Origin of the sequence: Streptomyces sp. LaBMicrA B280, from assembly GCF_049222185.1 — a bacterium.
GTDB lineage: Bacteria > Actinomycetota > Actinomycetes > Streptomycetales > Streptomycetaceae > Streptomyces > Streptomyces murinus.
In genome coordinates, this window is sequence record NZ_JBMJCT010000007.1 from 1 (window position 1) to 54,310 (window position 54,310).

Sequence of the window (54,310 nt, forward strand, 5' to 3'; positions counted from 1 at the left end):
CGACGACCACGGCCACGGCCGCGGCGCCCGCGAGGGGCAGCGCGGGACCGGCGCCGGTGCTCGCGAGGCTGCCGCCGGTGGTGCCGGTGCCACCGGTGGTGAGGTCACCGGTGCCGGACGTGGTGCCGGTGGTGCCGCCCGTCGTGGTCGTACCGCCGTCCGTGCCCGTGCCCGTCCCGGTGCCGCCCGTGGACGTCGTCGAGCCGGTGCCGCCGGTGGAGTCGCCGCCGCCCTTCGATCCGCCGTCCCCGGTGGAGCCGCCGCCCGTGGTGTCGGTGCCACCGGAGACGGAGAGCGTGACGCGGGCGGTGTCGTTCTTCTTGACGTGGTCGAACGGCCGGGTCTCCGAGCCGAGTTCCACATAGCCGCGGGCGCCGGGCACCGCCTTGTCGAGCTTCACCTTGAAGGTGTACGTCCTGCTCTCGTGCTCGTTCACCCAGGGCGCGCCGGTGCCGCACGCGTAGGACTCGGCCCCGGTGTTCGTGCACAGCGTGTCGGTCCGTACCGCCGAGGTGCCCTCGGGCAGCGTGACCAGGACATGGGCCGCGCTCTGACCCGGCTGCGGCAGCACCCAGGCGGGCCCGGCGTTCGCGAACGTCACCCGCAGCGTGACCGTGTCCCCGACCTTGCCCTTCAACTGGGCGCCGCCGACCTGGAGATCGGCCGAGTTGACGGCGTTCACCGCGATGTCCGCGCTGGCCGCGGCGCCGGTCGGCGGGGTCTTCTCATCGGGCCGCTCGACCAGCTTCAGGGCCGCGGCCGTGCCGTGCACCGGGGCGGCGGCGCCGTCGTCCGGGACCGGGGCCGAGGAGTCGACCGTCACCTGGACGTGCTCGTACAGGGCGCGGTCCAGGGCCTTGAGGGTCAGCGGCCGCTCCGGGGCGTAGACGACACCCGTCTGCACCGGCTGGTCGAACTCGCACACCACCTGCGTGTGGCCCGGCTCCTCGGCGGCCGAACCGACCGTGTAGCTCAGGCAGTTGGAGGGGAGCGCGCTCTGGCCGAGGCCATGGGTGAGGGAGTACGACAGCCAGACCTTGTCGAGCGCGGCGGTGCCCGTGTTGGCGAAGGTGGGCGACAGCGGGAGCGCGCTGCCCGGCTTCACCTTGTCGAACGGCGCGATGGTGCCCAGCGCCAGGCCGGTCGCGGGGCCGTCGGCGGCCACGGCCGGTGCGGCGCACAGCGCGATCAGGGCGACGGCGCCGAACGCGCCCGCGGTCTGGCGCACCACGCGGGGGCCGGGAGAGCTGAAAGGCATGGAATCCTCTGACTGGAGCGACAGTGGCGGACGAACGGTCGGTGGGGGAACGGGAGTTCCCCACTCTGTGAGACGTCTGTGCCACCGGAACGGTTGTACGAGAGATCGTCCCGGCTCCGTCGCGCCCCGCGCCCCTGTCCACGCCCTGCCCGCGCCCCGTCCGTGCTCCCCGCGGCGGCCTCAGCCGGCCGCGTTGTCCGTGCGCAGCCGCACCTGTTCGTCCAGCCGGCGCAGGCTGTCCTCCAGGGCCTCCGCGGCCGCGCGCTCGCCGGGGTCGTGGCGCTTGTCGAAGAAGGACAGGTGGACGGTGACCTCGCTGGCGCCGCTGCCGATGCCCGCCACCTGGAGCCAGCCCGCGTAGTCGCCCTGCTCACGGGTGCCCCACTCCAGACGCATCTGGTCGGGTTCGGCGCGCAGCAGGGCCGGGGTGTCCTTGTCGGAACCGGCCTCGTGCACGCTGACGGCGGGCAGCTCCTCGGGGGCCACGTGCAGGGCGCCCGGGAGCCAGGAGTCCAGCTGGTGGAGATTGGCCGCCTGGTCGAAGACGTGCTCGGGCTGGGCGGGCATCGTACGGGATCGTTCGTACTCGGCCATGGTGGCATCGCTCCTCGGGTCGGGAGTCGTACCCCGCCCGCGTGCCCCTTCCGCGGCGGCCGAAAAGCGCCCCCGTCCCGCCGTCAGGCCGTCGCGGCGCGGGCGGTCTGCTCCACCAGCGAGACGCCGTCGCTCATGGAGGCGCTGCCGTCGGAGAGGACGGCGACGAGGCAGCGGTGACCGCCGAGGGTGACCTCGCCGATGCTGTTCACGTCCCACAGGCCCGTGGTGGTGCGCTGGAGCCAGCCGTTCTTCAGCTCGGTCCCGGCCGCGTTCACCGCCGAGACGCCCCAGGACTGCTCGGGCAGGACCGCGCCCATCAGGGTGCGGATGTAGGCGCGGGAATCGGGGGTCAGGGGGCTCTGGGCGCTGTCGTCGAAGACCGCGCGCAGCAGCCGTATCTGATCGCTCGCGGTGGTCCGGGTCAGCCCCCACCTGCCGCTGGTACCGGCGGTGGTCGAGACGAGTCCCAGGCGCTGGTTGGCGGCCGTGAGCCCGGGATCCTGGCCGATCTCCTTCCACAGGGCGTCCGCCGCGTCGTTGTCGCTGCGCCTGATCATCGGCTCGGCGTGGCCGCGCTCCTCGTCGGTCAGGGCGCGCCGCTCGTCCTGCGCCTTGAGCAGCAGCGCGGCGAGGATGTCGACCTTGACGATGCTGGCGGTGTCGTAGGCGCGGTCCTCGCCCTGGATCACGGGGGCGGTGGCGCCCGCGTCGAGGTCGAGGACGGCGACGGTGGCGTGCGGATCGGGGACGGGGGCGGGGGCCTTCGGGGCGGGGGCCTTCTGCGCCTCGGTCGCCGGGGCCGGAGTCTTCGAGGCCGGTGCCGAGGTCCTGGGGTCCGGCTTCGGCTTCGGGGTGGGCGTGGCGGCGGCCGCCGCCGGGATGCCGGCGGTGAGCAGGGCGGTCACCGAGGCCAGAAGGACGCCGGCCGTGCGGCGCGGGTGCGAGGACATGGCACCTGAACGTAGACAAAACCCGCCGCGTGCGAAGTGGCTGCCGTCACTCCGGCCCCCGTTTCGCCCGAATTGTAAGAAGAGTCACCGAGGCGGGGACGGGGGCGGCCAAGCGGTGCACGGCGGTCGTCGCGGCGGCGTGTATACCCGTCCCGGCCCCGGTCCTCGCCTATCGTCGGCCGGACACCGACATCCGGAGAGATCATGGAAAAAACGGATGAACTGGTTGCCGCGGGGGAGGGTGTGGCGGTCGTCCCGGTCCCTCCGCCTCCGTCCGTGCGCCGCCCCCGGCCCTGGCCGCTCGGCGCGGCCGTCCTGCTCGCGGCGGGCGCGACGGCCGTACTCCTCGTCGGCGACACGGGGTGGCTGGACCGGCCCGCCGTGGGGGCCTGGCGCACGGTCTGCCTGGCCATCATCGTCCAGGCGATTCCGTTCCTCGTGCTCGGCACCGTGCTCTCCGGGGCCATCAACGCCTTCGTGCCCGCCGACCTGTTCACCCGGGTGCTGCCGAAGCGGGCCGCGCTCGCCGTGCCGGTCGCGGGCGTCGCCGGGGCGATCCTGCCGGGCTGCGAATGCGCCTCCGTACCGGTCGCCAACAGCCTGATCCGCCGGGGCGTCACCCCGGCCGCCGCCTTCGCCTTCCTGCTGTCCGCGCCCGCCATCAACCCGGTCGTGCTCACCGCCACCGCCGTAGCCTTCCCGGGCAACCCCGCCATGATCGCCGCCCGGCTGCTCGCCTCCCTCGGCACGGCGGCCGTGATGGGCTGGCTGTGGCTCTGGCGGGGCGACGAGAAATGGCTGCGCCCGGCGCTGCGCCGACGGCACACCGGACACGCGCACGGCCACAGCCGCTGGCGGGAGTTCCGGACCGGCTTCCAGTACGACTTCCTCCAGGCCGGCGGCTTCCTCGTGCTCGGCGCGATGGCCGCCGCCACCTTCAACGTCGCCGTGCCGCGCGCCGTCCTCGACGCCTTCTCCGGCACGCCCTGGCTCTCGGTGCTGTTCCTGGCGGGCCTCGCGGTGCTGCTGGCGGTCTGCTCGGAGGCCGACGCGTTCGTCGCCGCCTCGCTGACCGGGTTCTCGCCGACCGCCCGGCTCGCGTTCATGGTGGTCGGACCCATGGTCGACCTGAAGCTGATCGCCCTCCAGGCGGGCACGTTCGGCCGCGCCTTCGCCTGGCGGTTCTGCACGGCGACCACGGTCGTGGCCGTCGCCGCCAGCGCCCTGACCGGAGGGGCCCTGCTGTGAGACGCCTCCTCCAGAGCCTGCTGCTGAAACTGACCGGCCTCGGCCTGCTGCGCATCACGCTGTTCAGCGACACGTACCTGCGCTACGTCAAGCCCGGCCTGCGCCCCGTGCTCATCGCCTCCGGCGTCGTCCTGCTCCTGCTCGGCATCGCGGCGGCCTTCTCCCGGACGGACAGCGGGGGGCACGCCCGCGACGACCACGACGGGCACCCGTCCGACGGCCACGAGGCGCACGCCCACGGCGCCCACGGCGGCCATGACGGGCATGACGGCCACGACCACTCCGGCACGCCCAAGATCGCCTGGCTGCTCGTCCTCCCCGCCCTGAGCCTGCTCCTGTTCGCCCCGCCCGCCCTCGGCGCCTACACCGCCGCCCGCTCCGGCGCCAAGCCGGTCGCCGTGCAGAAGAGGGGCTTCGAGCCGCTGCCCGCGACCTCCCCGCTGCCGCTGACCCTCACGGACTTCACCAAGCGCGTCCAGCAGGACCGCAGCCGGGCCATCCGGGGCCGTACCGTCCGCCTGACCGGCTTCGTCACGCCCGACGCGGCGGGCGACGGCTGGTACCTGACCCGGATCATCTTCAGCTGCTGCGCCGCCGACTCCCAGACCGTCAAGATCCATGTCCACGACTCCGGTTCCGCCGAACCGCCCGCCGCGAACACCTGGCTCGCGGTCACCGGCACCTGGCATCCCGCCGGTACCCTCGGCACCCCGTCCGCACCGGCCGCGCTGGACGCCGACCGGACCACCCCGATCGCCCAGCCGATCAACGCCTTCACCGACGACCTGCCCATCACCCCCGGCTAGAGCCCCGGCGGCCGCTCAGCCGAACAGCGCGCGCACCCGGATCGTCTCCACCCGGCGCCATGTGCCGCCGGGCAGCAGCAGCCATTGGTCACCGGGGCCGCGGCCGCGCCGGCGGCCCGTGCCGGGGGGCGGGTCGCCGACGCGGGGACGCGCGTCCCCGTGTGCGGGCAGGGGGGCTCCGCAGCCGCGGCCGGTACGCGGCCTTCCGTTCTTCGCCTTGCCGTTCTTCCTGCGCTGTTTGCCCATGCGTGCCTCACCTCCCGTTCCTCCCGGTTCCCCTTACGGCAGGATGCACCGCCCCGGCGCCCGGCGGCAGGGCCGAACGGACGCTCTTTTCTGGCGGGGCGGCGGCGCGTCGCGCAGCGTGGGGCAGAGGGGGCAACAGCCAGAGAGGTGGGACAGATGGACCAGGACGTCTCCAAGCCCCGGGTCGTGGTGGGGGTCGACGGCTCGCCGTCCTCCTTCGAGGCGGTGCGCTGGGCCGTGCGCTACGCCGGGCTCGTCGGCGGCGCGGTGGAGGCCGTCGCGGCCTGGGAGGTGCCGCTGTACGGCTGGTCCGCGCCCGCGGTGGACATGTACATCGACGAGGAGGCGACCCGCGAGCAGATGGCGCAGGAGCTGACCGAGGTGCTCGGCGCGGACGCGGCCGCCGGGGTGCGCACCCGGGTGGCCCACGGCAACCCCGCGGAGATCCTGCTCCGGGCCGCCGAGGGCGCCGAGGTCCTGGTCGTCGGCAGCCGCGGCCGGGGCGGCTTCGCGCGCGTCATGCTCGGCTCGGTCAGCCAGCGGGTCGCCGCGCACGCCGCGTGCCCGGTGGTCATCGTCCGCTCCGAGGAGACCTGAGCCCCGGCCTCACTGCGGCCCCGGCGGCTCCCGCAGCACGCTCCAGGCCACCGGGCCCAGCAGGTCCGCGAGCCGCCGGAACACGTCCAGCAGCAGATCGTCCAGGGTGAGCACGCCCACCGGGTGGCCGTCGGCCAGGACGGGCAGCCGGCGCACGCCGGTGCGGCGGAAGGTGCGGTACGCCTCGTGGATCTCGTCGCCCGCGTCCAGGGTGACCACCCGCGGCGACATCACCGCGTCGATCCTGCTGTCCAGCGGCAGACCCTCGCCCAGTCCGCGCAGCGCCAGATCGCGGTCGGTGACGATGCCGCGCAGGGTGCCGTCCTCGACGACCAGCAGGGAGCCGACGGCGCTCTCGGCCATCAGCCGGGTGGCCCCCGCCAGGGTGACGTCCGGCGCGACGGTCACGGGCGGCGCGGTCATCAGCCTGCCGACGCTGACCTGACCCGCCACGGAGGGCGCGCCGGGCAGGGATCCGGCCGGGGGACCGGCCGGGGGGAGATGGGTCATCAGGACCTCTTTCGGGGCGCCGAGGGGACACCGGCACCGGGGGATGCCGTCTCCAGACTGCGCCGGGCGGGCCGCCCGGGGGCAGGGGCCGCTCGGACCTCGCTGGGGTAGTCCGATTCCCGCCGAAAGGGACAATGTACCCATCGGCCCACCCGTTCGGCCGTGCCAGCGTGAAGAGCCGGACGGGCCGCTGCGCCCACGCGCAGCCCGAGGAAAGGCGGTGAGGACGATGCCCCTGCCCCTGGTCGTGGGTGTCGACGGCTCCGATTGCAGCCTGCTCGCGGTGGACTGGGCGGCCGACGAGGCGGTCCGGCTCGGGGTGCCGCTGCGCCTGGTGCACGCCTCGCTCTGGGAGCGCTACGAGGGGCGGCTCCCCTCGCTCGGCGGCGAACCGGCCGCTCTCCATGTGATGGCCGAGCACATCGTGGCCTCGGCGACCGAGCGCGTACGGCGGCGCGCCCCGGACCTGAAGGCGGACTCCGCCGTACTGGCCGAGGACCCGGTCGGGGCGCTGCTCGCCGAGGGCGACAACGCCACCGCCGTGGTCACCGGCAGCCGGGGCCGGGGCGAGCTGAAGGGGCTGCTGCTCGGCTCGGTGGGACTGGCCCTCGCCGGGCGGGCGTCCGGTCCGGTGATCGTGGTACGCGGGGACGCGGCGGGGCTCGGGGGCACCCATGAGCGGGTGCTGCTGGGCGTCGGCGAGCCCGGCACCAGCGACACGGCCGCCCGCTTCGCGCTGCGCGAGGCCGCCGCCCGCCGGTGCGTCCTGGACGCGGTGCGCACCTGGCGCCGCTCGGGCGACCGGGCCGAGGACGGGGCCGCGCCGGAGCACGAGGACGAGGCCGCCGAACTGATCGACGAGCTGCTCCAGGCCCCGCTGGGCGAGCATCCGGACGTACGGGTGGCCCGGACCGTCCTTGAGGGCCCGCCCGGCAAGGTGCTCCTGCACCGCTCGGCCGCGGCCGACCTGCTGGTCGTCGGGGTACGGCGGGAGCGCGGACACGGCGGGCTCCAACTGGGCCGCGTGGCCCACCGGTTGCTGCACCACGCCAAGTGCCCGGTGGCCGTCGTACCCCAACTGCCGTGACCGGCCCCCGAGGCGCGGGAGCCGAGGGGTCAGCGGCCGGTGTGCTCCTTCGCGCCCTGCGGCTCCAGATGGGAGGCGAGCACGGCGGCCTGGACCCGGCGCTGCACGCCGAGCTTGGCCAGCAGCCGGGAGATGTGGTTCTTGACCGTCTTCTCCGACAGATACAGCCGCCTGCCGATCTCACGGTTGGTCAGGCCGTCCCCGATCAGCGCCAGGATGTCCCGCTCGCGCGGCGACAGGCTCGCCAGCTCCGGCGGCAGCGACGGCGTCTCCTCCGGGTCGGCCCGCAGCGAGCGCATCAGCCGGGCCGTCGTCTCCGGGTCCAGCATCGACTGCCCGGAGGCGACCGTGCGCACCGCGGAGACCAGGTCCGAGCCCTTGATCTGCTTGAGCACATAGCCGGACGCGCCGGCCATGATCGCGTCCAGCAGGGCGTCCTCGTCGTCGAACGAGGTGAGCATCAGACACGCCAGCTCCGGCATCCGGTTGCGCAGTTCCCGGCAGACCGAGATGCCGTCCCCGTCGGGCAGCCGTACGTCCAGCACCGCGACGTGCGGGCGCAGGGCGGGGCCCCGGACCAGCGCGTGCGCGGCGGTGTCGGCGTCGCCGACGACGGAGATGTCCGGTTCGGCGTCCAGGAGATCCGCCAGACCGCGCCGGACGACCTCATGGTCGTCCAGGAGGAACACCCGGATCGGGTCCTGTGCCGTGAAGGTGCGTGTCTCGGTCATCTCGACCTCTCGTTCCCGGAAAGCAGACAGACAGCGGCCTGTCACCCGGCCGATCATCGCCGGACGGCGCCGCGCGCACTAGGGCCGACCGGCCCCACTTCCCGGGACCGGACCCCGTCCCCAGAATGTCACGCCCCCGGTGCCCGCTGACCGGGCGCCAGGTCGAAGCGCACGTCCACGACCCCCTCGACCGCACGTACCAGCCGGGCCGCCACCGGGACCAGCGAGGTGTCCCGGATCCGGCCGATGACGGTCACCACGCCGTCCTCCACCCGCAGTTCCACGGCCGAGTCCGGCGGCGGGAAGAGCCGCGCCACGATCTCCCGGCGCACCTCCTCCTCGATCTCCTGGTCCTCCCGCAGGAACACCTTGAGCAGATCGGCGCGGCTGACCACGCCCTCCAGCATCCCGGTCCCGTCCACCACGGGCAGCCGCTTGACCCGGGCGCGGGCCATGGTCCGGGCGGCCTCGGCGAGGGTGGCGTTCGCGCGCACGGTGACCGCGGGGGCGGTCATCAGGTCCCCGGCGGTGATCGCCTCGCCCTTGGCCATGTCGGCGGGCGGCCGCAGCCGCCGGTACTCCTCGGCCGGGTCGTCCCGCAGCTCCTCCTTGGGCAGCATGTCGGCCTCCGAGACCACACCGACCACCAGGCCCTCGCCCTCGATCACGGGCACGGCGCTGACCTGCCAGTCCTGCATCATCTCCACCAGCTCCTTGAAGGGAGCACGCCGGCCGACGGCGGCGACGGTGGTCGTCATGACGTCGCTGACGATGTGCGGGGTGCCGTACATGGTGACTCCGTAGCTTCTCGGCGCAGCTTGTCGACGGGAGTTCCGCTGTCCCCAGCGTGCGCCGGACGCGCCCGGTCGGCACAGGGGCCGCCCGGCCCCCGCCGGGCGCCGCCGCCCGGGCCGGTCGGCCCCAGCGGGGGACCAGCGGCCCCTGATCGGCTCGCCGGTCCTGCCCGAGGCTGGAATCGTCGCTCCTGTCTCCCCGAGGCGACGCCCCAGAGAGGTGGAACCATGACCCGAACCGTCACCGCGGGCCTCGACGGCTCGCCCGAGAGCCGGGCCGCCGTCGAATGGGCGGCGCGCGAAGCCGCGCTGCGTGACCTGCCGTTGCGGATCCTGCATGTGCGGGAGCCCGAGGCCGGCGTCGACGCCGACCGCGGGGCCGCCGAGGAATGGGCCCGCACGGTGCGCGAGTCCGCGGCGGGTCTGCGGCTGCGCCATCCCGGCATCGAGGTCGCCACCGACCAGGTCACCGGCGAGGCGGCACAGGCCCTCGCCGAGGCGGCGGACGGCGCGGAGCTGCTGGCGCTCGGCTCCCGGGGTCTCGGCCGCCTCGGCGGGTTCCTGGTCGGCTCGGCCGGGCTGTACGTCATCGCGCACACGACGCGCCCGGTGGTACTGGTCCGCGCGGGTGAAGCGGCCGCCGACGAACACCAGCCGGACCCCTCGGGCGTGCCGTCCGCCGCGACCCCCTTCCGGCCCGTCGTCCTCGGTCTGGACATCGACGACCCCGAGGGCCCGAGCCAGGCCCTGCTGGAGTTCGCCTTCGACGCCGCCGCGCGCCGCGGCGCCGCGCTGCGGGTCGTGCACGGCTGGACGCCGCCGCCCTACGCCGCGTACGGCATCCCCGCCGACCCGCCGGTCCTGCCCTCCTTCGGACGCCGGGCCGCCACCCTGCTCACCGAGGTGCTGCGGCCCTGGCGGCAGAAGTTCCCGGACGTCGATGTGAGCGAGGCGAGCCGGGCCGGCAACTCCGCGCCGGTGCTGATCGACGCCGCCCGGGACGCCTCCCTGGTGGTCGTCGGGCGGCGCGTCCGCAGGAGCCCGTACGGCATCCACATCGGCCATGTCACCCACGCCGTGCTGCACCATGTCGCCGCGCCCGTGGCCGTCGTCGCGCACGGCTGAGGCGTCGCGCGCGGCCGCACAGCCGGACGCGCGCGACGCGGGCCGTGACCGAGACGGCCGAAACGGTGCGGTACGGCTCGCGTACGCCGGTGAATCCGTCAACGATGGGGTGCGGGCCCGCCTCGTCGTCGACCTCCACCAGGGCTCTACCAGGGAGAGTGAACACGATGGACCTGCCCGTTCTCGTCGGCGTCGACGGCTCGGAGGAGAGCCTGCGCGCTGTGGACTGGGCCGCCGAGGAGGCCGCCCTGCGCGGGGCACCGCTCCGCCTCGTCTACGCCTCGCTCTGGGAGCGCTACGAGGGTTCCCTCATCGCCCAGGAGGTCGGGAAACCGGCCGAGGAGGTGATGGGCCAGGACATCATGGACGCCGCCGGACGCCGGGCCCACCGGCACCACCCGGAACTGCGGCTGACCACGTCCGTGCTGGCCGACGAACCCTCGTTCGGACTGGTGAACGAGAGCAGCACCGCGCGCCTCGTGGTCGTCGGCTGCCGGGGCCGCAACGCCGTCACCGAGCTGCTGCTCGGCTCCGTGAGCCTCTCGGTCGCCGCCCGCGCCCACTGCCCGGTGATCGTGCTGCGCGGCGGACCCGAGCGGCGGACGACCCCCGGCCGCGTGGTGCTCGGCGTCGCCGACAAGGACGCGGGCCCGGCCGCCGTACGGTTCGCCGCCGAGGAGGCGGGACTGCGCGGGGTGCCCCTGGAGGCCGTACGGGCGTGGCGGCGGCCCGCGCACAGCACCACCGGGCATCCGCTGCTCACCGGTGGGCCCGCCCAGGCGCAGGAGCAGGAGGCCGCCGAGGCGCTGGAGGAGGCCCTGCGGGACGTCCCCGAGGGGCTGGAGCAGCACCGGCGCACCGCCGAGGGGCACGCCCGTGACGTCCTCGTCGACGCCTCCCGGGACGCCGGACTGCTCGTCGTCGGCGCCCGGCGCCGCACCGGCCGGTTCGGCCTCCAGCTCGGCCGGGTCGCCCACGGGGTACTGCACCACGCGGCTTGCCCGGTGGCCGTCGTACCGGAAACCGGCTGACCCCGCCCACGACGCGTTCCCGCGTCGACGGCCGCGCACGAATTCTGACGATGATCGGAGTCCCCATGACCGAGGCCGCCCCCCAGGAAGCCGCGCTCAGCGAGGAGGAGCTGCGCACCCTGGACGCGCACTGGCGCGCCGCCAACTACCTGGCCGCCGGCCAGATCTATCTCATGGCCAACCCGCTGCTGACCGAACCGCTGCGCCCCGAGCACATCAAGCCGCGGCTGCTCGGCCACTGGGGCACCTCGCCCGGACTCAACCTCGTCTACACCCACCTCAACCGCGTCATCAAGGCCCGCGACCTGGACGCGCTGTGCGTCTGGGGGCCGGGGCACGGCGGCCCGGCGGTCCTCGCGGGCTCCTGGCTGGAGGGCAGTTACAGCGAGACCTACCCGGACATCAGCCGGGACGGGGCCGGCATGGAGCTGCTGTTCCGGCAGTTCTCCTTCCCCGGCGGCGTGCCGAGCCATGTGGCCCCCGAGACCCCCGGCTCCATCCACGAGGGCGGCGAACTCGGCTACTCCCTCGCGCACGCCTACGGCGCCGCCTTCGACAACCCCGACCTGCTGGTGACCTGCGTGATCGGCGACGGCGAGGCGGAGACCGGGCCGCTCGCCGCGTCCTGGCACTCCGACAAGTTCCTCGACCCGGTGCACGACGGCGCCGTCCTGCCCGTCCTGCACCTCAACGGCTACAAGATCGCCAACCCGACCGTGCTCTCCCGGCTCCCCGAGAGCGAACTCGACGCCCTGCTGCGCGGATACGGCCACGAACCGCTGTACGTCACCGGCGAGGACCCCGCCGAGGTGCACCGCGCCCTCGCCGCCGCCCTGGACGACGCGCTGGACCGGATCGCGCGGATGCAGCGCGCCGCCCGCGAGGAGGGGAACACCGAGCGGGTGCACTGGCCGATGATCGTGCTGCGCACCCCCAAGGGCTGGACCGGCCCCGCCGAGGTGGACGGCCTCCCCGTCGAGGGCACCTGGCGCGCCCACCAGGTCCCGCTGCCCGGCGTGCGCGAGAACCCCGCGCATCTGCGGCAGTTGGAGCAGTGGCTGCGCTCGTACCGGCCCGAGGAGCTGTTCGGCCCGGACGGCCGGCCCAGCGCGGACGTCCTCGCCTGCGTCCCCGAGGGCGACCGCCGCCTCGGGGCCAACCCGCACGCCAACGGCGGCGTCCTGCTGCGCGATCTGCCGCTGCCGCCCCTGGACACCTTCGCCGTGGCCGTCGACAAGCCGGGCACCGCCCTGCACGAGCCCACCCGGATCCTCGGTGACCTCCTCGAACAGGTCATGGAGGACACCCGCGAGCGCCGGGACTTCCGCCTCGTCGGCCCGGACGAGACCGCCTCCAACCGGCTCCAGGCCGTCTTCGGCGCCAGCGGCAAGGCATGGCAGGCCGAGGTGCTCCCGGTGGACGAGAATCTGTCCCGGCACGGACGGGTCCTGGAGATCCTCTCCGAACACCTCTGCCAGGGCTGGCTGGAGGGATATCTGCTCACCGGCAGGCACGGACTGTTCTCCTGCTACGAGGCGTTCGTGCACATCGTCGACTCGATGGTCAACCAGCACATCAAGTGGCTCAAGACGTCACGGCAGTTGACCTGGCGGGCCCCCATCGCCTCCCTCAACTACCTGCTCACCTCGCACGTCTGGCGCCAGGACCACAACGGCTTCTCGCACCAGGACCCCGGCTTCGTGGACCACGTCCTCAACAAGAGCCCCGAGGTCGTCCGCGTCTATCTGCCGCCGGACGCCAACACCCTGCTGTCGGTGGCCGATCATGTGCTGCGCAGCCGCGACTACGTCAATGTCGTCGTCGCCGGCAAGCAGCCCTGCTTCGACTGGCTGACCATGGACCAGGCCCGCGCCCACTGCGCGCGCGGCGCCGGGATCTGGGAGTGGGCCGGTACGGAGAACGGCGCCGAACCCGATGTCGTCCTCGCCTGCGCCGGTGACGTCCCCACCCAGGAGGTGCTGGCCGCCGCCCAGTTGCTGCGCACCCAGCTGCCCGAGCTCGCGGTGCGGGTCGTCAACGTGGTCGACATGACCCGGCTGCTGCCGCACGACGAACACCCGCACGGGATGACCGACTTCGAGTACGACGGCCTGTTCACCACCGACAAGCCCGTCATCTTCGCCTACCACGGCTACCCCTGGCTGATCCACCGCCTCGCCTACCGCCGCACCGGTCACGCGAACCTCCATGTGCGCGGCTACAAGGAGTCGGGCACCACGACCACCCCGTTCGACATGGTCGTGCGCAACGACCTCGACCGCTACCGCCTCGTCATGGACGTCATCGACCGCGTCCCGGGCCTCGCGGTACGCGCCGCCGCCGTCCGCCAGACCATGGCCGACGCGCGCAGCCGCCACCACGACTGGATCCGCGAGCACGGCACGGATCTGCCGGAGGTCGCGGAGTGGACCTGGGGAGGCTGAACAGGGGCCGTCCGGACCGGGCGCGAGTCCCGCGCCCGGTCCGATCCGGGCCTGTCCTCTCCCGCTCAGCCGTCCCCGCCCGCCAGCCGTACCCCCGTCACCAGGTCCGGGCGGATGCGCACCGCCCGGTCCATGTCCTCCGGCGGTGCCCAGGGGTGCAACAGCTCCCGCAGCCGGGCCAGTTCGGCCAGGTCCGTGACCAGCCGGGCGTACCCCGTCACCACGACGCTCCAGCCGAGATGCGTCTCGGGATCGATGGCGTCGGCCTCGTACGCGACGACGACCCCGCCGTCCTCGCCCCGCCGGGCGTGCGAGGTCAGCGCGGCGGCCTCATGGGTGCGGATCACGATGTCGCCGCCGTCCAGCACATGATTGACCGGGCGGACGGTCGGCAGCGCCTGCCGGGTGAACACGACCCGGCCCAGGGACACACTGCCCAGCAGCCGCAGCGCCTCCGTGCGGTCGAGTTCGATGCGGCGCCGGGCCGTGTCGTGACGAGGGATCATGGCTGGCTTCCTCGCGGTGCGCGGCCGACGGCGGGCAGAGGGCGGGCAGGGGTCCATGGGGTGCTTCCCGCACGCACCGAGGACGCTCCCGCACGGCAGGGAGCGGCACCGCGGGGGATCGGTGCCGCTCCTGAGGACACTCTCGCCCAGGTCGTACGACGCTCGACAGTGCCGTTCGGACCCGCGCCGGGGCCGTACGGCCCCGCCCACATGCCGGGGCACATGCCCCCGGCATGCCGAGGATCACAGGGCGCCGAAGCGGCGGCCGCGTATCCCTCTCCAGTTCCGAGCGGCTACCGTGTCCTTCGGAACCCGTCGGTTCGAAGGCATGGGCTGATGGGGAGTGGAGGGCGTGGTGACCGGAACGGAGGAGCCCGGCGTGCGGCTGCCGCAGCTGAAGCTGGACGAGCTGCTGGAGGAACTGCAGGCCAGGATCGACGCGGCCCGCGGTACCCGGGACCGGGTGCACAGCCTGCTGGAGGCGGTCCTCTCCGTCGGCCGCGAGCTGGAGCTGGAACAGGCCCTGCACTCCATCGTGGAGGCCGCGGCGGCGCTGGTGGACGCGGAGTACGCGGCACTGGGCGTCATCGGCCCGGACGGCACCACCCTCGCCGCGTTCCACACCGTGGGCCTGTCCGAGGAGCGGATCACCCGGATCGGCCCCTACCCGGAGGGCCACGGCATCCTGGGCGAGCTGATCCGCCACCCGGAGCCGCTGCGCCTGTCGAAGCTCTCCAGCCACCCGTCGTCGTACGGCTTCCCGGCCGGGCACCCGCCGATGAACACCTTCCTCGGCGTCCCGATCCGCGTCCGCGACCAGGTCTTCGGCAACCTGTACCTCACCGAGAAGCGCGGCGGTGCCGACTTCGACGAGGAGGACGAGTCGGTCCTCGCCACCCTCGCCGTCGCCGCGGGCGTCGCCATCGACAACGCCCGTCTCTACGAGGACTCCCGGCTGCGCGAACGCTGGCTGCTGGCCAACGCCGAGATCAGCCACAGCCTGATGTCCGGCAGCGAACGCGCCGAGGCCCTGGACCTGATCGCCGAACGCGCCCGCGAGATCACCGGCTCGGCGCTCGCCGCCGTCGCGATGCCGATGCCGGACACCGAGGCGCTCGGCGTGGAGATCGCCGTCGGCGCCCAGTCCGACGCCCACCGCGGGCTCGTACTGCCCCTGGACCGCAGCCTGATGGGCCTGGCCTTCACCGCCGCCGCCCCGGTCACCAGCGACGACGTCGCCCATGACGCCCGTGTCGGCCAGGACCCGCCGCGCTTCGACGGCCTCGGCCCCGCCGTCGCCGTCCCGATCGGCACCGGCGAGGGCGGCGCCCGCGGTGTGCTGCTGCTGGCCCGCGAGAGCGACCGTTCGGTGTTCTCCGACAAGGAGACCGAGATGCTGCGGGGCTTCGCCGCGCAGGCCGCGATCGCCATGGAACTCGCCGAGCGGCGGCAGGCCGCCCAGCAGATCGCGCTCCTGGAGGACCGCGACCGCATCGCCCGGGACCTGCACGACCTGGCCATCCAGCGGCTCTTCGCCACCGGCATGACGCTCCAGAGCGCGGGCCGCTTCATCGAGCACCCGGAGGCGTCCGAGCGGGTCCTGCGCGCCGTGGACGACCTGGACGAGACCATAAAGATCATCCGCTCGACCATCTTCGGGCTGCGCGCCCGCGAGGGCGCCGCGGCGAGCGGGCTGCGCGCCCGCGTGGTCCGGGTGGCCGGCGAGGCCGCCCCGGTGCTGGGCTTCGCGCCCAGCGTGCGCATGGAGGGCCTGGTCGACACCGACGTACCGGGCGAGATCGCCGACCATGTGGTGGCCGTGCTCTCCGAGGCCCTCACCAACATCGCCCGGCACGCCCACGCCGACCGCGCCGAGGTGCTGCTCACCGCCGACGGCCGTGAGGTGCGCCTGCGGGTCCGCGACAACGGGGTCGGCATCCCCTCCGGCGGCCGCCGCAGCGGGCTGCGCAACATGGCGGAACGCGCGGAGCGGCTCGGCGGGAGCCTCGATGTGGGGAAAAGCGAAGGGGGCGGGGCCACACTGGAGTGGCGGGTCCCGCTGCCCGCCTCGTAACCCCGGGGATCCCCGGGGCGCGGGCCCGGTGGGCACCCGGTCGGGCCCGGTCGGCCCATGACAGCGGCCGGGCGGCGGCCACAGGCTGAACGTGCGGCGCGGCACCAGAGCCCCTGGAGGAAGCCATGGACGGCACTCCGAACACCGTGGACGACGTGATGACCCGCAGGGTGCTCGCCCTGCGCACCGGCGCGGGCTTCAAGGACATCGTGCAGGCCATGCGCGAGTGGCGGGTCGGCGCGGTGCCCGTGCTGGACGACGCCGGACACGTGGTCGGCGTCGTCTCCGAGGCGGATCTGCTGCCCAAGGAGGAGTACCGCGACAGCGACCTCGACCGGTACGGCAGGATGCGCCATCTCGCGGAGCTGACCAAGGCCGAGGCGGCGAGCGCGGAGGCGCTGATGACCACCCCTGCGGTCACCGTGGCCCCGGGCGCCACCCTCGGCCACGCCGCCCGCGTCATGGCCCGCGCCCGCGTCAAGCAACTCCCCGTGGTGGATCCCGAGGGCACCCTGCTGGGCATCGTGAGCCGTTCCGACCTGCTGAAGGTGTTCCTGCGCGGCGACGCGGAGATCGCCGACGAGGTCGGCGGCGACGTCGTCGCCCGGCTCTTCGGCGCTGAAGCGGCCGGGATCCGGGTGGAGGTGCACGATGGTGTCGTGACGCTCAGCGGCCGGGTCCGGGAGACCGCGCTCGTACCGCTCGCCGCGCGCCTCGCGCGGGCCGTGCCCGGCGTGGTGGACGTGCGGTGCGCGCTGGCCGGGCCGCCGCGCCACCCGGATCTGGACCCGGACCTGCCGGACGCCGAGTCGGCCCGCACCCGCTGAGGGGCCGCCGACGCGCGAGAGGAGGCGGTGGCGATGACACGGACACCTGCCACGACGGTCAGGCCGGTACGGCTGTGGCGGTGGCGGCGCAATCCGCTGCGGCGGCACAGCGATGTCGTCGAGGCCTGGATCGTCCTCGCCACCTGGGTGCTCGTCCTCGTCTGCGGCGTCGTCGCCGGTCTTCTCGCGGCCCAGGCGTCCGCCGCGTCCTACGCCGCCCGGCTCGCCCAGGTGCACCCCGTCACGGCGGTGCTCACCGACCCGGCCGCCGCGACCCCGGCCGCCGGCAGCGGCTACGACGACGGGCGGGTGTGGGCGCCCGTGCGCTGGACCGACGCGGACGGCTCGGTGCACACCGACCGGGCGAAGGTCGCGTCCGGCGCGCCCGCCGGCAGCAGTGTCACGGTCTGGGCGAACCACGCCGACCATGTGGTCGCCCCGCCGGTCACCGGCGCCTCGGCCGACCTCCAGGCGGCCCTCACCGGCGTCCTCGTCGGCCCGTCGGCCGGTGCGGCCCTGTGGTGCGCGGGCCGGCTGGTCCGGGGGCGGCTGATCCGGCGCAGGATGGCCGAGTGGGACGAGGAGTGGAAGCAGATAGGGCCGCGTTGGGGAAACCTCAGCGGCGGCCGCGGCTGAACTGCTCAGCCGCTAGGGAAGGCGTCCTACGGAAGGTGCCCTACGGAAGGCGTGCTCAGCCCTCCGCCAGATGGCAGTCCACGCCCACGACGCCCTCCACACCCCGCACCATGCGCACCGCGAGCGGGATCCGCGTACCGTCCGTGACCTTTCCGGTCAGCGTCACGACCCCGTCGACCACCACGACGTGCAACGGCTCGACCGGCGCCGGGAACAGCACGTCCAGCACCTCGCGCCGGATCTCGTCGGCCAGTTCACGGTCCTCGCGCAGGAACACCTTGAGCAGGTCGCCCCGGCTGACCACGCCCTCAAGCACCCCCTCCGCGGTCACCACCGGAAGCCGCTTGACGCGCTTGAGCGCCATGATGCGCGCCGCCTCGGCGAGCGTGGCGTCGGCGTGCACGGTGACGGCGGGCGTGCTCATCAGGTCCTGCGCGGTCACCCCGCCCGCCTTGGCCAGGTCGCCCAGCCGGCTCCGCTGGGTCATCCGGTCCGGGTCGCTGTCCCGGAACTCCTCCTTGGGCAGCAGATCCGCCTCGGATACCACGCCGACCACCCGGCCGTCGCCCTCCAGGACCGGCAGGGCGCTGACGTTCCACTGCTCCATCCGCGCCACGATGTCCTTGAACAGGGCCGTGCGCCCCACCGCCACCGCGGCGCGCGTCATCACGTCGCCGACCCGGCTCGGGCCCCCGGTACGGGCCTGCTCGGCGGGCTGCCGGGCGGTCACTCGGCGCTCCCGCTGCCGTAGGGCGCGTAGAGGTCGAGCAGCCGGACCCGGGAGGCGTGCAGCCGCTGGGCGACCACCCGGCCGACCCAGAGCGCGATCGCCCGCCCGAACTCGGGGTCCTCCTCGCACAGCGCGAGCACGGCGGCGGCGTCGAACTCCCAGGCCCGCACCGGGCTCATCGCCTCGGCGCCCAACTGCCAGATGTGCGGCGGGAAGTGCCAGGACCAGCCGACCAGTTCGCCGTGCCCGAGGGTCTCGATGACGGCGGGCCGGCGGCCGGGTACGCGCAGGTCGAGCGCGATCGTGCCGGTGCGCACGATCCAGAAGCGGTCGGCGCGCCGCCCCTCCTCGAACAGCCGGGTGCCGGCCTCGAAGGAGACCTCGCGGGCGAGGCTCATCAGCCGATCGCGCCGCACGGGGTCGAGCGCCGTGGTCATGGTGGTGGCGGAGGTCATCGCACCGGCTCCCTTCCTGGGGTGGTGATCCCAGCGTGGGCGCGTCCGCCCGGCGCCGCCACAGGTCGCCCGGACCCGGGCGAGGGCCTTTCGGCCCCGGCGCGCGGGTGAGCCGGTACGCGAAGGGCGGGAAGGGCCACCCGCTTCTCGCGGATCCGGATTGCGCGGTGCGCGGCTCCCGGCCGCTTCTCCGCGTCTCAACGGCTCTTCCCGCCACTACCAGCACACCACGAGAACCGTCGGCGCACCAGTGCCGCCCCCTTCCGGGGCGTTTCGACACGGGGGCCGTACGGCCCCAGCCGTATCCCGCCCCGATGGCGCACCATGGAGGACAAGCGTAGGGGGATATAAACACGCAAACCCGTCATGGGGGCGTGGAGCGGAGAAGAGAGGCTGAGAGCATGGTCTTCGCATCTTGGACCACCCCCGGGGTCTTCACCGGCCGGGGTGGCACCCGCACCGTGGAGGCAGGCGTCCTCACCGGCGACCTGACCGTCCACACCACCTGGGACGGCCGCAGGGCCGATGTGGCGGTGCAGTACAGCGGCACCTCCCAGTGGTTCACGCTCAGCGGCAGCCCGGTGCCCTGCCGCTCCGAGCGCGCCAGCCGGGACCTGCACCAGGAGGTCGTCGAATCGATCAAGGTGGGCGCCGAGGCGACCGTGCCCCAGTTCCACCAGACCGCCAGTTCGTAGCGGCACCCCGGACGGCGGTACGACGAGCCGGGTCAGGCTTCCAGGGCGGCGCTCACGCTCGGGTAGCAGGGGATCAGGCCGGTGAGCCCGACGATCTCCAGGGTGCGCAGCACGGGTCTGCGCACCCCGGCCAGGCGCAGCCAGCCGGCCGGTGCGTGGGCCTGGTGGGCGGCGATGAGGACATTGATGCCGCTGGAGTCCATGAAGCCCACCCCGGTGAGGTCGGCGACCGTGCGCGGGGTGTCCGTGGTGGCCGCGGGCATCAGCGCCCGCCGCAGGACACCGGCCGTCCGGTGGTCGACCTCACCGGCCACCGTGACGACGACGGCTCCGCCCAGCGGCGCCCGGCCGACCGCCAGCCCGTCCGGCTCCAGTGGTTCGTCGATGCTCGCCATGTCCGTCACCCGCACCTCGGCCCTGTTCGAAGGTTCCGCAAGTTCTCTGCCCGGCTCCCGCTCACCGGCCACCTGCCCCGATTTCCCCGGACGATGCCGCTCCGGTGCCATCCGGCAGTGGCTCTCGGCGCTCCAGCCAGGCGCGCGGCACGGCCGTCACGCCGGTGCGCGCGGCCACGATGCCCCCGGCGATGGCGCAGGTGGTGTCCACGTCGCCGAGCCCCTCCGCCGTGCTCCACAGGGCGGCCTCCAGGTCGCCGGGGTGGCGGGCGGCGCACCACACGGCGAACGGGACCGTGTCGTCGGCGCGGATCCGCCGCCCGCTGCCGAGCAGGTCCGAGGCGCGCCACGGCTCGGTGGCGAAGGGCACCTCGGCGGCGCGGGCCAGCCCCTCCCGGACCGTGCCGTCCGGGGTCAGGGCCGCCACCTCGGCGACGGTCAGGGTGCCGCGTGCGGACAGCGCGGCCGCGACCGCCACGGCGACCGCTCCGGCGATGCCCTCGGGATGGGCATGGGTGACCTCCGCGGAGCGCGTCGCCTGCGCGACGACCCGGGGGAGACTGCCGTGGAAGAACGCGCCGAGCGGCGCCACCCGCATCGCCGCGCCATTGCCGAGGCTGCCCTCGCCGCCGAACAGCTCGCGCGCGAACTCCCGCCAACGGTCGGGCAGTTCGAGCAGGCGCGGCAGCAACTGGTGCATGCCGTGGCCGTATCCCCGGGCGGGATCGGCGTCGTAGCCGAGCGCGAAGGACCGGGCCAGTTCGCGCGGGCGGATCTCGCCGTGCTCGTCCAGCACCCGCAGCACGGCGAGGGCCATCGCGGTGTCGTCGGTCCAGTGCCAGGGCGTCTCCTCGGGGGCCTGCCGGGCGCGTATCTCCCGCAGGGCCCGGCGGGGTTCGCGAAAGAGCGGGAACCAGCGTTCGCCGAAGGCGTCGCCGAGCGCCAGGCCCTCCAGGCTGCGGCGGGCGGCGGCACGGTCCGTGGTCGCGGTGACGGTCATGGTCCCGATTCTGCCCGGCGCATCACAGCGGTGTGGCGGCGTGCAGCAGAAACGCCAGGGTGAGCGCGGAGTTGGCCGAGAACATCGCGGACAGGGCGGCCCCGGTCGCCGCGGTCCACACCGCGAGACCGGCCGCCGTGAACAGGGACGGCCAGGCGCGGACGGCGGGTTCGGGGCCGAGCAGGGCGGCGACCCGGCGGGGGAGCGGCCCCGGCGCGGCGAGCAGCGTCGGCGCGGGCGCGGGGCCGGTGGTGGCCAGTGCCGCCCTGCCGATCGCGTGGGCCACCACCCGGCGGCTGCCCACGGCCCGCGCGGCCTCCTCGTCCGCCCAGCGCTCCGCCGTGTACGCCACCGCCGTGCGCAGCGGCAGCAGGAACGGGTTGGCGCAGGCGGCGAGTTGGACCAGCAGCAGATGGCGGTGGTGCCGGGCGGCGAGATGGGCCCGTTCGTGCGCGAACAGCGCGCGGCGCTCCCGCGCGGCCAGCGACCCGAGCATCCCCCGGGACACCACGATCCGGTCCCGCCGCCCGCCCGGCAGCGCGTAGGCGTACGGCGCCGGGTCCGGCAGCACGGCCACCTCGGTGCCCGGCAACCCGGCGAGCGCCCGGTGGGCCCGCCGCCGTACCCGTACATGACGCGCCAGGGTGCGGCCGCACGCGGCGAGGACCGCCAGCAGCGCGGGGATGGCGGCCTTGCCCGCGATCTCGTGCCGGGGCACGCTCTCCCGCACCTCCGGGTCGGACCAGCCGTCCGGCAGCGGATTGCCGGGCAGTTGGGCGGTGCCGACCACCATCAGCAGGGCCAGGCACACCGCGCTGCACAGCGCCAGCACGGTGGACACCGACGTCAGCAGCACGGTCGCGGTGCGCGGATGCAGCCGCTGTTCGGCCAGCCGGGCGATCGGCCAGGCGGTCAGCGGCAGGACCAGGGGCAGGAAGACGAAGATTCCCATGTGCGCTCAGCCGTCGCCGAATTCCAGCAGCTCGCGCAGCAGCCGCTCGTCACCCTCGGGCAGCGCGGTGATGAAGCTGGCCAGCACCGCGTGCCGGTCCTGCTCGCCGTCCAGCACCCGGCGCATCTTCAGCGCGGCCAGGCCCGCCTCGTCCGCGGCCGGCAGCCAGACGAAGGAGCGGCCCTCACGCCTGCGGGTGACGGCGTTCTTCGCCAGCAGCCGGCCCAGGACCGTCATCACGGTCGTATAGGCGAGCCCGGCGGCCAGATGGTCGCGCACCCAGCCCGCGGTCACCGGAGCACCGGCCTCGTGCAGCGCCCCGAGCACCCGTGTCTCCAACGCCCCCTGCGCCCTGCGCCGACGGTGCGCGTCCGGCTCCGCCACCCGCGTTCTCCCTTCTCTCGCCCGGCCGTCCGGGTGCCTCAACCCCTCGTGCCGAAGGAGCGTCACATCGTACAGAGCGGACCTGCGACGGCTTTCTTCTACAGTGTTGTAGATTCGCACCGGCGAACCGGTGAGGGCGACGAGAGCAAGGGAGCGGACCCGTGTCGGTCAACCTGAGCAAGGGTCAGCGGATCAGTCTGGACAAGGCGGACGGCGGCGCGCTGGACGCCGTGCGGATGGGCCTGGGCTGGCGGGCCGCGCCACGCAAGGGGTTCCTGGCCAAGCTGGCCGGAGCCCGGGAGATCGACCTGGACGCCTCCGCGCTGCTGTTCGCCGGCGGCCAGCTCGCGGACGTCGTCTTCTTCCGCCATCTGGCCAGCGACGACGGCTCGGTACGACACCTCGGCGACAACCTCGTCGGCGGCGCGGGCGCCGGGAGCGACGACGAGGTCATCCTGGTGGACCTGGCGCGTGTCCCGGGCCATGTCGACCAGATCGTGTTCACCGTCAACTCGTTCACCGGGCAGACCTTCGGCGAGGTGCGGGACGCCTTCTGCCGGCTGGTCGACGAGCGGACCGGCACGGAACTCGCCCGCTACACCCTCAGCGGCGGCGGCGCGTACACGGCGCAGATCATGGCCAAGCTCCATCGCACCGGCACCGGCTGGCAGTTGCAGGCACTCGGCGCACCGGCCTCGGGCCGCACCTTCCAGGACCTGCTGCCCGCGATCGCCGCGCACCTGTGACGCTTCTTGATCAAATCATTGCGCGCGCGTGGAACCGGTGACGGACGGAACACGTTGATCATCATGGACGCGGATTCCCGCGGTGTCTCTGGAGGACATGCATGAGCACGACCCTGACCAAGGGCGGCAATGTGTCGCTGAGCAGACAGGCCCCCGGTCTGACTGCCGTGACGGTCGGGCTGGGCTGGCAGGCCGAGGACGGCTACGAGCCGGACGGCAGCGCGCTGTTGTGCGACGCCTCGGGCCGGGTGCTCTCCGATGAGCACTTCGTCTTCTTCAACAACCCGAGCAGCCCCGACGGTTCGGTCCGCCACGACGGCCAGGGCCGCCCCGTCGGCGGGGACGACCAGCGGATCAGGATCGACCTCACCCGGCTTCCGGACGCCGTGGAGAAGGTCGTCTTCCCGGTCTCCCTGTACGACGCGGCGGGCCGCGGCCACACCTTCGGACAGGTGCGGCGCGCCCATATTCGCGTCCTCGACCAGGACGGCGACACCGAACTGGCCCGCTACGAGGTGACCGGCGGCGCCCTCGCGCACGAGACGGCACTGGTCCTCGGCGAGCTGTACCGGCACGGCGCGGAGTGGAAGTTCCGCGCGGTGGGCCAGGGTTACGCCTCCGGGCTCGCGGGCATCGCGGGTGACTACGGGGTGTCGGTGCTGGGGGAGGCGGCGGCACCCGAACCGGCGCCGCACAAGTCCCCGGCACCGCACAAGTCCTCGGCGCCGCCCGGAGCGGAACCGGCGCCCCACCAGGCTCCGGCCCCGCCTCCCGCCCCGCCGCCTCCCGCCCCCCTGCCTCCCGCCCCGCCGTCGGCACCCGTACCGGTGCCGCACGCCCCCGCGTCCGCCGTGTCCCCGCATCCCACCGGGAGTTCCCCCATGACCTGTTTCTTCGACCCCAACCACGGCCCCGGTATGACGACCGTGACATGGTCCCCGCAGTGGGGCGTGCCCCGGCCCGTCCAGACCTGCGGCGGCTGCGCCCAGCGGGTGCAGACCACGGTGCCGCCCTTCTACACCCCGCCCCAGCAGGGCTACCCCCAGCCGGTGGCACCGGGCTACCCGCAGCAGGGCTACCCCCAGGGCTATCCCCAACAGGGCTATCCGCAGCAGGGCTACGGGCAGCCGTACGACGACCGCGGGCACGACTACCACCACCACGACCACGAAGAGCACGGCGGCGGCCGCCGGTTCGGCACGGGCGCGCTGATCGGCGCCGGTGCGGCCGGACTCATCGGCGGCGCGCTGCTGAACGAGGCGTTCGACGACGACGAACCGGACGTCGTCAACAACTTCTACGAGGACTGACGCCGACTGACGCCCGCCTCGGTCCCCGCGGCGGTCCGGTCCCGGCCCCGGACCGCCGCCGGGGCCGGACGCCTACACTGGGTCGGCGCATATGCGTCGGCTGTGCTGAGGGCGGGGACGGGAGTGGATCGTGACGGACAACGCCGGGGGGTACGACGATCCGCCCGCCGAGGTGCTGACCGCGGCCGCCGCCGCGTTTGCCCTGCTCGCCTCCCCCGCCCGGCTCCATCTGATGTGGGCCCTGTCCCAGGGTGAGAGCGATGTCACGCACCTCGCCGACCGGGTGGGCGGCGCCCTGCCCGCGGTCAGCCAGCATCTGGCCAAGCTGAAGCTCGCCGGACTCGTCCGCTCCCGCCGCGAGGGAAGGCGGCAGGTCTATTACATCGACGATCCGGACGTGCTGACCCTCGTGCGTGTGATGGTCGGCCAGCTGACCGCCCGCGCCCGGGGCACCGCCGCCCCCGTTCGCCGGCTGCACGGGATCGGCGGCTGAGCGTCACCGGCCCGCCCGGCCACCGGGCACCCGGCCCAGGTAAGAGCGCTCGCCTGTACGCTCCGCTCACAGACGGGGCGCGTAGACTCCGGCTGCCGTACCACCCGCCCAGGGCCCGCCGGTGCGATGAGATGCCTCACCTGTGAATCTCGTGTGCATCCCTGCTGGTCCGGGTCATTTGTTTGTTAGATTGCGCAACTACGCAATCGAGATGGGGCGGCACGTCACCGCCTCGTACACACCACCGCGCATGCCAGGTCGCAGCGTCGACGGCCCGGCCCGACCGTTCAGGGGAGTGGGAGATGAGCGACCCGTGGGACGGCCCGGCCGGCCAGGCCACGCGCCGCCGTGACCGGCGGGTGCCCGGCCAGCGGGCCTCCGAGCCGGACGCGGCACGTGCCGAGGCGGCACCCTCCGAGGCCCGCCCCCAGGGCGGCCGGGCCGCGGCCCGTGAGGCGGCCCGCTCCCGCGGCGGAAAGCGCGCCCGCAGGGGCAGGGCCCGCCCGGTGCCCCGCGCCAGGCGCGTGCTGAAGATCGCCGCGATATCGCTGTCGGCGCTCATCGTGGTCACCGCCGGTGCAGGCTGGTGGTTCTACGACCATCTCAACGGCAACATCCACAGCCTCTCCCTCGACGGCAAGGGCGGCACCGAGAAGCCCGACGCCTTCGGCCGCACCCCGATCAACATCCTGGTGATGGGTTCGGACGGGCGCACCAACGCGGCCGACTGCAAGCTCGGCGGCGGCTGCTCCAAGACCGGGGTGCAGACCGGCAGCAACGCGGACGTGGAAATGGTCGTACACATATCCGCCGACCGCTCCAACGCCACCGTGATGAGCATCCCGCGCGACACCATGACGCAGGTGCCGGGCTGCAAGAACCCCGAGAACGGCCAGTCCACCCCGGGCTACTTCGGCCAGATCAACAGCGCACTCCAGTACGGGCCCGCCTGCCAGGTGGAGACCGTCCACCAGCTCACCGGCATCACCATCGACCACTTCGTCAAGCTCGACTTCTCCGGCGTGGTCAAGATGTCCGACGCGGTCGGCGGCGTCCCCGTGTGCGTCAGCGACAACGTGTACGACACCTACTCGCACCTGAAGCTGTCCAAGGGCTCCCACACCCTCAAGGGCGTGGCGGCCCTGGAGTTCGTGCGCTCCCGGCACGGTTTCGGCGACGGCAGCGACCTGGGCCGTACGATCTCCCAGCACATCTTCCTCAGTTCGATGATCCGCAAGTTCAAGAGCGCGGGCACCCTCACCGACCCCGGTGCCGTCTACGACCTCGCGGACGCCGCCACCAAGGCGCTCACCGTGGACAACGGCCTCGACACGGTGAAGAAGCTGATCGGGCTCGCCTCGGACGTGAACAAGGTGCCCACCAAGCGGATGACCTTCACGACCATGCAGACGGCGGCCGACCCGGCCAATGACAACCGCGTGGTGGTGGGTCCCGGCGCCAAGACGCTCTTCGCCACCATCGCCGGGGACCAGTCCCTGACCACCGGGTCCGGCGGCAAGAGCGCGGCGGCCTCCGCCACCAAGAAGGCCACCACGCCGAGTGTGCCCGCCGCGCGGATCGCGGTGACGGTGGAGAACGGCACCGCGGTCACCGGCCGCGCCTCCGCCATCGCCACCGCGCTCACCGACCAGGGCTTCAGCTCCGGCACCACCACGGCCAACGCGCCGAGCCCGTCGGCGACCACCACGCTCACCTACGGCGACGGGCAGAAGGGCGAGGCCCAGACGGTCGCCAAGTCGCTCGGACTGTCCGGCTCGCACCTCAAGCAGGGCACCGGCACCGGCCTGACCCTGGTCATCGGCGGCGACTGGACCTCCGGCACCGCGTTCCCGGGCGGCTCCGCCGGGAGTGCCGACACCAAGACGGCGGTCTCCAACGCCCATGCCTCCACGGCCGACCAGGCCAAGACGTGCGCCAAGGTCAGCCCGTACAAGACCGTCACCCTCAACGGGGTCTCCATGACGCCGTCCGAGGCGTACGCGGAGGCCAGGAGCAAGCCGGACTCAGACTCCTGACCTCGGCTCCTGACCTCGGGCCCCTGAGTTCGGGTGCCGTCAGGAGGGCCGCTGCGAGGCCGCCGCGTCGGGGCGCAGATCGGCGAGGGTGAGCGGATGTGCGGGCGGCTCGGGCAGCGCGATACGGGACGTGACACCGAGGCCGCGGTCCACGCGCAGCAGTTCGCCGGACGCCAGCGGCCGCCAGTGCGTGCTCTCGTCCAGGGGCTCGCTGGCCACGACGACCGACGACAGCTCGGCCAGCGCCGCCGAGTGCACCCGCAGCCGCCCGTGCCGTCCGGTGTGGTCCAGATGACGTGAGCCGTGATGGCCGCCCGCGGGCCGCTCCAGGACGTACAGCTCATGGGTGTCCGGGTAGCGCAGCGCCCACAGTTCGTCGGCCGTGACGAGGATGACGTTCAGCGCGAACAGCGGCAGGTTCTCGGCGACCCAGCGGGCCGCCGTCACGAGTCCCGCGGACACGTCACCGCCGTTCGCCTCGGTCTCCCGGGTGACGAGGGCGAAGAACCGCTCGGAGTCGGTGTCCCCGTGCACCAGGGCGCGGTCCTCGCCCAGGTGACGGTCGAGCAGGTCGAGCCCCTCGATCACCCCGTTGTGCGCGAACAGGCGCCCGCGCTGCTCGAAGGGGTGTGTGTTGCGCAGGTCCAGGCCGCCCGTCGAGGCGTACCGGATGTGCGCGAGGAAGGTGGCCGACTCCACCTCCCGGGCCTCCTCGGCGAAGGCCCGGTCCGCATAGGCGGCGATCGGCGCCTTGTGCACCTCGGGTGAGCCGTCGGCGGCGTAGTACCCGAGGCCGGTGCCGTCCGGCTCGCGGTGGCTCTGCGCGCTGAGGCTGTCGGGCGCCTCCAGCAGCCAGAAGGTGGCACGGGTGCGCCGGGGCGCGCTGGTCAGCCCGAACAGACGGCACACGGGGTCCTCCGAGGTGACGGCTCCGCCGAACAAAAGGTCAATCCGTTCATACCCCAGGCAAAAGGAAGATACCGGTAAGAGGGGTAAGAGTCATGGGAACCTGAAGGAAGCGCAATGCATCCCGTTTTCCCCACGGAATCCCCCCGAAGCGCTGCACAGTGTGGGGGTGCGGTCACCCGGCCGTCACCAGCACTACGCACCATGCACAGCACCATGTACAAAGGGGGACCTCTGTGTCCGTTTCTGTTCTCACGACCGTCCGTCGGCTGAGCGCCGCCACCGCCGTGGCGGCGGCCGTCGTCGGCGCCGCGGCGCTGCCCGCCGCGGCCGCCGGCCACCACTCGGGCCGCTCGCACGGCGTGGTGTACATCAGCAATGTGCGGTACGACAGCACGGGCCGGGGGGCCCGTACCAACGTCGCGCTGAACCAGCAGTGGGTGGCCGTCACCAACGAGTCGCGCAAGGCGGTGAACCTCAACGGCTGGTCCCTGTCGGACGCCGCCGGGCACTCCTTCACCTTCCACCACTACTCCCTCGGCGCCCGCGCCACGGTCCGCGTCCACACCGGCGTCGGCCGTGACACCAGGTCCGACCTGTACCAGGACCGCCGCTCCCAGGTCTGGGACAAGTCGGACACCGCCAAGCTGCGCAACGACCGCGGGCGCCTCGTCGACCAGGTCTCCTGGAACCAGCACCGCGCCACGGGCCACCCGCGCCAGGGCGGCGGCCGCCACTGAACCATGACCGGCTGAGGTGAACGGTGCGGGCGGTGCGCGGCTCCCGGAGCGGCGCGCCGCCCGTCGGTGTGACGGCGGTTCAGAGCACGGACGCCAGGGCCTGTTCGAAACTGGGGTGGCGGAAGGCGAAGCCCGCCTTCGCCAGCGCCGCCGGGACGGCACGGGTGCTGTAGGTGAGGGTCGTCGCGAACTCCCCGAGCGCGGCGCGGAGCGCGAAGGCGGGGGCGGGGACGACGGCCGGGCGGTGCAGGAGACGGGCCATCACCTGGGTGACCTCGCGCTCCGGCAGGGGCTCGGGGGCCGTGAAGTTGACCGGCCCCGACAACTCGTGGTGGTCGAAGGTGAATCGCAGCGCCGCGATGTGGTCGGTCAGCGAGACGAACGGCCAGTACTGCTCCCCGGACCCGATCCGCCCGCCCAGCCCCAGCCGGAACAGCGGCATCATCCTCCCGAATGCCCCGCCCTCGCCCGCGACCACCAGCCCGGTCCGCGGATGCACCACGCGGATTCCCGCATCCCGGGCCGGGACGGCCGCGGCCTCCCAGTCGGCGCAGACGGATGCCAGGAAGTCGTCCCCGGGCGGCGCGCTCTCGTCCACGATCCGCTCGCCCGTGTCGCCGTAGTACCCGGTCGCGGACGCCGACACGAGCACCCGCGGCGGCACCTCGGCCCCGGCGCACGCCCGCGCGATCGTCCGGGTCCCCCGCACCCGGCTCTCCCGGATCTCCCGCTTGTACGACGTGCTCCACCGCCGGTCCCCGACCCCGGCCCCCGCCAGATGGACCACCGCGTCCACCCCCTCAAGCCGCACCCCGTCCCCGGCCGGGTCCCAGCTCACCGTCTCGCCGCCGTCCCCCGGATCGCGGCCCGCGCCCTCCCGGACGAGCCTGACGACCTGATGCCCGTCCCCCACGAGGGAACGGACGAGGGCGGAACCGATGAGCCCGTGGGACCCGGTGATCGCGACGCGCATGGCGTCCTCCTGAGGTGGCGAGATGGTGCGGTGTCTCCCCGGATTCAAACCCGGACGGACCCGGTTCGCGGCGCACGCCATGGCTTTTCCGGCGCGCGTTCTCGAACCCCGCGCCCCCGTCCCGCCCCTGCTGTCCCGGGCCCCCCGACGGCCCGCGCGGACCCGGTGGTAGAGGGGCTGTGGGGTAGGGTACGGATTGGTTTAACGTTCAGCTTGAGGAGGGTCCATGGCTCAGCAGGAGCGAGCTGTGCGGACCCGACGGGCTGTACTGGAGGCCGCCGCCGGGGTGTTCGCCGAGCGTGGCTATGCCGCGGCGACCATCGCCGAGATACTGAACCGGGCCGGTGTCACCAAGGGCGCGCTCTATTTCCATTTCGACTCCAAGGCCGCCCTCGCCCGGGGTGTGCTGGAGGAGCAGATCTCGGCCGAGTACCACGTCCCCCGGGAGCTGAAGCTCCAGGAGTGGGTGGACGCGGGGATGACCCTGGCCGACCGGTTGCCGCGGGAGCCCCTGCTGCTCGCCGCGGTCCGGCTCTCGGCCGACCTCCAGGGGCGGGACGTCTTCGGCAGCGCCTGGCCGGCCTGGGCCGAACTCACCGCGTCCCTGCTGGCGGAGGCCAGGGCCAGGGACGAGGTGCTGCCGCATGTGGTGCCGGAGGAGACCGCGCAGGTCTTCCTCGGGGCCTGGATAGGGGTGCAGTTCGTCTCGCAGGCCGTCGCCGACTGGGCCGATCTGGACGAGCGGATGTCGGCGCTCTTCGACCATCTGCTCCCCGCCATCGCCGCCCCGTCCGTCCTGGTCCGCCTCGACACCGCCCCGGACCGCGGTGCCCGGGTGATCGAGGAGGCCCGGCGCCGATCGCGGGCCGCGCTCGCCGGTGCCTCCAGCTGAAACGTCACAGCCCCGGGCCGCCCGTCGGCCGACCGGCCTCTTCGGTCCGCGCCCCGTCACCCGAACCAGCCGCTCGGGAAAGGCTGTCACATGACCTGGGAGTGGGACGAGACCCTGTTCGCCGGAGCGGCCGAGCACTATGAGCGCGGCAGGCTGCCGTACGCCCCCGGCCTGGTGCCCCTGCTCGCCGGGGCGCTGTCCGCCGACGGCCGGGGCCGCCTGCTCGACGTGGGCTGCGGTCCGGGCACCGTCACCGTCCCGCTGGCCGCCCTGTTCCGTGAGGCCGTCGGCATCGATCCCGACCCGGGGATGATCCGCGCGGCCGAACGCCGGGCCACCGCCGCGGGGATGGCCCGGCGGATCCGCTGGGCACGGCTGCGCGCCGAGGAACTCCCGGCCGGGCTCGGCCTGTTCGACGCCGTGGTCTTCGCGCAGTCCTTCCACTGGACCGACCGCGCCCGGGTGGCCCGCACCGTTCGCGCGATGCTCGGGACCGGCGGCGCGCTGGTCCACCTCGCCGACCTCAAGGGCGAGCGCCGGACGGCCGGGGGGTCGCCGTACCCCGCCGTGCCTCAGGAGCGCATCGCCGCGCTGGTCAAGGAGTACCTCGGGCCCGTCCGCCGGGCCGGCCGCGGGCTGCTGCCAAAGGGCACCCCCGGGGACGAGGCCCGGATCCTGGCGGAGGCGGGATTCCACGGCCCCGAGCGCCATGTCGTGCCCGGCGGCGAGGTGTTGGAGCGCACCGACGATGACGTCGTCGCCTGGACCTTCTCGCACTCCTTCGCCGCCCCGCACCTCTTCGGCCCCCGCCTGGACTGCTTCGAGACGGACCTGCGCGGGCTGCTCGCGGAGGTCTCCCCGGCGGGGCGTTTCGCCGAGCGGGCCCCCAGTACCGAGGTCTTCATCTGGCGGAATTCCGGACCGGTTTGATCCGCTTGGGACGCGGTACAGGCCACGAGATATCCGGTGCGAAAAACATACTGGCGGTCACTACGATGTGATCCCTAAGACAACCATTCGACCGGCCCGTCGGACTGGGCCGGTCGGGGTCGCCGATGCCAGGGACCGCTCCCCGGGCTGCGGTGATCTTCCTGTACAGGAGGACCCTCCCGCATGTTCCGACGTATTGGCGCTGCCGTCGTCCGGCATCCGGTCTGGACGATCGTGGCATGGCTGATCGCCGCGGTGGCGATCGTCGCCACCGCCCCAGGCCTGCCCTCCAACAGTGACGAGAGCAGTTTTCTGCCCAAGAGCTATGAGTCGATCCAAGCCGCGAATCTCCAGCAGAAGGCGTTCCCCAGCGCCTTCACCCCGTCCGCGATCGCGCTCTACCAGCGCACCGACGGCGGCCGGCTGACCGCCGCCGACCAGAAGGACATCGCCCGGATCACCACCGAACTGGGCGAGAAGAAGATCGATCAGGTACAGAAGGTGGTCCCCGGCCCGCCGTCGAAGGACGGCAGGTACTCCCTGACCCTGGTCCAGATGGACAGCAAGAACGCCGGCCAGCCCAAACAGGCCGACGCGGCCAAGGCGTTGCGCGCCGATGTCAAGCAACTGGCCAGGGGCACCCATCTCGACGTCCGGCTGGGCGGCTCCGCCGCACAGGCCCTCGACCAGCAGGACTCCTCCAAGCGCGGCCAGGCGCTGATCGGCATCGGCACCTTCGTCATCATCCTGGTGACCCTGCTGATCATCTTCCGGGCACCGATCCTGGCCGTCCTGCCGCTGGTCCTCATCGGCCTGGTCTCGGCCGTCGCCAACGGGCTGATCGCCTACGCCACCAAGCTGTTCGGGCTCCAGGCCAACAGCTCGATCTCGTCCATCCTGATCGTGGTGCTCTTCGGTGTGGGCACGGACTACTTCCTGTTCCTGATGTTCCGCTACCGCGAACGCCTCAGGGCCGGTGACGAGTCCAAGGAGGCCATGATCAACGCGGTCGGCCGGGTCGGCGAGGCCATCGCCTCGGCGGCCGGCGCGGTCATCATCGCCTTCCTCGCGCTGGTCCTGTCCACCCTCGGCTTCCTCAAGCAGATGGGCCCCGCGCTCGCCATCGCGGTCGCCGCCACCCTGGTCGCGGGCCTCACCCTGATCCCGGCCGTGGTCTCCCTGATCGGCCCCAAGGTCTTCTGGCCCTCCAAGTCCTGGCAGAAGGAGCCGGAGAACGCCCGGTTCGCCGCGCTCGGAAACGCGGTGCGCCGCCGCCCCGCGCTGGCCGCCGTCGCCTCCGGCCTGGTCCTGCTCGCGCTGTCGGCCGGCACGCTCGGCTACCACGCCACCTTCGACCTGGCCTCGGGCTCCATGCCCAAGACCAAGGAGTCCATGGTCGTCCAGGACCAGATGCAGAAGGCGTACTCCGCGGGCGCCGCCGCGCCCACCGATGTCTACCTCTCCAGCACCGACGGCAAGCCGCTCGACAAGAGCGGATTCACCGGGTACGCGCACAAGCTCGGCACGGTCGACGGTGTCGCGAGCGCCCGGATGAGCCAGCTCAACAAGGACGGCACCACCGCGGACTTCACCGTCACCCTCACGTACGAGGCGTCCACGGACCAGGCGATCGACGCCGTGCAGCGGGTGCGCGACACCGCCCACGCGGACGCGCCCGCCGGCACCGAGGCACTCGTCGGCGGCATGTCCTCGATCTACAAGGACATCGACACGGCGGTCAACCACGACTACCGCACGGTGTTCCCGGTCGCCGCCCTCCTCATCATGGTCATCCTCGGCCTGCTGCTGCGCAGCGTCGTGGCGCCCTGGTACCTGATGGCCTCGGTGGGCCTCGGCTTCGGCGCCACCCTCGGCGCGACGGTGTGGATCTTCCAGAAGGGGGAGGGGCACTCCGGCCTGATGTTCATGCTCCCGGTGATCATGTATCTCTTCGTGGTCGCCATCGGCACGGACTACAACATCCTCATGATCGCCCGGCTGCGGGAGGAGGCCCGCGAGGGCCGCGATCCGCGCGAGGCGGCGGGCCAGGCCCTGCGGCACGCCGGGCCGACCGTGGCCGCGGCAGGCTTCATCCTGGCGGCGACCTTCGCCACGATGATGCTGGCCGGCAACGCGCTGCTCACGGAGATGGGCTTCGCGGTCTCCTTCGGCATCGCGATCGCCGCGTTCGTCATGGCGATGTTCTTCACGCCGAGCCTCACCGCGCTCATCGGTCACGCGGCCTGGTGGCCGGGCCACGGCGACCGGGCGGCGGAGACCCCCGGCACCGTCCCCGCGCGGCCCCTGGACGACCGTGACCCGGCGGGCCACGGCCGCTGACACCGGGCACCGCTCCGCGGGGGCACACCAGGGCATGGGCCCCGGTGTGGCCCCGTTGCCTTCGGCGGGCCTCCGGTGACGCATGACCAAGGGCGGCCTACGGCCTGGTCACCCACGGGCCGTCAGAAGCAGCAGCAGCGTCACCGCCGCCGCCAGTCCCGCGCACGCGCCCAGCGCCCGGCCCACGCACCGCCGTCGCAGCTCCCGGTATCTGTTCTCGTACTCGGCGCGCAGCGAGGCGCAGCGGGCGGCGATGCGCTCCAGGTCCTTCCTGGCGCGGCGCAGGGCGTCCTCGACGTAACTCTGCTCGATCTCCGTGCGCTGGGCGGTCGTCAGCCAGTCCATGGGACGGACGAACTCCCGGGCGCGCTGCTCGGCCTCCGCGATCCGGGCCTGCCAGAGCAGGTACCCCTCCACCTCGTTGCTCAGTTCCCCCTCGGTGGCACCCTGCCGCAGACTCGGGTCGCTCATACCGCGCCGTGCGCCTCGGCCTCGGCCAGCGCGATGTCCGGGTGGTGCAGGTCGAACGCGGGGGATTCGCTGCGGATCCGCGGCAGGGTGATGAAGTTGTGCCGCGGCGGCGGGCAGGAGGTCGCCCATTCGAGGGAGCGGCCGTAGCCCCAGGGGTCGTCCACACCGACCGGCACCCCGAACCGCGCCGTCTTCCAGATGTTGTAGAGGAACGGCAGCATCGACAGGCCCAGCAGGAACGAGCCGATCGAGGAGACCGTGTTCAGGGCGGTGAACCCGTCGGCCGCCAGGTAGTCGGCGTAACGGCGGGGCATGCCCTCGGCGCCCAGCCAGTGCTGCACCAGGAACGTGGTGTGGAAGCCGACGAACAGCGTCCAGAAGGTGATCTTGCCGAGGCGTTCGTCCAGCATCTTGCCGGTGAACTTGGGCCACCAGAAGTGGAATCCGGCGAACATGGCGAACACGACCGTACCGAAGACCACGTAGTGGAAGTGGGCCACCACGAAGTACGAGTCGGACACATGGAAGTCCATCGGCGGCGAGGCCAGGATGACACCGGTCAGACCGCCGAAGAGGAAGGTGACGAGGAAGCCCGCCGCCCAGAGCATCGGCGTCTCGAAGGACAGCGAGCCCTTCCACATGGTGCCGAGCCAGTTGAAGAACTTCACGCCCGTCGGCACCGCGATCAGGAAGGTCATGAAGGAGAAGAACGGCAGCAGCACACCGCCGGTGACGTACATGTGGTGCGCCCACACCGTGATGGACAGACCGGCGATGGCGACGGTCGCCCCGATCAGGCCCATGTAACCGAACATCGGCTTGCGGGAGAACACCGGGATGATCTCGGAGACGATGCCGAAGAACGGCAGCGCGATGATGTACACCTCTGGATGGCCGAAGAACCAGAAGAGGTGCTGCCACAGCAGGGCGCCGCCATTGGCCGGATCGAAGACATGGGCCCCGAACTTGCGGTCCGCCTCGACGGCGAACAGCGCGGCGGCCAGGACGGGGAAGGCCAGCAGGACCAGCACGGCGGTCAGCAGCACGTTCCACACGAAGATCGGCATACGGAACATCGTCATGCCCGGAGCGCGCATGCAGATGATCGTGGCGATGAAGTTGACCGAGCCGAGGATCGTCCCGAAGCCGGAGAAGGCCAGACCCATGAGCCACAGGTCGGAGCCGACATTGGGCGAGAACACCTCGCTGTGCAGGGGCGCGTAGGAGAACCAGCCGAAGTCGGCCGCGCCGTCCGGAGTGAGGAAGCCGCCCACTGCGATGAGCGAGCCGAGCAGGTACAGCCAGTAGGCGAACATGTTCAGCCGCGGGAAGGCGACATCGGGGGCGCCGATCTGCAGCGGCATGATCCAGTTGGTGAATCCGGCGAACAGCGGCGTCGCGAACATCAGCAGCATCACGGTGCCGTGCATCGTGAACAGCTGGTTGAACTGCTCCTTGGAGACGATCTGCAGCCCCGGGCGGGCCAGCTCGGCGCGCATGATGAGCGCCATGACGCCGCCGATCAGGAAGAACGCGAACGACGTCGCCAGGTACAGCGTGCCGATCGTCTTGTGATCGGTGGTCGTCAGCCACTTCACCACGACATTGCCGGGCTGCTTGCGCCGCACCGGCACCTCGGTGTCGTAGGTGTCGGCCGGCCCCTTGGGCTCGTTCAGAATGCTCACAGCTGGTACGCCTCCCGGCGCTCGCAGGTTCGCCGACGTCAGTCATCCGACATCCTCGCGGCACCGGGTCGGCCACCGGACCTCCCGGCGGCCGGGACACGGCCGAACGGCTGACGCTCGCACCCGAGCGGAGCATTCCTACACCCCGTTCGGAGCAACGGAGAAGCAACGGAGGAGCAACGGACCAACGGAGCGGCGGGGCGGAGAGACGGGCCGGGCCGGGCGCTCAGGGGGAGTGGTTGGCGAAGGTCGCCAGATACGTGCCGTAGAGCAGGGAGAAACCGGCGAGGTACCCGTACAGCCTGCGGGCGGCGTCGGGGTCGGTGCGCCACCGGTGGACCAGGGCCTGTGCCGCGGGGACGAGCAGCGGGAAGGCCGGCAGCAGGAAGCGCGGCTTGGACTCGAAGGGGCCCGAGACCAGCACGACCGGCAGCAGCAGCGCGGCGGTGTAGAGCAGCAGCGCCAGCGGGACGCGCTCCCGGCACAGCCGGACGAACAGGTGGACACCGACCGCCACGACCACCAGCGCCACCGGGTAGATGACGCCGTCGGTGAGCGGCACCGTCGCGAGGAAGCGCAGGGTGCCGAGGCCCCCGTCGAAGCGTGACTCCCAGGCGCTCTGCACCTGGAAGTAGCCGTGCAGCAGGGCGCCCGTGCGATTCCCCACCAGCAGCAGGTACGCCGTCCAGCCGAGCGGGGCGGCCAGGGCGCCGGCCCACAGTCCGAGCGGCACACGCCCCCGGCGCCGTACGACCTCGAAGGCGGCCATGCCGAGGACGGCCGCGGCGGCGGCGTAGCCGTTCGGCCGGGTCAGGCCCGCGAGCGCGGCCAGCGTGCCGGCCGTCAGCCAGCGCTCGTCCAGCAGCGCGTACAGACACCAGACGGCGAGCGCGATGAACAGGGGCTCGGTGTAGGCGAGGGTGAGGACGACGGAGTGCGGCAGCACGGCCCACAGGGCGACCATCGCGGTGGCGACCGCGCGGCCGTACAGCCGGTGTCCGATCGCGTAGACGCCGACGGCGGCCAGCGCGGTCGAGGTCCAGGCGATCAGCAGCGCCGCCACGCCCGGGGTCAGCAGGGGGATCCAGTCGAGGGCCCGGACGAGTCCCGGGTAGAGGGGGAAGAACGCCCAGTCGGTCTGCACCGCGCCGGAGTTCGTGATGTGCATCCGGGTGCCGTAGCCGTGCGTGGCGATGTGCAGGTACCAGACGGAGTCCCAGGAGTGGGCCAGGCCCTTGAGTATCGAACGGCCGGTGAGCAGGTTCACCACGACGACGAGGACCGCCCCCGCCAGCCGGACGCCGCCGAAGAGGACGAGCGCCCGCTGGACGCCGGGTGGCCACGTCCGCCGCTCGCGCCCTTCCAGGGGCGGACCGGGCCGTTCGAGGGCGGAGGCAGCACCGTGCTGCGGGGAGAACGTACTCACCCCCTGACCTTGAGCGGAGCCGCACGTACGTGCAATGGGGCCACGCCGATCAAGCCACTTCTGTCTTGTTTTACCTGCTGGTCAGAGCGTTGTACCGGGGAAAACACAAGACCATACGCACCTATCGGTCCCGGTTCGCGCGAGTCATCCTGGAACGGCGGTTCCACCCGGGGCCGCGCCCCTCGGAAGGAGCCCCTGTGGACGGCTGGTACGTCGACGACCGCTGCACCAACTGCGATGTCGCCCGGCAGCTGGCGCCGGACCTGATCGACGAGGAGAACGGCACGTCCCGGATCGTGCGGCAGCCCGGGACCGAGGAGGAGAACCGGCGCCTGCACGCGGCCGTCTTCGCCTGCCACACCCGCTCGATCCGCCCCACCACCGGGCAGCCCGACCAAGCGCTCGACCCGTTCCCCCTGGCCCTGGACGACGGCGTGCTGCTGTGCGGCCACAACTCGCGGCGCACCGCCGCCGCCAACGCCTATCTGCTGCGCCGACCCGACGGCACCCAGATGATGGTCGACACCCCCCGCTGGAGCCCCGCCCTGGCCGATCGGTACACGGCCCTGGGCCGGATCACGGACGTACTGCTCACCCATCGCGACCACGCCGCCCACGGCCGCCGCTGGGCCGACCACCTCGGCGCCCGGCTGTGGATCCACGAGGGCGACCTGGACGCCGCGCCCGACGCGGACCAGGTGATCCGGGGCCTCGACCCGGTGGAGATCGGCACGGGCGTCGCCGTGCACCCGCTGCCCGGCCACACCCGGGGCAGCGTGCTCTACCTCGCGGACGACCGGTACTGCTTCACCGGCGACAGCTTCTACTGGTCGCGCGCGCTCGGCGATCTCGCCGTCGCGGACAGCGTGACCTGGTACTCCATCGAGGAGTTGGCCGCCTCCCTGGCGCGTACGGCGGACCGGTTGCGCTTCGAGTGGGTGCTGCCGGGCCACGGCGACCGCAGGCGGCTGCCCGCCGCCGAGATGTCCCGCCGCCTGCGCGCCCTGACCGAGCGCACGCGCGCGCTGCGCCCGCGTCCCGTCGACTTCACGGCCGTACGGTGGTGAGGGGAACGGTGTTCGAGAGCGGGAGGTCACCGTGCGACTGGCGGAGTTTCTGACCCGGGTCCAGGACCGCGGGGAGTACCGGAGCCGGGCGGAGGCCGAGCACGTCAGCGAGGCCGTGCTGTGGACGCTGGCCACCCGGATCACCCCGGATGAGGCCGACGAGCTGGCGGCGCGGCTGCCCGCCCCGCTGGACGAGGCCCTGCACCGGGACCGGGGCTGCGCCGAGTCCTTCGGCCGGGAGGAGTTCCTGCGGCGGGTGGCCCAGCAGACGGGCGCCCGGCCGCGCACGGCGGAGTGGGACGCGGGCGCGGTGCTCTCCACCGTCGCCGAGTCGGTCTCCGGCGGCGAACTGGACGATCTGCTGGCCCGGTTGCCGGTCACCTACGCGGAGCTGTTCGGGAGGCCGGAGCCGGGCTGAGTCCGGGCCGCCTCACTGCCCGTGCCCATGTGTCTCCAGCTTCTGCTCCTGCTTCTGCTCCTGTCCCTGATCCCGTTCGTTCCGTTCGTGCTCGTCCCGCGTGGCCCGCACTCGCTCGTCGCACCACCGTCTGGCCGCGGCGGAGACCTGGGCCAGCGCGCGCGGGTCCTCGAACAGATGGGTGGCGTCCGGTACGACGTGCAGGGCGTGCGGGGCCCGCAGCCGCCGGGCCGCGTCCTGGTTGAGCCGCAGGATCTCGTGGTCCTGCCCGCCGACGACCAGCAGCACCGGCGCCCGGACCCGCTCCAGCGCGTCGCCCGCGAGGTCGGGCCGCCCGTCCCGGGAGACCACGGCCAGGACCCGGTCGGGTCGCTCGGCGGCGGCCGTCAGCGCGGCGGCGGTGCCGGTGCTCGCGCCGAACAGCACCACCGGCGTACCCCGGGTGTCGGGCTGTTCCGCGAGCCAGTCGATCGCCCCCACCAGCCGGTGCGCGAGGAGCGGGATGTCGAAGCGGTGGGCGGCGGTCAGCGCGTCGTGCCGCTCCTCCCGCTCGTTGAGCAGATCGAGCAGCAGCGTGCCGTACCCGGCCGTGCGCAGCTCGGCGGCCACGGTCCGGTTGCGGGTGCTGTGCCGGGAGCTGCCGTTGCCGTGCGCGAAGAGCACCACCGCACGCGAGGGTGCCTGGACCACGAGGTCGCCGTGGAGCGCGGCGTCGTCCATACGGACGAGAACCATCTCGGAGATCATCGGCCTCAACCCTTCCCGGGGGCCGTTCCCGCCGAGCGACACGGCCCGGATGTCCCACCTTCCATGATGCCCACGGGAGCGGGCTCCCGGCACCCGCAGGGCCCGGGGCTGCCGGGAGCGCCAGGGCGCCGGGGGGTGCCGGGGGGAGCGGCGTCACCAGCCGGTCAGCAGCAGATGATTGAGGAGCAGCGCGAGCACCGCCTGGGCGGCGAGCCAGGGGCGGGGGCGGGGGAGCAGCGCGCAGGCGGGCAGCAGCCACAGCGCGAAGGGCAGCCAGATCCGCTCGGTCTCGGCCTTGCTCATGCCGGACAGGTCGGCCACCAGCAGGGCGAGCAGCGCGGCCCAGACGAGGAGGGCGAGCCGGGTCCGGGCGCCGGGGCGCCGGTGCAGGAGCTCGGCGCCGGTGCGGCGCAGGCCCGCCGCCGTGGCCGGCCCGGTGATGAGCGCGGCGCAGGCGAGATCGGCCCAGACCCAGTAGCCGTAGGGCCGGATCCCGCCCACACCTTGGTAGTAGCGGATCGTCAGGAGCTGGTATCCGTGCCACCAGTTGAAACCGGCGAGCGTGAACACCACCGGGAACACGGCGAGTCCGGCGAGCAGCGGCGGCAACAGGGCGGGACGGGCGCGTAGTTCGCGGCGGGCGAGGAGGAGCACGGCCGCGCCGACGAGGGTGAAGAGGGTGAGGCCGTAGGAGAGATAGCAGGTCAGTCCGAACAGCAGGCCCGAGCCGGCCGCCGCCCAGGGGGAGCGGCGGGTCAGGGCGAGGGCGAGCAGGGCCACGGACCAGGCGGCGACCGCCGCGAAATAGCCGTCGGCGGAGACGCCCTGCCACACCGCGGCCGGTGCCAGCACCGTGAACGGCGCCGCCCGCCGCGCGAGCGCCTCCCCGGCCAGGGCGCGCACCGCGATCAGCACCGCCACGCATCCGCTCGCGCCGACGACCACACAGAACATCCCGGCCCAGCCGCCGCCCCGCAGCCCGATCCGGTCGAGCAGGACGAAGGTCAGGGTGGCCGCCGGGGGGTGCCCCGCGACATGGGCGGGCCACGGCTGCGGGGAGCCGCTGACGATGTGGTGGGTGAAGTCGCGCAGCGCGGTCGGGATGTCAGGGAACCGGCCGATCACCCGGAGGTACTCCTCACGGGTGGTCAGCCGGCCCGCGATGCCCCGCTGCCAGCCGTCCACCAGGGCCAGCGAGACGATCCACGCGAGCGCGGTCGCCCAGGCCGCCGCGAGCAGCCCGCGCCAGGGCAGCCGGACCGCGAGCGCGGGACCGCAGGCCACGGCCGCCGCGGCCACGGCCAGGGCGGCGGGGGTGCCGGGGCCGAGGTGCGGGTCCCAGTCGGCGAACAGCGGGGGCCAGTGCACGAACAGCGTGCGGTGGACGTCCTGGATGTGGCGGCCGACCAGGACGGCCGCCGTCACGAGCAGGGCGGCGGCAGCGGCGGCGTACAGATCGCGTCGGGCGGCGCGGGAGGCGCCGGAGGGAGCCGCGGCACGGTCGGGGGCGAGGTCTCGGCGGAGGGAACGGGTCACACCGGCACGCTAGGCCGGGCGGGCGGCGCCGGGCCGCCGTCCGGGCCGGACGTCAGGGTTTCGTCACCAGTCGTACCGCCTGTCCCGGACGTCCCGCGGCTTACGGTCGGGGCATGCGTGACCAAGACCGCCTTCCCACCTCACCGGCCTTCTGGCGCAGTCCACTGCGCGGCCCGTGGTTCACCTCGGTGCTCGGCCTCGTCCTCCTCGTCGGCATCACGGTGCTGTTCGTGACCGGCCTGGTCTCGTACGCCGCCTACAACCCGAACCTGTCCCGGGTGAACGACACGACGCCGGACAAGGGCCTGCTCGGCTTCTACCTGTTCGACTGGCCGACCGACCCGGTGTGGCTGTACCGCCTCACCCAGGGCGTCCATGTCACCCTGGGCATCACCCTGATCCCCGTCCTGCTGGCCAAGCTGTGGTCGGTGGTGCCCAGGCTGTTCACCCTGCCCCCGGCCCGCTCCGTCGCCCACGCGCTGGAACGGATCTCCCTGTTGCTGCTCGTCGGCGGCGGCCTGTTCGAGTTCACCACCGGCGTGCTCAACATCCAGCTGGACTACGTCTTCCCGGGCTCCTTCTACCCCCTGCACTTCTACGGCGCCTGGGTGTTCTTCGGGGCCTTCGTCGCCCATGCCGTACTGAAGACGCCCACCGCGCTGCGCACCGTGCGACGGCGGCTGCGCGACGAACCCGAGGAAGGCGTCATGCCCGCGGCGGACACCCTGGTCCCGCCACGCCCCGACCGGCCCACCGTCTCCCGGCGCGGCGCCCTCGGGCTGGTCGGCGGCGGCTCGCTGCTGCTGTTCCTGACCACGGTCGGACAGAGCCTCGGCGGACCCTTCCGCCGCACCGCCCTGCTCGCACCGCACGGCACGGCCGATCCGAACGGCGGACCCAACGGCTTCCAGATCAACAAGACCGCCGCGTACGCCGGGATCACCGCGGCCGACACCCATGAGGACGCCTGGCGGCTCGTCGTCACCGGCCGCACCGGCACCGTCCGCCTCAGCCGGGCCCAGCTGCTCCAACTGCCTTTGCACAGCGCCTCGTTGCCCATCGCCTGCGTGGAAGGCTGGTCGACCGCCGACCAGTGGTGGCGCGGGGTACGGCTGCGTGACCTCGCCGCGCTGGTCGGCCATGACGGCGATCCGCCGGACGTGCTCGTGGAGTCCCTGCAACGCCACGGCGCCTTCCGCCGTGCGGCCCTGCGCGCCAACCAGGTGGCCGATCCGCGCACCCTGCTCGCCCTGTACGTCAACGGCGAGGAACTCTCCCCCGACCACGGCCATCCGGCGCGTGTCATCGTGCCCGCCGCACCCGGTGTGCTGAACACCAAATGGGTGGCCCGGCTGACCTTCGGAGCCCTGTGATGACACCCCGACGGCTGCGCGTCGCGCTCGGCAGCCCCTTCCAACTGCTGCTGCTCGCCTGCTCGTTCGCGCTCGCCGCCTACGCCGGGAGCCGGCTGCTGGCCGGTGACTGGTTCGCGGTGGCACTGTGGATCGTGGGCGCCGCCCTGCTGCACGACCTGGTGCTGCTGCCCCTGTACGCGGCGGCCGACCGGGCGATGATCCATGGCCTTGCGGCTGCCGGACGGCGCGCCTGGACCCCCTATGTGCGGGTCCCGGCCGCGCTGTCCGCGCTGCTGCTCCTCGTGTGGTTCCCGCTGATCAGCGGCAGGACCGCCGAGCGCTACCGGTTGGCGACCGGCCTGTCCCCGGACGGCTTCCGCACCCGCTGGCTGCTGATCACCGCCGTGCTCTTCGGCGGTTCCGCCGCGCTGCTCGTGCGGCGGGTGCGCAGGGCGGCGAAGCGGCGGCCGTCGGCGCCCCACTGAGCGACGCGCCACCACCCGGCCCCGCGCGCATGGCGCAGCAGGGCCGGGGTACCGAGCCTGGCCCACGGGAACGTGCCGCCGCGGGCGCCCGGCTCCGCGGTCACGTCGACCACCTCGACGAGGGCGCGCTCATCGACATCGACCGGCGCGCTCTCCGCGATCAGCAGGCCGCCCGGCCGCAGCAGCCCGGCCACCCGCGCCAGCAGCGCCGCCGGGTCCCCGCCGATGCCGATGTTGCCGTCCATGAGCAGCACGGTGTCCCAGCGGCCCTCGCCGGGCAGCGCCTCGAACACCGAGCGGTGCAGCACCGGACCGCCGAGCCCGGTGGTGTGCTCCACCGCCGCGTCGCTGACATCGATGCCGAGCACGGTACGGCCCCGGGCGGCGAGTTCCGCCACCAGTCGGCCGGGACCGCAGCCGACGTCCAGTACGGCGCCCTCGCAGCGGTCCAGCACCGCGAGGTCGACCGGATCGGCCCGGCCGCACCAGCGCTCCACCTCCAGGGGCAGCAGCCAGCCATCGGCGCGGCGCAGGAACAGCGGGCCCCGGCCGGTGCGCAGCGCGGTGGCGTACGGGTCGGCGGCGGCCCAGGCGACGGAGCCGCTCATCGGGGCAGCTCCGCGGCGCAGTGGGCCAACTGGGCGGCGAACCGGCCGTGCGGGGCCAGCGCGGCGACCGCCCGGGCGGGCGGTCAGCCGCGCCCGCTGCGCGGCGCCGGTGCCGGGCGTCGACATGGGCACGCCGCGCAGCAGCGCCGGGTCGGGCTCGGCCAGCCCCAGCGCCCAGAACCCGCCGTCGAACGCCGGGCCCAGCCACGCGTCGCAGTCGGCGAAGTCCACGGTCAGCAGCTCCGGGGTGACCTGCGGGGTGTCCATGCCGATCAGCAGCGCGGGTCCGGCGCAGTGCGCGAAGGCGTCCGCCAGCCGTTCGTCCAGGCCGCCCGCGCACTGCGGTACGACCTCGAAGCCCGGCGGCAGCCAGGCCCCCGGTGTCCCCTCCAGTACGAGGACGCGCCGGGACGCGGGTGTCCGCGCCACTGTGTGCAGGGTGTCGGCGAGCGCCGCCTCGGCGAGCCGAGCCGCCTCCTGCGGGGTGAACGGCGGGGTCAGCCGGGTCTTGACCCGTCCCGGGCGGGGTTCCTTGGCGATGACGAGCAAGGTGGTCACCGCGCCGCCCGCTCCCGGGCCGGGGCCCCGGTCAGCACCCGGCGCATGTCCCGTACCGCGTGCCAGGTACCGGTCCAGGTGCCCGTCACCTTGGACGTACCGGTGCGCGGCAGGTACGGCACGTCGTATTCGGCGACCCGCCACCCGGCGTCGGCGGCGCGTACCACCATCTCCAGCGGATATCCACTGCGCCGGTCGGTGAGATCCAGTCCGAGCAGCGCCTCGCGCCGGGCGGCCCGCAGGGGGCCCAGGTCGTGCAGTCGCAGACCGGTGCGGTGGCGCAGCATCCGCGCCAGCGCGAGGTTCCCGGCCCGCGCGTGCACCGGCCAGGTGCCCCGGGCCACCGGGCGCCGTCGGCCCAGCACCAGATCGGCCGTCCCCTCGTGGATCCGCTGGACGAAGGGCACGAGCAGGGCCGGGTCCAGCGAGGCGTCGCAGTCGCAGAAGCACACGATGCCGGCCGTGGCGGCGGTCAGCCCGGCGTGGCACGCGGCGCCGAAGCCGCGCCGCGGCTCGTCCACCACCATCGCGCCCAGCGCCCGGGCGATCCGGGCCGAGCCGTCGCGGGAGCCGTTGTCGACGACGAGAGCACGCCAGCCCGCCGGGATCCGGCCGAGCACCCAGGGCAGGGCCTCGGCCTCGTCCAGACAGGGCAGCACCACGTCGACGTCCGAAGAAGAGATCGTCATGGCTCTCACCCTACGAACACGAACCAGGCATAACGGACTTCCGGTCCTTACGAAACGCGGACACCGAACCCGCCGCCCTGCCCGCTGACCTCGGGCGGTGGGACGCTTGAGGCATGCGATCGCAGTACGAGCCCCACCGGGCCGCCACCACGGACGACGCGGTACGAGACCGAGACCGGGGCGGAGCCCGCGCCCGGGTCCTGGTCGTGGACGACGACCCCACCGTCGCCGAGGTGGTCGCCGGATACCTGGACCGGGCCGGCTACGCGGTCGACCGCGCCGACGACGGCCCGACGGCGCTCGGCCGCGCCCGCGACCGGTGGCCCGACCTCGTCGTGCTCGATCTGATGCTGCCCGGCATGGACGGCCTTGAGGTGTGCCGGCGGCTGCGGGAGCAGGGACCCGTGCCGGTCATCATGCTGACCGCCCGGGGCGACGAGGAGGACCGCGTCCTCGGCCTGGAGGTCGGCGCGGACGACTACGTCACCAAGCCCTTCAGCCCCCGGGAACTCGTCCTGCGCGTCGAGTCCGTGCTGCGCCGCAGCCGCCCCGCCGCGACCGGCGGCCACCGGCTGGCCGCGGCCGGTCTCTCGGTCGACCCGGACGCCCGCCGCGCCACCAAGAACGGTGGCGAACTGGCCCTGACCCTCCGGGAGTTCGACCTGCTCGCCTTCTTTCTGCGCCATCCCGGCCGCGCCTTCGGCAGGGAGGACCTGATGCGGGAGGTGTGGGGCTGGGACTTCGGTGACCTCTCGACGGTCACGGTGCATGTGCGCAGGCTGCGCGGCAAGGTCGAGGACGACCCGGCCCGGCCCCGGCTGATCCAGACGGTGTGGGGCGTCGGCTACCGCTTCGAGCCCGGCGGGGCGGTGGACTGACCGTGCACGCCGGCCTCCTCATCGCCCTCTACGCCTTCGCCGGTGCCGCAGCGACCGGTCTCGCCGGAGCCTGCGTCCTGCGGCTGATCCGGCGCCGCTCGCTCACCGCCTCCCTCGCCGTGGTCGCGGCCGTCGGTGTCGTCGCCATGCTCGCGGGCACGCTCGCGGTCGCCTGGGCGATGTTCCTGTCCCGGCACGATCTGTCCGTGGTCACCACCGTCGTCGCCATGGCGGCCGTGGTCTCCCTGGCCACCGCGCTGATGATGGGCCGCTGGGTGGTCGCCCGCAGCCGCGAACTCGCCGACGCGGCACGGTCGTTCGGGGACGGTGGCGCCTTCGCCGCGCCCGACGGACCCGCGACCGCCGAACTGGAGGAACTCAGCCGCGAGTTGGCCGCCACCAGTGCCCGGCTCGCCGAATCCCGCGAGCGGGAGCGGGCGTTGGAGGCGTCCCGGCGTGAGCTGGTCGCCTGGATCTCGCACGATCTGCGCACCCCGCTCGCCGGACTGCGCGCCATGGCGGAGGCCCTGGAGGACGGGGTCGCGGCCGACCCCGACCGCTATCTGAAGCAGATCCGCGCCGAGGTGGAACGCCTCAACGACATGGTCGGCGACCTCTTCGAACTCTCCCGCATCCACGCGGGCACCCTCTGTCTGAGCCTCGCCCGGATCTCCCTGTACGACCTGGTCGGCGACGCCCTGGCCGGAGCCGACCCGCTGGCCAGGGAGCACGGGGTGCGGCTGGTGGGGGAGCGGGTCGAGCCGGTGCCGGTGGAGGTCGACGGCAGGGAGATGAGCCGGGTGCTCGGCAATCTGCTCGTCAACGCCATCCGCCGCACGCCCGCCGACGGCACGGTCGCGATCGCCGCCGAGCGCACCGACGACGGTGTGGTGCTGTCCGTCACCGACGGCTGCGGCGGCATCCCGGAGGAGGATCTGCCGCGCGTCTTCGAGACCGGCTGGCGCGGCACCGACGCCCGGACACCCCCGGCGGGCGCGGGCCTCGGCCTCGCCATCGTGCGCGGCATCGTGGAGGCTCACCGGGGCCGGGCCACCGTCCGCAACATCCCCGGCGGCTGCCGCTTCGAGGTCACGCTGCCCACCGCACGATGAGGTGAGGGAGTTCAGTCCGCCCTGAGCCCGGCCCGCGCGAACTCCCGCATGCCGTCCGCGAAATCGACCTGCGGCTTCCACCCCAGCGCGGCCCGCAGCCGGGCGGAGTCCGCGGTGATGTGCCGTACGTCCCCCAGCCGGTACTCCCCGGTGACCACCGGCTCCGGGCCGCCGCACGCCTCGGCGAGCGCCCGCGCCAGTTCGCCGACGGTACGGGGCTCACCGCTGCCGGTGTTGTACGCGGTGAGCGCGCCCGGCGCGGACTGTGCCTCCAGCGCGGCCACGTTCGCCGCGGCGACGTCCCGGACATGCACGAAGTCCCGGCGCTGGCCGCCGTCCTCGAAGACCCGGGGTGCCGCTCCGCGGGCGAGCGCGGAGCGGAAGAAGGAGGCGACCCCGGCGTAGGGGGTGTCGCGGGGCATCCGCGGGCCGTACACGTTGTGGTAGCGCAGGGACACCGCCGTCCCGCTCGTGGCCCGGGCCCAGGCGGCGGCCAGGTGCTCCTGCGCGAGCTTGGTCGCCGCGTACACGTTGCGGGGATCGGCCGGGGCGTCCTCCCCGACCAGTCCGGGGGACAGCTCCGCCCCGCACGCCGGGCACCGGGGCTCGAAGCGGCCCGCGTCGAGGTCGGCCACGGCGCGCGGGCCCGGCCGTACGACGCCGTGGCGCGGGCAGGTGTACCGGCCCTCGCCGTAGACGACCATGGACCCGGCGAGCACCAGGCGTCCCACGCCCGCCTGTGCCATCGCCGCGAGCAGCACGGCCGTACCCAGGTCGTTGCGCGAGACGTACTCCGGGGCGTCCGCGACGCCGTTGCCGAGTCCGACCATCGCCGCCTGATGGCATACGGCGTCCACCCCGGCCAGCGCCCGCGCCACCGCCGCCGCGTCCCGCACGTCCGCGCCGGGATCCGTACGGACGTCGTACACCACGGGCTCATGGCCGCGTGTCCGCAGTTCCTCGACGACATGGGAACCGATGAAACCGGCACCGCCGGTGACCAATACGCGCATACGGCCACGCTAGAGGGGGCCCGCGCCCCGCTCCCGGAACGCGCGGGTCATGTCACGGCTCCGTAAGACCTGGGAGCCGCTCAGCCGATGCAGAGCACCAGCACGCAGAGCTGTTCCGGCGAGGTCGAGGCGCGTGCCGGGGGTGTGCTGGAGGTCGTGCCCTGGCCGGAGCCGCCGGGGGTGGGGGCGGGCGCGGGGGTGGACGACGTGCTGGGGGCGGGGCTGGTGGTGCGGCCGGTCGCGGGGGTCGAGGGGGCGGTGGTGTGCGCCGGCCGCGTGGTGGCGGGCCGGGCCCGGGTGACCGGGGTGGCGGGGGCGGCGGAGTCCGGGTGGGTGTCCGGGGGCGTTGTGCCGTGGTGGGTCGCGGGGGTCCGCTGGACGGGGCCCGTGCCGCCCGGTGTCCGGGGCGCGGGGGCGACGTGGTGGGCCGGGTGCGTGGCGGGCGTGGCCGACGGGCCGGGGGCCTGATCGGGCGCCTCGTCCTGCGGTGCGGTGCCCGCGTTCCGGTCGTCGGGCAGCGTGGCCGCCTGCGCCCGGTCGGCGGTGTGCCGGTCCATCGAGGCGAGGGTCAGCCCGCCGCCGACGAGGGCGACGGCGGTGGCGACCACGGCCCGGCGCTGGTTCTTCTTCCAGCGGGCCAGCTGCCGCCGCCGCGCCGCCCGGCCCTCCCGCATCGGAGGCGCGTCCTCGACGTCGGCGGAGGTACCGGCGACAGCGGCAGGGTCACCCGGGAACGGGTTTGCGGCCGACTCGAACTCCCAAGTGGGTGGAGCCACTTCGGTCCCGGTGGTGCCCGCGGGGGATCCGCCGGTGCCGGGTGGGGCGATGTCCGGGGCGTAGGCGCCGCAGCCGGGGCACACCAGCGCGCCGTTGAGGTGCCGACGGCACTCGGAGCAGTAGTCCATCTGCGTCTTCCGGTCTTCCCTGTTCGGCTGCGCCATCGGCCCGCCCGGGCCACGGCCTGGTCACGTTCGTACGGAGGATCGAGCGGCCAGTCACGCTAACGGGGCTTTCGAAAGGCTGTGTGCAGTCGGTGTGTTGCTCCTGGGCAGATTCTCCGGCAGTCATGCGCCGGTGCCGAAGCCCAGCGCGCACAGACGCGGGCCCCCGGCGCGATGGACGTCCATCACGCCGGGGGCCGTTCACCGCGCCGGGGGCGCCGGTCAGTCGGTCGTCAGCAGGCGTCGTACGACATAACCGGCGGAGTCCACGCCGGAGGTGCCGCCCTCGACCAGGGCCGCGACCGCGATGTGCGCGTCGTAGGCGGTCAGCCAGCCGTTGGTGTGGTCGCCCTCCTCGGCGGTGCCCGTCTTGGCGCCGACACCGGCGAGGCCGCTCAGCCGCGGTGCGGCGGTGCCACCGGTGGCGGTCGCGCGCATCATCGACTGGAGATAGCCCGCGGTGCGGGGCGTGATCGGCCGCGGCGCGCTCGTCTGCTGCTGCCCCGGCACGATGATGGGCTGCCGGAAGGCACCGCCCCGCACGGTGGCCGCCACGGACGCCATGAACAGCGGTGTGGCGGTGACCTGGCCCTGCCCGATGAACTGGGCCGCCTGGTCGCTGCCCTGGGCGTCCACCGGAATGCTCGGGTCGGTGGTGGCGACCCCGCCGCCGATGGACCAGCTGCCCATGCCGAAGACGTTCACCGCCTCGTCGTGCAGGGCGGAGGCGTCACCGTCGTGCACGAGGTAGTGGAAACCGTCCTTGATGAAGGAGGTGTTGCACGAGACGGCGAAGGCCTGCGCGAGATTCGACCCCGGATTCGCCTTCACACCGGGGTCGTTGTGGAACGACTGGCTGTTGGCCGTCAGGGAGTCGGTGCACGGCGCCGGACTTGCCGGGGTCAGACCCGCCTTGTCGAACAGGGCGGCCGACGTGATGATCTTCATGGTGGAGCCGGGGGACTTGATGCCGTTGATGGCGATGTCCCCGTCCGCGCCCGTGTGCGCGACCGCCAGGATGTGTCCGTTGCTCCAGTCGACGGCCACCGAACCGGTGGGCCTGCCCCCGAGATGCGGGTCCTTCACCGCCTGCTCGGCCGCCGACTGGAGCCGCGCGTCGATCGTCGTCCTGATGACCGGCGCGCTGCCCTTCTTGAACGTCTTCAGCGTCTTCACACCGGCCCCGTCGGCGTCCACGACGGCCACGCCGGTGCCGGGACGGCCGCCGGTGGCCTCGCCGTTCTGCCGGATCGTCGCCGCGATGTCCCGCAGCGAGTCGAATCCCGTCAGGTCCGTCCTGCCGTCACTGGCCACCACCTTCGCGTCGCTCGAACCCGCGGGCAGCGTGCCCGCGGTCAGCGACTGGTCGTCCCCGAGACCCGGGTACAGCACCGAGTTGTTCCAGTGCACCGCCGTCGCCCCGTTGTCGCTCTTGCGCACGGCCACCGCACTCGGGTAGCTCCAACTGCCGCCCGCCACCTGCGCGGTGACGGTGAAGGTGACCTTCGTCGCGCCGGGGGTCACGCTCGACGGACCGGCCGGGAGAACGTTGTCGAACGTCACCTTCCCCAGGTGCAGCCCGTCCTTGTACTGCCGCAGCGCCAGGGCGGCCGCGTCCGGCTCGTCGGTCTCGGCGGCCGCGCCGCCGACGTTCTGCGCGGACCAGTGGTCCAGGAATGCCCGGGCCGACTTCACCGCCTCGGTTCCGGAGGGCGGCGTGGTCGACGCCGCCGACGGGTCGAAGCCCGTGTCCTGCGCCCGGTCCCCGGCCGTACCGCCGGTCAGCCCGTGCAGGAGGTTGTAGGTGCCTATTCCCCCCAGAACGAGCAGCGCGGTGGACGTACCGGCTATGCCGATCTTCACAGCTCTGTTCATGCGCCGGATCGTATGTACGTTCCATGAAGTGACGAGACGACTACCGCGAGATCGTTACCGGAATGTCAATACGGACCGCTCAAAAATCCGACGTGGAGGGACTCGCCGACCCCGGCGGTGCCACCGCCCCCGGCCATCGGACGATTAAACCGGTCGATACTGGTGTAAAAGTGAGACTGATGGAACCAGCGCGCAAGAGCGGCACCGCAGCCACGTCCGTGGGGTCGGCGGACCTCTTCGACGCGTCCACGGACGCGGCCGCGGTGATCTCGCAGGACGGCGCGGTGGTGGGCTGGACCCGCGCCGCCGAGGCACTGCTCGGCTACTCCGCGCCGGAGATGGCCGGCACCTCCGCCGGGCGCCTGCTCGCCGTGCCCGAGGACCCCGCCAAGGTCGGCGCCATCGCGGACCGCTGCCGCGCCGGAAACGGCTGGAGCGGCATGATCCGGGTGCGGCACCGCGACGGCCGCCCGTTCGACGTCCTGCTGCGGGTCTCGGCCGCCTTCCGCATGGACGGCCGCGACTGCTTCCTGCTGTCGGCGCGCGAGGAACGCGGGCGGTGGACCATGGCCCAGTCCGTCCTCGACGGATTCCTCGCCCGCTCACCGGTCGGCATGGCCGTCCTGGACCGCGACCTGCGCTACGTATGGGTGAACGGCACCCTGGAACAGCTCGGCGGGGTGCCCCGCGAGGAGCGGCTCGGCCGGCGCCTGAGCGAACTGCTGCCGGGATTGCAGGGCGAGGCCCTGGAAAAGCTGATGCGCAAGGTGCTGGCCACCGGCGTGCCCGTCACCGACTACGAGTACGACGGCTGGAGCTGGGCCGACCCGCACCGCAGGCACGCCTACTCGGCCTCGTTCTTCCCCCTGGTGGACACCGACGACACCGTCACCGGCATCTGCTACATGGTCCTTGACGTCACCGAACGCTGGGCCGCCCGCCGGATCCTGTCGATGGTCAACGAGGCCGGCACCAGCATCGGCACCACCCTCGACGTGCTGCGCACGGCCGAGGAACTGGCCGACTTCGCCGTCCCGCGCTTCGCCGACTTCGTGATCGTGGACCTGCTCGAACCGGTGCTCGGCAGCGAGAGCCACGAGGCGCTGCTCGGCGACACCGGGTCCGCGCCCGCCCGGCCCGTGCTGCGCCGCGCCGCCGTGCGCTCGGTGCGCGAGGGCTGCCCCGAGGCCGTCTACCGGGTCGGCGACCGGGTCGGCTTCGCCGGGCCGCCGTACGACGCCAAGACGCTCATCAAGGGCGACCCGCTGTTCATCCCGGTCCTCGACGCGGACCAGGGCCCCTGGATCGCCGCCGAGCCGCGGCGCGCCGACCGCGTCCGCGAATTCGGCACCCACTCGCTGATCTCCGTCCCCATGCGGGCCCGCAACACCGCGCTCGGCCTCGCCACCTTCGCCCGTACGACCAACCCGGCGCCCTTCGGCTCCGACGATGTGCTGCTGGCCCGGGAACTGGTGGCGCGGGCGGCCGTCTGCCTGGACAACGCCCGCCGCTACACCCGGGAGCACACGGCCGCCCTCACCCTCCAGCGCAGCCTGCTGCCCCCGGCCCTGACCGGCGGCACCGCGCTGGACGTGGCCTCCTCCTACCTCCCGGCCGACTCGGCGGGCGGCGTCGGCGGCGACTGGTTCGATGTGATCCCGCTGTCCGGGGCGCGGGTCGGGCTCGTCGTCGGCGATGTGGTGGGGCACGGCATCAGCGCCGCCGCGAGCATGGGACGGCTGCGCACCGCCGTACAGACCCTCGCCGACATGGAGCTGCCCCCGGACGAGCTCCTGGCCCATCTGGACGACCTCGTGCTGCGGCTGGGCGGCGAGGAGTCCTTCTCCGGCGCCGACGCCCGGGGCACGGCCGCCTTCACCGGCGCGACCTGCCTCTACGCCGTCTACGACCCCGTCACCCGGCGGTGCACCATGGCCCGCGCCGGGCACCCGCCGCCCGTCGTCGTGCCCCCGGACGGGCCCGCCTACTTCCCGGAGATCCCCGCGGGACCCCCGCTGGGCCTGGGCGGCATGGCCTTCGAGGCGACCGAGATCGAGCTGGCCGAGCACAGCCTGTTCGGGCTGTTCACCAACGGTCTCATCCAGGCCTGCGACGACGTCGAGCGCGGTATGACCCGGCTCGCCGAGGCCCTCGCCCGGCCCGAGCCGGACCTGGAGAGGCTGTGCGGCGCCACCGTGCGCGACCTGGTCCCCGGGCCGCAGCCCGACGACATCGCGCTGCTGCTGACCCGCACCCATGCCCTCGGCGCCGACCACGCCGTCTCCTGGGACGTCCCCGACGACCCCGCCGCCGTCGGCGAGATCCGCACCCTGGCCGCCCGCCAGGTCACCGAATGGGGCCTCGGGGAGCTGGCCATGACGACGGAACTCCTGGTCAGCGAGCTGGTCACCAACGCGATCCGCTACGCCGCCCCGCCGATCCGGGTACGGCTGCTCCGCGACTCCCGGCTGACCTGCGAGGTCGCCGACGCCAGCAGCACCGCGCCCCGCCTCAGGCACGCCCGCAGCACCGACGAGGGCGGCCGCGGACTGTTCCTCGTCGCCCAGCTGTCGCTGCGCTGGGGCGCCCGCTACACCGGCGAGGGAAAGATCATCTGGGCCGAGCAGAAGATCCCCGCCGAGCGGCGGATCTCCGCCGAGTACCGGATCCCCGACGAGCGGGAGCTTCCCTAGGAGACCGATGGCGGCTCGGCTAGGACGTGTGCGGCCTGTCCACGGCGCGGATCCCGTCGTCGGCGAGCAGACACGCCGCGAGGGCCGCCGTGTCGTCCTGGAGGTTGTCGCCGCTGTACTCCAGCAGATCGTGGTGCAGCCGTTCCAGCAGTTCGTGCGGGGGCAGCGGGCCGAAGGAGCGCAGGCGCTGCACCAGCGGGTAGAAGGTGCCGGACGCGTCCCTGGTCTCGGTCACACCGTCCGTGTACAGCAGCAGCTGCTCGCCGGGCCCGAAGGGGTACTGGTCGACGTGGTGCGGGTCCGGAAGCAGCACACCGAGGTTCAGCGGGGGGCCCGAGCAGCCGTTGTCCAGCTCCAGTACCTCGTCGGCGCGGATCAGCAGCGGCGGCGGATGACCGCAGTTGACGACCCGGATGACCCGTCCGTCGGCCGGGATCTCGGCGAAGACCGCGGTCACGAACCGCTCGCCGATCTCGCTGCCGCCGAGGTGCTCGGCCCGGCGCGTCATGCTGCGCTCCATGCGCAGGGCCAGGGCGGCGAGATCGGGCTCGTCGTGCGCGGCCTCACGGAACGCGCCGAGCAGCGCCGCGGCCGTCTCCACCGCGAGCAGTCCCTTGCCGCGCACATCGCCGATCAGCAGCCGTACCCCGAACGCGGTGGGCACGGCCTCGTAGAGGTCGCCGCCGATGCGCGCCTCCGCGGCGGCGGACAGATAGAGGCTCTCCAGGCGCAGATTGCCGATCCGCTGCGGAAGCGGCCGCAGCAGCACGCGCTGCGCGATCTCGGCCACGAACCGCACGTCGGCCAGGGTGCGTTCACGGCGGATGCGGTGCGCGGCGAGGATCGTGCCGAGCGCGCCCACCAGTGCCGTGCACACGTAGTCGGCGACGTAGTGGCGGTCCCACAGATAGCCGACCGGGCGGCCCGCGCAGCACGGCGTGCCGGCCAGGACCGCCTCCATGACGACCGCGAAGACCGTGGCGCCCGCCACGGCGCGCGGCCCGTGCGCGAACGCGGTCACCAGCGGCAGCGCGACCAGCAGAAAGCTCACGGGCCAGTCGACGGGCGTGATCGGTTCGAGGATCAGTACGGCCGCGACGTAGAACACCGGGAGCCAGCGCATCCAGCCCGGAGGCGCCGGTGCTCCGGTGCGCGTGGCGGCACCGACCTCCGGCTGGCGGCGTGGACTTCGCACACGGGACTCCTGTCACACGGGCTGGACAAGGATCCAGCCTGGTGCGCGGGCCCGCGCCGCACCGGTCATTGCTCCACTCAGCGGCATGTTCCGGTCCCCCGGGGCCGGCAACCC

The 54,310-nt window shown here is 73.4% G+C and carries 52 protein-coding genes and 1 pseudogene; 25 read left to right on the forward strand and 28 right to left on the reverse strand.

Annotated elements, in window-relative coordinates; all coding sequences use genetic code 11:
• The 3 genes from ACLF5H_RS06665 to ACLF5H_RS06675 form a co-directional block, all read right to left on the reverse strand.
• The coding region (locus ACLF5H_RS06665) for a hypothetical protein (RefSeq protein ID WP_421675123.1) at positions 1–1,258 on the reverse strand (1,258 nt) is incomplete at its 3' end.
• 180 nt (positions 1,259–1,438) lie between these two features.
• Positions 1,439–1,852: an SRPBCC family protein gene (locus ACLF5H_RS06670; RefSeq protein WP_421675124.1), complete on the reverse strand. Its 414-nt coding sequence runs from the start codon at positions 1,850–1,852 to the stop codon at positions 1,439–1,441.
• Positions 1,853–1,935: 83 nt separating this feature from the next.
• Positions 1,936–2,805, reverse strand: coding sequence for a serine hydrolase (locus ACLF5H_RS06675; protein ID WP_421675125.1), 870 nt, complete (start codon positions 2,803–2,805; stop codon positions 1,936–1,938).
• Positions 2,806–3,009: 204 nt separating this feature from the next.
• Here ACLF5H_RS06675 and ACLF5H_RS06680 point away from each other — a divergent pair, with 204 nt between their 5' ends.
• Positions 3,010–4,053, forward strand: coding sequence for a permease (locus ACLF5H_RS06680; RefSeq protein ID WP_421675126.1), 1,044 nt, complete (start codon positions 3,010–3,012; stop codon positions 4,051–4,053).
• On the forward strand, positions 4,050–4,859 hold the full coding sequence (locus ACLF5H_RS06685) for a TIGR03943 family putative permease subunit (protein ID WP_421675127.1): 810 nt from the start codon (positions 4,050–4,052) through the stop codon (positions 4,857–4,859). Before ACLF5H_RS06680 ends, ACLF5H_RS06685 begins: the two co-directional genes overlap by 4 nt.
• A 15-nt stretch (positions 4,860–4,874) precedes the next feature.
• On the opposite strand, the gene ACLF5H_RS06690 is transcribed toward ACLF5H_RS06685, so the two are convergent.
• Positions 4,875–5,105 carry a hypothetical protein gene (locus ACLF5H_RS06690; RefSeq protein WP_421675128.1) on the reverse strand — a complete coding sequence of 77 codons (231 nt, stop codon included), beginning with the start codon at positions 5,103–5,105 and terminating at the stop codon, positions 4,875–4,877.
• A gap of 156 nt (positions 5,106–5,261) precedes the next feature.
• Between ACLF5H_RS06690 and ACLF5H_RS06695 the strand changes: the two genes are divergently transcribed.
• The gene (locus tag ACLF5H_RS06695; protein ID WP_037653857.1) at positions 5,262–5,702 is read left to right on the forward strand and encodes a universal stress protein; all 441 of its coding nucleotides are present in this window, start codon (positions 5,262–5,264) and stop codon (positions 5,700–5,702) included.
• A gap of 9 nt (positions 5,703–5,711) precedes the next feature.
• Here the strand turns inward: ACLF5H_RS06695 and ACLF5H_RS06700 are convergent, their stop codons facing one another.
• Positions 5,712–6,212: a CBS domain-containing protein gene (locus ACLF5H_RS06700; RefSeq protein ID WP_421675129.1), complete on the reverse strand. Its 501-nt coding sequence runs from the start codon at positions 6,210–6,212 to the stop codon at positions 5,712–5,714.
• 229 nt (positions 6,213–6,441) lie between these two features.
• On the opposite strand from ACLF5H_RS06700, the gene ACLF5H_RS06705 reads away from it, so the two are divergent.
• A complete protein-coding gene (locus tag ACLF5H_RS06705; RefSeq protein WP_421675310.1) occupies positions 6,442–7,299 on the forward strand; it encodes a universal stress protein in 858 nt (285 codons plus the stop codon).
• A 29-nt stretch (positions 7,300–7,328) separates the two neighbouring features.
• Here the strand turns inward: ACLF5H_RS06705 and ACLF5H_RS06710 are convergent, their stop codons facing one another.
• Both ACLF5H_RS06710 and ACLF5H_RS06715 read right to left on the reverse strand, forming a co-directional pair.
• Positions 7,329–8,030: a response regulator gene (locus tag ACLF5H_RS06710; protein ID WP_421675130.1), complete on the reverse strand. Its 702-nt coding sequence runs from the start codon at positions 8,028–8,030 to the stop codon at positions 7,329–7,331.
• 128 nt (positions 8,031–8,158) lie between these two features.
• Positions 8,159–8,821 (reverse strand): CBS domain-containing protein, encoded by a 663-nt coding sequence (locus ACLF5H_RS06715; protein WP_421675131.1) that lies wholly within the window; start codon positions 8,819–8,821, stop codon positions 8,159–8,161.
• Between the two features lie 231 nt (positions 8,822–9,052).
• Here ACLF5H_RS06715 and ACLF5H_RS06720 point away from each other — a divergent pair, with 231 nt between their 5' ends.
• The 3 genes from ACLF5H_RS06720 to ACLF5H_RS06730 all read left to right on the forward strand — a co-directional run bounded on the left by ACLF5H_RS06720 (position 9,053) and on the right by ACLF5H_RS06730 (position 13,424).
• The gene (locus tag ACLF5H_RS06720; protein ID WP_421675132.1) at positions 9,053–9,949 is read left to right on the forward strand and encodes a universal stress protein; all 897 of its coding nucleotides are present in this window, start codon (positions 9,053–9,055) and stop codon (positions 9,947–9,949) included.
• Positions 9,950–10,116: 167 nt separating this feature from the next.
• Entirely contained in the window at positions 10,117–10,980 is an 864-nt protein-coding gene (locus ACLF5H_RS06725; RefSeq protein WP_421675133.1) for a universal stress protein, read from the forward strand.
• Positions 10,981–11,045: 65 nt separating this feature from the next.
• Complete coding sequence (locus tag ACLF5H_RS06730) at positions 11,046–13,424, forward strand: phosphoketolase family protein (RefSeq protein ID WP_421675134.1); 2,379 nt, start codon at positions 11,046–11,048, stop codon at positions 13,422–13,424.
• Positions 13,425–13,489: 65 nt separating this feature from the next.
• Here ACLF5H_RS06730 and ACLF5H_RS06735 read toward each other — a convergent pair whose 3' ends face one another.
• Positions 13,490–13,930 (reverse strand): pyridoxamine 5'-phosphate oxidase family protein, encoded by a 441-nt coding sequence (locus tag ACLF5H_RS06735; protein WP_421675135.1) that lies wholly within the window; start codon positions 13,928–13,930, stop codon positions 13,490–13,492.
• A gap of 355 nt (positions 13,931–14,285) precedes the next feature.
• Here ACLF5H_RS06735 and ACLF5H_RS06740 point away from each other — a divergent pair, with 355 nt between their 5' ends.
• From ACLF5H_RS06740 to ACLF5H_RS06750, 3 genes are all read left to right on the forward strand, one after another.
• On the forward strand, positions 14,286–16,004 hold the full coding sequence (locus tag ACLF5H_RS06740; protein ID WP_421675311.1) for a GAF domain-containing protein: 1,719 nt from the start codon (positions 14,286–14,288) through the stop codon (positions 16,002–16,004).
• Positions 16,005–16,129: 125 nt separating this feature from the next.
• Positions 16,130–16,831 carry a CBS domain-containing protein gene (locus tag ACLF5H_RS06745; RefSeq protein WP_421675136.1) on the forward strand — a complete coding sequence of 234 codons (702 nt, stop codon included), beginning with the start codon at positions 16,130–16,132 and terminating at the stop codon, positions 16,829–16,831.
• 33 nt (positions 16,832–16,864) lie between these two features.
• Positions 16,865–17,467, forward strand: coding sequence for a hypothetical protein (locus ACLF5H_RS06750; protein WP_421675137.1), 603 nt, complete (start codon positions 16,865–16,867; stop codon positions 17,465–17,467).
• Between the two features lie 55 nt (positions 17,468–17,522).
• Here ACLF5H_RS06750 and ACLF5H_RS06755 read toward each other — a convergent pair whose 3' ends face one another.
• Both ACLF5H_RS06755 and ACLF5H_RS06760 read right to left on the reverse strand, forming a co-directional pair.
• Positions 17,523–18,134, reverse strand: a complete 612-nt coding sequence (locus tag ACLF5H_RS06755) for a CBS domain-containing protein (RefSeq protein ID WP_421675312.1) — start codon at positions 18,132–18,134, stop codon at positions 17,523–17,525.
• A 59-nt stretch (positions 18,135–18,193) separates the two neighbouring features.
• Complete coding sequence (locus ACLF5H_RS06760; RefSeq protein ID WP_421675138.1) at positions 18,194–18,652, reverse strand: Crp/Fnr family transcriptional regulator; 459 nt, start codon at positions 18,650–18,652, stop codon at positions 18,194–18,196.
• Positions 18,653–19,053: 401 nt separating this feature from the next.
• Between ACLF5H_RS06760 and ACLF5H_RS06765 the strand changes: the two genes are divergently transcribed.
• Complete coding sequence (locus ACLF5H_RS06765; RefSeq protein WP_421675139.1) at positions 19,054–19,347, forward strand: hypothetical protein; 294 nt, start codon at positions 19,054–19,056, stop codon at positions 19,345–19,347.
• 32 nt (positions 19,348–19,379) lie between these two features.
• Here ACLF5H_RS06765 and ACLF5H_RS06770 read toward each other — a convergent pair whose 3' ends face one another.
• The 4 genes from ACLF5H_RS06770 to ACLF5H_RS06785 all read right to left on the reverse strand — a co-directional run bounded on the left by ACLF5H_RS06770 (position 19,380) and on the right by ACLF5H_RS06785 (position 22,078).
• Positions 19,380–19,742, reverse strand: coding sequence for an STAS domain-containing protein (locus ACLF5H_RS06770; protein ID WP_421675140.1), 363 nt, complete (start codon positions 19,740–19,742; stop codon positions 19,380–19,382).
• A gap of 61 nt (positions 19,743–19,803) precedes the next feature.
• Positions 19,804–20,742, reverse strand: coding sequence for an ADP-ribosylglycohydrolase family protein (locus ACLF5H_RS06775; protein ID WP_421675141.1), 939 nt, complete (start codon positions 20,740–20,742; stop codon positions 19,804–19,806).
• Between the two features lie 22 nt (positions 20,743–20,764).
• Positions 20,765–21,694: a M56 family metallopeptidase gene (locus ACLF5H_RS06780; RefSeq protein WP_421675142.1), complete on the reverse strand. Its 930-nt coding sequence runs from the start codon at positions 21,692–21,694 to the stop codon at positions 20,765–20,767.
• Between the two features lie 6 nt (positions 21,695–21,700).
• Positions 21,701–22,078, reverse strand: coding sequence for a BlaI/MecI/CopY family transcriptional regulator (locus ACLF5H_RS06785; RefSeq protein WP_421675143.1), 378 nt, complete (start codon positions 22,076–22,078; stop codon positions 21,701–21,703).
• A 161-nt stretch (positions 22,079–22,239) separates the two neighbouring features.
• On the opposite strand from ACLF5H_RS06785, the gene ACLF5H_RS06790 reads away from it, so the two are divergent.
• From ACLF5H_RS06790 to ACLF5H_RS06805, 4 genes are all read left to right on the forward strand, one after another.
• Positions 22,240–22,824 (forward strand): TerD family protein, encoded by a 585-nt coding sequence (locus ACLF5H_RS06790; RefSeq protein WP_421675144.1) that lies wholly within the window; start codon positions 22,240–22,242, stop codon positions 22,822–22,824.
• Between the two features lie 101 nt (positions 22,825–22,925).
• Positions 22,926–24,134 (forward strand): TerD family protein, encoded by a 1,209-nt coding sequence (locus ACLF5H_RS06795; RefSeq protein ID WP_421675145.1) that lies wholly within the window; start codon positions 22,926–22,928, stop codon positions 24,132–24,134.
• Between the two features lie 130 nt (positions 24,135–24,264).
• Positions 24,265–24,627: an ArsR/SmtB family transcription factor gene (locus ACLF5H_RS06800; RefSeq protein ID WP_421675146.1), complete on the forward strand. Its 363-nt coding sequence runs from the start codon at positions 24,265–24,267 to the stop codon at positions 24,625–24,627.
• 302 nt (positions 24,628–24,929) lie between these two features.
• Complete coding sequence (locus ACLF5H_RS06805) at positions 24,930–26,663, forward strand: LCP family protein (protein ID WP_421675147.1); 1,734 nt, start codon at positions 24,930–24,932, stop codon at positions 26,661–26,663.
• A 39-nt stretch (positions 26,664–26,702) separates the two neighbouring features.
• Here ACLF5H_RS06805 and ACLF5H_RS06810 read toward each other — a convergent pair whose 3' ends face one another.
• Positions 26,703–27,572: a class II glutamine amidotransferase gene (locus ACLF5H_RS06810; RefSeq protein ID WP_421675148.1), complete on the reverse strand. Its 870-nt coding sequence runs from the start codon at positions 27,570–27,572 to the stop codon at positions 26,703–26,705.
• A gap of 233 nt (positions 27,573–27,805) precedes the next feature.
• Between ACLF5H_RS06810 and ACLF5H_RS06815 the strand changes: the two genes are divergently transcribed.
• A complete protein-coding gene (locus ACLF5H_RS06815; protein ID WP_421675149.1) occupies positions 27,806–28,309 on the forward strand; it encodes a lamin tail domain-containing protein in 504 nt (167 codons plus the stop codon).
• A 79-nt stretch (positions 28,310–28,388) separates the two neighbouring features.
• On the opposite strand, the gene ACLF5H_RS06820 is transcribed toward ACLF5H_RS06815, so the two are convergent.
• On the reverse strand, positions 28,389–29,282 hold the full coding sequence (locus tag ACLF5H_RS06820) for a TIGR01777 family oxidoreductase (protein WP_421675150.1): 894 nt from the start codon (positions 29,280–29,282) through the stop codon (positions 28,389–28,391).
• Between the two features lie 226 nt (positions 29,283–29,508).
• Here ACLF5H_RS06820 and ACLF5H_RS06825 point away from each other — a divergent pair, with 226 nt between their 5' ends.
• The 3 genes from ACLF5H_RS06825 (at position 29,509) to ACLF5H_RS06835 (ending at position 33,444) form a co-directional block, all read left to right on the forward strand.
• The gene (locus tag ACLF5H_RS06825) at positions 29,509–30,174 is read left to right on the forward strand and encodes a ScbR family autoregulator-binding transcription factor (protein ID WP_421675151.1); all 666 of its coding nucleotides are present in this window, start codon (positions 29,509–29,511) and stop codon (positions 30,172–30,174) included.
• Between the two features lie 90 nt (positions 30,175–30,264).
• The gene (locus tag ACLF5H_RS06830) at positions 30,265–31,104 is read left to right on the forward strand and encodes a class I SAM-dependent methyltransferase (RefSeq protein ID WP_421675152.1); all 840 of its coding nucleotides are present in this window, start codon (positions 30,265–30,267) and stop codon (positions 31,102–31,104) included.
• A 183-nt stretch (positions 31,105–31,287) separates the two neighbouring features.
• Complete coding sequence (locus ACLF5H_RS06835) at positions 31,288–33,444, forward strand: MMPL family transporter (RefSeq protein WP_421675153.1); 2,157 nt, start codon at positions 31,288–31,290, stop codon at positions 33,442–33,444.
• 108 nt (positions 33,445–33,552) lie between these two features.
• On the opposite strand, the gene ACLF5H_RS06840 is transcribed toward ACLF5H_RS06835, so the two are convergent.
• From ACLF5H_RS06840 to ACLF5H_RS06850, 3 genes are all read right to left on the reverse strand, one after another.
• Positions 33,553–33,915, reverse strand: coding sequence for a cytochrome C oxidase subunit I (locus tag ACLF5H_RS06840; RefSeq protein ID WP_421675154.1), 363 nt, complete (start codon positions 33,913–33,915; stop codon positions 33,553–33,555).
• Positions 33,912–35,600 carry a cytochrome c oxidase subunit I gene (ctaD, locus tag ACLF5H_RS06845; RefSeq protein ID WP_421675155.1) on the reverse strand — a complete coding sequence of 563 codons (1,689 nt, stop codon included), beginning with the start codon at positions 35,598–35,600 and terminating at the stop codon, positions 33,912–33,914. Before ctaD ends, ACLF5H_RS06840 begins: the two co-directional genes overlap by 4 nt.
• A 226-nt stretch (positions 35,601–35,826) precedes the next feature.
• Entirely contained in the window at positions 35,827–37,026 is a 1,200-nt protein-coding gene (locus ACLF5H_RS06850) for a hypothetical protein (RefSeq protein ID WP_421675156.1), read from the reverse strand.
• Positions 37,027–37,223: 197 nt separating this feature from the next.
• On the opposite strand from ACLF5H_RS06850, the gene ACLF5H_RS06855 reads away from it, so the two are divergent.
• Together ACLF5H_RS06855 and ACLF5H_RS06860 are read left to right on the forward strand one after the other, a co-directional pair.
• Complete coding sequence (locus ACLF5H_RS06855; protein ID WP_421675157.1) at positions 37,224–38,093, forward strand: MBL fold metallo-hydrolase; 870 nt, start codon at positions 37,224–37,226, stop codon at positions 38,091–38,093.
• A gap of 31 nt (positions 38,094–38,124) precedes the next feature.
• A complete protein-coding gene (locus ACLF5H_RS06860) occupies positions 38,125–38,511 on the forward strand; it encodes a DUF2267 domain-containing protein (RefSeq protein WP_421675158.1) in 387 nt (128 codons plus the stop codon).
• 12 nt (positions 38,512–38,523) lie between these two features.
• Here ACLF5H_RS06860 and ACLF5H_RS06865 read toward each other — a convergent pair whose 3' ends face one another.
• Positions 38,524–39,258, reverse strand: coding sequence for a dienelactone hydrolase family protein (locus tag ACLF5H_RS06865; RefSeq protein ID WP_421675159.1), 735 nt, complete (start codon positions 39,256–39,258; stop codon positions 38,524–38,526).
• Between the two features lie 153 nt (positions 39,259–39,411).
• On the reverse strand, positions 39,412–40,713 hold the full coding sequence (locus ACLF5H_RS06870) for a hypothetical protein (protein WP_421675313.1): 1,302 nt from the start codon (positions 40,711–40,713) through the stop codon (positions 39,412–39,414).
• Between the two features lie 194 nt (positions 40,714–40,907).
• Between ACLF5H_RS06870 and ACLF5H_RS06875 the strand changes: the two genes are divergently transcribed.
• Positions 40,908–42,167 (forward strand): molybdopterin-dependent oxidoreductase, encoded by a 1,260-nt coding sequence (locus ACLF5H_RS06875; RefSeq protein WP_421675160.1) that lies wholly within the window; start codon positions 40,908–40,910, stop codon positions 42,165–42,167.
• A 322-nt stretch (positions 42,168–42,489) separates the two neighbouring features.
• Here ACLF5H_RS06875 and ACLF5H_RS06880 read toward each other — a convergent pair whose 3' ends face one another.
• From ACLF5H_RS06880 to ACLF5H_RS06890, 3 genes and pseudogenes are all read right to left on the reverse strand, one after another.
• Complete coding sequence (locus ACLF5H_RS06880; protein WP_421675161.1) at positions 42,490–43,242, reverse strand: class I SAM-dependent methyltransferase; 753 nt, start codon at positions 43,240–43,242, stop codon at positions 42,490–42,492.
• Positions 43,239–43,800: pseudogene (locus ACLF5H_RS06885) on the reverse strand (TIGR04282 family arsenosugar biosynthesis glycosyltransferase). The gene ACLF5H_RS06880 and the pseudogene ACLF5H_RS06885 overlap by 4 nt, the downstream one beginning before the upstream one ends.
• Positions 43,797–44,489 (reverse strand): glycosyltransferase family 2 protein, encoded by a 693-nt coding sequence (locus ACLF5H_RS06890; RefSeq protein WP_421675162.1) that lies wholly within the window; start codon positions 44,487–44,489, stop codon positions 43,797–43,799. The pseudogene ACLF5H_RS06885 and the gene ACLF5H_RS06890 overlap by 4 nt, the downstream one beginning before the upstream one ends.
• A 113-nt stretch (positions 44,490–44,602) precedes the next feature.
• Here ACLF5H_RS06890 and ACLF5H_RS06895 point away from each other — a divergent pair, with 113 nt between their 5' ends.
• Complete coding sequence (locus ACLF5H_RS06895) at positions 44,603–45,367, forward strand: response regulator transcription factor (RefSeq protein WP_421675163.1); 765 nt, start codon at positions 44,603–44,605, stop codon at positions 45,365–45,367.
• A 2-nt stretch (positions 45,368–45,369) separates the two neighbouring features.
• Positions 45,370–46,479 carry a sensor histidine kinase gene (locus ACLF5H_RS06900; protein ID WP_421675164.1) on the forward strand — a complete coding sequence of 370 codons (1,110 nt, stop codon included), beginning with the start codon at positions 45,370–45,372 and terminating at the stop codon, positions 46,477–46,479.
• 11 nt (positions 46,480–46,490) lie between these two features.
• Here ACLF5H_RS06900 and ACLF5H_RS06905 read toward each other — a convergent pair whose 3' ends face one another.
• From ACLF5H_RS06905 to ACLF5H_RS06915, 3 genes are all read right to left on the reverse strand, one after another.
• Complete coding sequence (locus ACLF5H_RS06905) at positions 46,491–47,492, reverse strand: NAD-dependent epimerase/dehydratase family protein (RefSeq protein ID WP_421675165.1); 1,002 nt, start codon at positions 47,490–47,492, stop codon at positions 46,491–46,493.
• Positions 47,493–47,572: 80 nt separating this feature from the next.
• A complete protein-coding gene (locus ACLF5H_RS06910; RefSeq protein ID WP_421675166.1) occupies positions 47,573–48,397 on the reverse strand; it encodes an SCO2400 family protein in 825 nt (274 codons plus the stop codon).
• 258 nt (positions 48,398–48,655) lie between these two features.
• Positions 48,656–50,308, reverse strand: coding sequence for a penicillin-binding transpeptidase domain-containing protein (locus tag ACLF5H_RS06915; RefSeq protein ID WP_421675167.1), 1,653 nt, complete (start codon positions 50,306–50,308; stop codon positions 48,656–48,658).
• A 179-nt stretch (positions 50,309–50,487) separates the two neighbouring features.
• Between ACLF5H_RS06915 and ACLF5H_RS06920 the strand changes: the two genes are divergently transcribed.
• Positions 50,488–53,001 (forward strand): SpoIIE family protein phosphatase, encoded by a 2,514-nt coding sequence (locus ACLF5H_RS06920; RefSeq protein ID WP_421675168.1) that lies wholly within the window; start codon positions 50,488–50,490, stop codon positions 52,999–53,001.
• A gap of 19 nt (positions 53,002–53,020) precedes the next feature.
• Here the strand turns inward: ACLF5H_RS06920 and ACLF5H_RS06925 are convergent, their stop codons facing one another.
• Positions 53,021–54,124 (reverse strand): PP2C family protein-serine/threonine phosphatase, encoded by a 1,104-nt coding sequence (locus ACLF5H_RS06925; protein WP_421675314.1) that lies wholly within the window; start codon positions 54,122–54,124, stop codon positions 53,021–53,023.
• Positions 54,125–54,310 lie beyond the last annotated feature (186 nt).

Bases quoted from the DNA above. Each gene is read 5' to 3' on its own strand.
- ACLF5H_RS06670 (WP_421675124.1), bottom strand. From the start codon at position 1,852: ATGGCCGAGTACGAACGATCCCGTACGATGCCCGCCCAGCCCGAGCAC.
- ACLF5H_RS06675 (WP_421675125.1), bottom strand. From the start codon at position 2,805: ATGTCCTCGCACCCGCGCCGCACGGCCGGCGTCCTTCTGGCCTCGGTG.
- ACLF5H_RS06680 (WP_421675126.1), top strand. From the start codon at position 3,010: ATGGAAAAAACGGATGAACTGGTTGCCGCGGGGGAGGGTGTGGCGGTC.
- ACLF5H_RS06690 (WP_421675128.1), bottom strand. From the start codon at position 5,105: ATGGGCAAACAGCGCAGGAAGAACGGCAAGGCGAAGAACGGAAGGCCG.
- ACLF5H_RS06695 (WP_037653857.1), top strand. From the start codon at position 5,262: ATGGACCAGGACGTCTCCAAGCCCCGGGTCGTGGTGGGGGTCGACGGC.
- ACLF5H_RS06700 (WP_421675129.1), bottom strand. From the start codon at position 6,212: ATGACCCATCTCCCCCCGGCCGGTCCCCCGGCCGGATCCCTGCCCGGC.
- ACLF5H_RS06705 (WP_421675310.1), top strand. From the start codon at position 6,442: ATGCCCCTGCCCCTGGTCGTGGGTGTCGACGGCTCCGATTGCAGCCTG.
- ACLF5H_RS06710 (WP_421675130.1), bottom strand. From the start codon at position 8,030: ATGACCGAGACACGCACCTTCACGGCACAGGACCCGATCCGGGTGTTC.
- ACLF5H_RS06715 (WP_421675131.1), bottom strand. From the start codon at position 8,821: ATGTACGGCACCCCGCACATCGTCAGCGACGTCATGACGACCACCGTC.
- ACLF5H_RS06720 (WP_421675132.1), top strand. From the start codon at position 9,053: ATGACCCGAACCGTCACCGCGGGCCTCGACGGCTCGCCCGAGAGCCGG.
- ACLF5H_RS06725 (WP_421675133.1), top strand. From the start codon at position 10,117: ATGGACCTGCCCGTTCTCGTCGGCGTCGACGGCTCGGAGGAGAGCCTG.
- ACLF5H_RS06730 (WP_421675134.1), top strand. From the start codon at position 11,046: ATGACCGAGGCCGCCCCCCAGGAAGCCGCGCTCAGCGAGGAGGAGCTG.
- ACLF5H_RS06735 (WP_421675135.1), bottom strand. From the start codon at position 13,930: ATGATCCCTCGTCACGACACGGCCCGGCGCCGCATCGAACTCGACCGC.
- ACLF5H_RS06745 (WP_421675136.1), top strand. From the start codon at position 16,130: ATGGACGGCACTCCGAACACCGTGGACGACGTGATGACCCGCAGGGTG.
- ACLF5H_RS06750 (WP_421675137.1), top strand. From the start codon at position 16,865: ATGACACGGACACCTGCCACGACGGTCAGGCCGGTACGGCTGTGGCGG.
- ACLF5H_RS06755 (WP_421675312.1), bottom strand. From the start codon at position 18,134: ATGACGCGCGCCGCGGTGGCGGTGGGGCGCACGGCCCTGTTCAAGGAC.
- ACLF5H_RS06760 (WP_421675138.1), bottom strand. From the start codon at position 18,652: ATGACCTCCGCCACCACCATGACCACGGCGCTCGACCCCGTGCGGCGC.
- ACLF5H_RS06765 (WP_421675139.1), top strand. From the start codon at position 19,054: ATGGTCTTCGCATCTTGGACCACCCCCGGGGTCTTCACCGGCCGGGGT.
- ACLF5H_RS06770 (WP_421675140.1), bottom strand. From the start codon at position 19,742: ATGGCGAGCATCGACGAACCACTGGAGCCGGACGGGCTGGCGGTCGGC.
- ACLF5H_RS06775 (WP_421675141.1), bottom strand. From the start codon at position 20,742: ATGACCGTCACCGCGACCACGGACCGTGCCGCCGCCCGCCGCAGCCTG.
- ACLF5H_RS06780 (WP_421675142.1), bottom strand. From the start codon at position 21,694: ATGGGAATCTTCGTCTTCCTGCCCCTGGTCCTGCCGCTGACCGCCTGG.
- ACLF5H_RS06795 (WP_421675145.1), top strand. From the start codon at position 22,926: ATGAGCACGACCCTGACCAAGGGCGGCAATGTGTCGCTGAGCAGACAG.
- ACLF5H_RS06805 (WP_421675147.1), top strand. From the start codon at position 24,930: ATGAGCGACCCGTGGGACGGCCCGGCCGGCCAGGCCACGCGCCGCCGT.
- ACLF5H_RS06820 (WP_421675150.1), bottom strand. From the start codon at position 29,282: ATGCGCGTCGCGATCACCGGGTCCCACGGGCTCATCGGTTCCGCCCTC.
- ACLF5H_RS06825 (WP_421675151.1), top strand. From the start codon at position 29,509: ATGGCTCAGCAGGAGCGAGCTGTGCGGACCCGACGGGCTGTACTGGAG.
- ACLF5H_RS06830 (WP_421675152.1), top strand. From the start codon at position 30,265: ATGACCTGGGAGTGGGACGAGACCCTGTTCGCCGGAGCGGCCGAGCAC.
- ACLF5H_RS06835 (WP_421675153.1), top strand. From the start codon at position 31,288: ATGTTCCGACGTATTGGCGCTGCCGTCGTCCGGCATCCGGTCTGGACG.
- ACLF5H_RS06840 (WP_421675154.1), bottom strand. From the start codon at position 33,915: ATGAGCGACCCGAGTCTGCGGCAGGGTGCCACCGAGGGGGAACTGAGC.
- ACLF5H_RS06865 (WP_421675159.1), bottom strand. From the start codon at position 39,258: ATGATCTCCGAGATGGTTCTCGTCCGTATGGACGACGCCGCGCTCCAC.
- ACLF5H_RS06875 (WP_421675160.1), top strand. From the start codon at position 40,908: ATGCGTGACCAAGACCGCCTTCCCACCTCACCGGCCTTCTGGCGCAGT.
- ACLF5H_RS06880 (WP_421675161.1), bottom strand. From the start codon at position 43,242: ATGAGCGGCTCCGTCGCCTGGGCCGCCGCCGACCCGTACGCCACCGCG.
- ACLF5H_RS06890 (WP_421675162.1), bottom strand. From the start codon at position 44,489: ATGACGATCTCTTCTTCGGACGTCGACGTGGTGCTGCCCTGTCTGGAC.
- ACLF5H_RS06895 (WP_421675163.1), top strand. From the start codon at position 44,603: ATGCGATCGCAGTACGAGCCCCACCGGGCCGCCACCACGGACGACGCG.
- ACLF5H_RS06905 (WP_421675165.1), bottom strand. From the start codon at position 47,492: ATGCGCGTATTGGTCACCGGCGGTGCCGGTTTCATCGGTTCCCATGTC.
- ACLF5H_RS06910 (WP_421675166.1), bottom strand. From the start codon at position 48,397: ATGGACTACTGCTCCGAGTGCCGTCGGCACCTCAACGGCGCGCTGGTG.
- ACLF5H_RS06915 (WP_421675167.1), bottom strand. From the start codon at position 50,308: ATGAACAGAGCTGTGAAGATCGGCATAGCCGGTACGTCCACCGCGCTG.
- ACLF5H_RS06920 (WP_421675168.1), top strand. From the start codon at position 50,488: ATGGAACCAGCGCGCAAGAGCGGCACCGCAGCCACGTCCGTGGGGTCG.
- ACLF5H_RS06925 (WP_421675314.1), bottom strand. From the start codon at position 54,124: ATGCGCTGGCTCCCGGTGTTCTACGTCGCGGCCGTACTGATCCTCGAA.